Source organism: Rhodopseudomonas sp. G2_2311 (assembly GCF_047501505.1).
Classification (GTDB): Bacteria; Pseudomonadota; Alphaproteobacteria; order Rhizobiales; family Xanthobacteraceae; genus Rhodopseudomonas; species Rhodopseudomonas palustris_H.
Window position 1 is genome coordinate 1 of the sequence record NZ_JAZDRK010000017.1, and the last position, 54617, is coordinate 54617.

At 65.2% G+C, this 54617-nt stretch carries 60 protein-coding genes and 1 pseudogene (1 of these 61 running past the window's edge); 40 read left to right on the forward strand and 21 right to left on the reverse strand.

All coding sequences use genetic code 11. The annotated features are described in order from the left end of the window. Positions 1-409: DUF6456 domain-containing protein (locus VRZ08_RS19080; protein ID WP_414533525.1), on the forward strand; the 409-nt coding region annotated here is incomplete at its 5' end. A gap of 27 nt (positions 410-436) precedes the next feature. Here the strand turns inward: VRZ08_RS19080 and VRZ08_RS19085 are convergent. Next, positions 437-865: a SufE family protein gene (locus VRZ08_RS19085; protein WP_263991269.1), complete on the reverse strand. Its 429-nt coding sequence runs from the start codon at positions 863-865 to the stop codon at positions 437-439. Positions 866-980: 115 nt separating this feature from the next. Then, positions 981-1403, reverse strand: a complete 423-nt coding sequence (locus tag VRZ08_RS19090) for a DUF5330 domain-containing protein (RefSeq protein ID WP_107355007.1) — start codon at positions 1401-1403, stop codon at positions 981-983. 406 nt (positions 1404-1809) lie between these two features. On the opposite strand from VRZ08_RS19090, the gene VRZ08_RS19095 reads away from it, so the two are divergent. The 3 genes from VRZ08_RS19095 to VRZ08_RS19105 all read left to right on the forward strand — a co-directional run bounded on the left by VRZ08_RS19095 (position 1810) and on the right by VRZ08_RS19105 (position 4915). Continuing rightward, positions 1810-3639: a PAS domain-containing sensor histidine kinase gene (locus VRZ08_RS19095; RefSeq protein WP_414533526.1), complete on the forward strand. Its 1830-nt coding sequence runs from the start codon at positions 1810-1812 to the stop codon at positions 3637-3639. Between the two features lie 76 nt (positions 3640-3715). Continuing rightward, entirely contained in the window at positions 3716-4432 is a 717-nt protein-coding gene (locus VRZ08_RS19100; RefSeq protein WP_264076177.1) for a peptidoglycan-binding domain-containing protein, read from the forward strand. Positions 4433-4573: 141 nt separating this feature from the next. Further along, the gene (locus VRZ08_RS19105; protein WP_107343827.1) at positions 4574-4915 is read left to right on the forward strand and encodes a DUF1491 family protein; all 342 of its coding nucleotides are present in this window, start codon (positions 4574-4576) and stop codon (positions 4913-4915) included. A gap of 128 nt (positions 4916-5043) precedes the next feature. On the opposite strand, the gene VRZ08_RS19110 is transcribed toward VRZ08_RS19105, so the two are convergent. From VRZ08_RS19110 to VRZ08_RS19120, 3 genes are all read right to left on the reverse strand, one after another. Next, a complete protein-coding gene (locus tag VRZ08_RS19110; RefSeq protein WP_414533527.1) occupies positions 5044-6018 on the reverse strand; it encodes a DUF2336 domain-containing protein in 975 nt (324 codons plus the stop codon). 151 nt (positions 6019-6169) lie between these two features. Further along, positions 6170-7249, reverse strand: coding sequence for a polysaccharide deacetylase family protein (locus tag VRZ08_RS19115; protein ID WP_414533528.1), 1080 nt, complete (start codon positions 7247-7249; stop codon positions 6170-6172). A 79-nt stretch (positions 7250-7328) separates the two neighbouring features. Continuing rightward, positions 7329-7859: a hypothetical protein gene (locus VRZ08_RS19120; RefSeq protein ID WP_414533529.1), complete on the reverse strand. Its 531-nt coding sequence runs from the start codon at positions 7857-7859 to the stop codon at positions 7329-7331. 179 nt (positions 7860-8038) lie between these two features. On the opposite strand from VRZ08_RS19120, the gene VRZ08_RS19125 reads away from it, so the two are divergent. Both VRZ08_RS19125 and VRZ08_RS19130 read left to right on the forward strand, forming a co-directional pair. Further along, on the forward strand, positions 8039-8239 hold the full coding sequence (locus VRZ08_RS19125) for a hypothetical protein (RefSeq protein ID WP_414533530.1): 201 nt from the start codon (positions 8039-8041) through the stop codon (positions 8237-8239). Positions 8240-8256: 17 nt separating this feature from the next. Continuing rightward, a complete protein-coding gene (locus VRZ08_RS19130; RefSeq protein ID WP_107343831.1) occupies positions 8257-9039 on the forward strand; it encodes a hypothetical protein in 783 nt (260 codons plus the stop codon). 486 nt (positions 9040-9525) lie between these two features. Here VRZ08_RS19130 and VRZ08_RS19135 read toward each other — a convergent pair whose 3' ends face one another. From VRZ08_RS19135 to VRZ08_RS19145, 3 genes are read right to left on the reverse strand one after another with little or no spacing between them, the layout of a single operon-like run. After that, positions 9526-10095 carry a DUF1254 domain-containing protein gene (locus VRZ08_RS19135; RefSeq protein ID WP_263991276.1) on the reverse strand — a complete coding sequence of 190 codons (570 nt, stop codon included), beginning with the start codon at positions 10093-10095 and terminating at the stop codon, positions 9526-9528. Next, the gene (locus tag VRZ08_RS19140) at positions 10092-10670 is read right to left on the reverse strand and encodes a DUF1214 domain-containing protein (RefSeq protein WP_263991277.1); all 579 of its coding nucleotides are present in this window, start codon (positions 10668-10670) and stop codon (positions 10092-10094) included. Before VRZ08_RS19140 ends, VRZ08_RS19135 begins: the two co-directional genes overlap by 4 nt. Positions 10671-10713: 43 nt before the next feature. Then, positions 10714-12987, reverse strand: coding sequence for a transglycosylase domain-containing protein (locus VRZ08_RS19145; protein ID WP_414533531.1), 2274 nt, complete (start codon positions 12985-12987; stop codon positions 10714-10716). Positions 12988-13257: 270 nt separating this feature from the next. Between VRZ08_RS19145 and VRZ08_RS19150 the strand changes: the two genes are divergently transcribed. Both VRZ08_RS19150 and VRZ08_RS19155 read left to right on the forward strand, forming a co-directional pair. Beyond that, positions 13258-13770, forward strand: a complete 513-nt coding sequence (locus tag VRZ08_RS19150; protein ID WP_107355025.1) for a YcgN family cysteine cluster protein — start codon at positions 13258-13260, stop codon at positions 13768-13770. Between the two features lie 53 nt (positions 13771-13823). Next, the gene (locus tag VRZ08_RS19155) at positions 13824-14567 is read left to right on the forward strand and encodes a sulfite exporter TauE/SafE family protein (RefSeq protein WP_263991281.1); all 744 of its coding nucleotides are present in this window, start codon (positions 13824-13826) and stop codon (positions 14565-14567) included. Between the two features lie 294 nt (positions 14568-14861). Here the strand turns inward: VRZ08_RS19155 and VRZ08_RS19160 are convergent, their stop codons facing one another. After that, positions 14862-15377, reverse strand: a complete 516-nt coding sequence (locus tag VRZ08_RS19160) for a MarR family winged helix-turn-helix transcriptional regulator (protein WP_414533532.1) — start codon at positions 15375-15377, stop codon at positions 14862-14864. Between the two features lie 79 nt (positions 15378-15456). Between VRZ08_RS19160 and VRZ08_RS19165 the strand changes: the two genes are divergently transcribed. The 3 genes from VRZ08_RS19165 (at position 15457) to VRZ08_RS19175 (ending at position 18315) form a co-directional block, all read left to right on the forward strand. Further along, positions 15457-16695: a cytochrome P450 gene (locus VRZ08_RS19165; protein ID WP_414533533.1), complete on the forward strand. Its 1239-nt coding sequence runs from the start codon at positions 15457-15459 to the stop codon at positions 16693-16695. 9 nt (positions 16696-16704) lie between these two features. Continuing rightward, positions 16705-17025, forward strand: a complete 321-nt coding sequence (locus VRZ08_RS19170) for a 2Fe-2S iron-sulfur cluster-binding protein (protein WP_164571791.1) — start codon at positions 16705-16707, stop codon at positions 17023-17025. 75 nt (positions 17026-17100) lie between these two features. Then, complete coding sequence (locus VRZ08_RS19175; RefSeq protein ID WP_013503331.1) at positions 17101-18315, forward strand: ABC transporter substrate-binding protein; 1215 nt, start codon at positions 17101-17103, stop codon at positions 18313-18315. Between the two features lie 439 nt (positions 18316-18754). Here VRZ08_RS19175 and VRZ08_RS19180 read toward each other — a convergent pair whose 3' ends face one another. The 3 genes from VRZ08_RS19180 to VRZ08_RS19190 are packed head-to-tail and all read right to left on the reverse strand — an operon-like array spanning position 18755 to position 22433. After that, a complete protein-coding gene (locus VRZ08_RS19180; RefSeq protein WP_414533534.1) occupies positions 18755-18961 on the reverse strand; it encodes a hypothetical protein in 207 nt (68 codons plus the stop codon). Beyond that, positions 18958-20121, reverse strand: a complete 1164-nt coding sequence (locus VRZ08_RS19185) for a PepSY-associated TM helix domain-containing protein (RefSeq protein ID WP_414533535.1) — start codon at positions 20119-20121, stop codon at positions 18958-18960. The genes VRZ08_RS19180 and VRZ08_RS19185 overlap by 4 nt, the downstream gene beginning before the upstream one ends. Next, a complete protein-coding gene (locus tag VRZ08_RS19190) occupies positions 20118-22433 on the reverse strand; it encodes a TonB-dependent siderophore receptor (RefSeq protein ID WP_414533536.1) in 2316 nt (771 codons plus the stop codon). Before VRZ08_RS19190 ends, VRZ08_RS19185 begins: the two co-directional genes overlap by 4 nt. 149 nt (positions 22434-22582) lie before the next feature. Between VRZ08_RS19190 and VRZ08_RS19195 the strand changes: the two genes are divergently transcribed. The 4 genes from VRZ08_RS19195 to VRZ08_RS19210 all read left to right on the forward strand — a co-directional run bounded on the left by VRZ08_RS19195 (position 22583) and on the right by VRZ08_RS19210 (position 27701). Further along, entirely contained in the window at positions 22583-23023 is a 441-nt protein-coding gene (locus VRZ08_RS19195; protein WP_414533537.1) for a hypothetical protein, read from the forward strand. 111 nt (positions 23024-23134) lie between these two features. Continuing rightward, complete coding sequence (locus VRZ08_RS19200; protein ID WP_414533538.1) at positions 23135-24274, forward strand: patatin-like phospholipase family protein; 1140 nt, start codon at positions 23135-23137, stop codon at positions 24272-24274. Between the two features lie 69 nt (positions 24275-24343). Further along, positions 24344-26383, forward strand: a complete 2040-nt coding sequence (locus VRZ08_RS19205) for a S8 family peptidase (protein ID WP_414533539.1) — start codon at positions 24344-24346, stop codon at positions 26381-26383. Positions 26384-26408: 25 nt separating this feature from the next. Further along, entirely contained in the window at positions 26409-27701 is a 1293-nt protein-coding gene (locus tag VRZ08_RS19210; RefSeq protein ID WP_414533540.1) for an MBL fold metallo-hydrolase, read from the forward strand. Between the two features lie 524 nt (positions 27702-28225). Here the strand turns inward: VRZ08_RS19210 and VRZ08_RS19215 are convergent. Continuing rightward, positions 28226-29401, reverse strand: coding sequence for a serine hydrolase domain-containing protein (locus tag VRZ08_RS19215; protein ID WP_414533541.1), 1176 nt, complete (start codon positions 29399-29401; stop codon positions 28226-28228). Positions 29402-29517: 116 nt separating this feature from the next. After that, positions 29518-30585 (reverse strand): linear amide C-N hydrolase, encoded by a 1068-nt coding sequence (locus VRZ08_RS19220; RefSeq protein ID WP_414533542.1) that lies wholly within the window; start codon positions 30583-30585, stop codon positions 29518-29520. 208 nt (positions 30586-30793) lie between these two features. Here VRZ08_RS19220 and VRZ08_RS19225 point away from each other — a divergent pair, with 208 nt between their 5' ends. The 14 genes from VRZ08_RS19225 to VRZ08_RS19290 all read left to right on the forward strand — a co-directional run bounded on the left by VRZ08_RS19225 (position 30794) and on the right by VRZ08_RS19290 (position 44652). Further along, positions 30794-32383, forward strand: a complete 1590-nt coding sequence (locus VRZ08_RS19225; RefSeq protein ID WP_414533543.1) for an MDR family MFS transporter — start codon at positions 30794-30796, stop codon at positions 32381-32383. Between the two features lie 123 nt (positions 32384-32506). Continuing rightward, a complete protein-coding gene (locus VRZ08_RS19230) occupies positions 32507-33907 on the forward strand; it encodes a TAXI family TRAP transporter solute-binding subunit (RefSeq protein WP_414533544.1) in 1401 nt (466 codons plus the stop codon). A 112-nt stretch (positions 33908-34019) separates the two neighbouring features. Continuing rightward, positions 34020-34184, forward strand: a complete 165-nt coding sequence (locus tag VRZ08_RS19235; protein WP_263991294.1) for a Flp family type IVb pilin — start codon at positions 34020-34022, stop codon at positions 34182-34184. A 292-nt stretch (positions 34185-34476) separates the two neighbouring features. Next, a complete protein-coding gene (locus tag VRZ08_RS19240; protein ID WP_414533545.1) occupies positions 34477-36027 on the forward strand; it encodes a hypothetical protein in 1551 nt (516 codons plus the stop codon). A gap of 269 nt (positions 36028-36296) precedes the next feature. Further along, the gene (locus VRZ08_RS19245) at positions 36297-36449 is read left to right on the forward strand and encodes a hypothetical protein (protein WP_199851804.1); all 153 of its coding nucleotides are present in this window, start codon (positions 36297-36299) and stop codon (positions 36447-36449) included. Positions 36450-36722: 273 nt separating this feature from the next. After that, the gene (locus VRZ08_RS19250; RefSeq protein ID WP_414533546.1) at positions 36723-37898 is read left to right on the forward strand and encodes a phage portal protein; all 1176 of its coding nucleotides are present in this window, start codon (positions 36723-36725) and stop codon (positions 37896-37898) included. A gap of 116 nt (positions 37899-38014) precedes the next feature. Continuing rightward, entirely contained in the window at positions 38015-38608 is a 594-nt protein-coding gene (locus VRZ08_RS19255) for a hypothetical protein (protein WP_414533547.1), read from the forward strand. A 93-nt stretch (positions 38609-38701) separates the two neighbouring features. Beyond that, the gene (locus VRZ08_RS19260) at positions 38702-38902 is read left to right on the forward strand and encodes a hypothetical protein (RefSeq protein ID WP_414533548.1); all 201 of its coding nucleotides are present in this window, start codon (positions 38702-38704) and stop codon (positions 38900-38902) included. 4 nt (positions 38903-38906) lie between these two features. Then, the gene (locus VRZ08_RS19265; RefSeq protein WP_414533549.1) at positions 38907-39083 is read left to right on the forward strand and encodes a hypothetical protein; all 177 of its coding nucleotides are present in this window, start codon (positions 38907-38909) and stop codon (positions 39081-39083) included. A gap of 85 nt (positions 39084-39168) precedes the next feature. Beyond that, positions 39169-39846 carry an HK97 family phage prohead protease gene (locus VRZ08_RS19270; protein WP_414533550.1) on the forward strand — a complete coding sequence of 226 codons (678 nt, stop codon included), beginning with the start codon at positions 39169-39171 and terminating at the stop codon, positions 39844-39846. 189 nt (positions 39847-40035) lie between these two features. Continuing rightward, positions 40036-41292 carry a phage major capsid protein gene (locus VRZ08_RS19275; protein ID WP_414533551.1) on the forward strand — a complete coding sequence of 419 codons (1257 nt, stop codon included), beginning with the start codon at positions 40036-40038 and terminating at the stop codon, positions 41290-41292. A gap of 406 nt (positions 41293-41698) precedes the next feature. Next, entirely contained in the window at positions 41699-42043 is a 345-nt protein-coding gene (locus VRZ08_RS19280; protein ID WP_414533552.1) for a hypothetical protein, read from the forward strand. Positions 42044-42140: 97 nt separating this feature from the next. Next, positions 42141-42488, forward strand: a complete 348-nt coding sequence (locus VRZ08_RS19285; RefSeq protein WP_414533553.1) for a DUF2019 domain-containing protein — start codon at positions 42141-42143, stop codon at positions 42486-42488. A 265-nt stretch (positions 42489-42753) separates the two neighbouring features. Continuing rightward, positions 42754-44652 (forward strand): N-6 DNA methylase, encoded by a 1899-nt coding sequence (locus VRZ08_RS19290; RefSeq protein WP_414533554.1) that lies wholly within the window; start codon positions 42754-42756, stop codon positions 44650-44652. On the opposite strand, the gene VRZ08_RS19295 is transcribed toward VRZ08_RS19290, so the two are convergent. The 3 genes from VRZ08_RS19295 to VRZ08_RS19305 all read right to left on the reverse strand — a co-directional run bounded on the left by VRZ08_RS19295 (position 44622) and on the right by VRZ08_RS19305 (position 46216). After that, positions 44622-45362: a hypothetical protein gene (locus VRZ08_RS19295; protein ID WP_414533555.1), complete on the reverse strand. Its 741-nt coding sequence runs from the start codon at positions 45360-45362 to the stop codon at positions 44622-44624. The genes VRZ08_RS19290 and VRZ08_RS19295 overlap by 31 nt on opposite strands. Then, on the reverse strand, positions 45349-45735 hold the full coding sequence (locus VRZ08_RS19300) for a helix-turn-helix domain-containing protein (RefSeq protein ID WP_414533556.1): 387 nt from the start codon (positions 45733-45735) through the stop codon (positions 45349-45351). The genes VRZ08_RS19295 and VRZ08_RS19300 overlap by 14 nt, the downstream gene beginning before the upstream one ends. Positions 45736-45946: 211 nt before the next feature. Next, the gene (locus VRZ08_RS19305) at positions 45947-46216 is read right to left on the reverse strand and encodes a type II toxin-antitoxin system HicB family antitoxin (RefSeq protein ID WP_414533557.1); all 270 of its coding nucleotides are present in this window, start codon (positions 46214-46216) and stop codon (positions 45947-45949) included. A gap of 173 nt (positions 46217-46389) precedes the next feature. Here VRZ08_RS19305 and VRZ08_RS19310 point away from each other — a divergent pair, with 173 nt between their 5' ends. The 3 genes from VRZ08_RS19310 (at position 46390) to VRZ08_RS19320 (ending at position 49269) form a co-directional block, all read left to right on the forward strand. Next, positions 46390-47346 (forward strand): hypothetical protein, encoded by a 957-nt coding sequence (locus VRZ08_RS19310; protein WP_414533558.1) that lies wholly within the window; start codon positions 46390-46392, stop codon positions 47344-47346. Next, positions 47288-48583: a DNA-packaging protein gene (locus tag VRZ08_RS19315; RefSeq protein WP_414533559.1), complete on the forward strand. Its 1296-nt coding sequence runs from the start codon at positions 47288-47290 to the stop codon at positions 48581-48583. The genes VRZ08_RS19310 and VRZ08_RS19315 overlap by 59 nt, the downstream gene beginning before the upstream one ends. A gap of 392 nt (positions 48584-48975) precedes the next feature. After that, positions 48976-49269, forward strand: coding sequence for a hypothetical protein (locus VRZ08_RS19320; RefSeq protein WP_414533560.1), 294 nt, complete (start codon positions 48976-48978; stop codon positions 49267-49269). 85 nt (positions 49270-49354) lie between these two features. On the opposite strand, the gene VRZ08_RS19325 is transcribed toward VRZ08_RS19320, so the two are convergent. From VRZ08_RS19325 to VRZ08_RS19340, 4 genes and pseudogenes are all read right to left on the reverse strand, one after another. Continuing rightward, a complete protein-coding gene (locus VRZ08_RS19325; protein ID WP_414533561.1) occupies positions 49355-49666 on the reverse strand; it encodes a hypothetical protein in 312 nt (103 codons plus the stop codon). Between the two features lie 162 nt (positions 49667-49828). Then, positions 49829-49918 (reverse strand): annotated as a pseudogene (locus tag VRZ08_RS19330) (S1 family peptidase); the annotation flags it as partial. Continuing rightward, a complete protein-coding gene (locus VRZ08_RS19335; protein ID WP_414533562.1) occupies positions 49919-50152 on the reverse strand; it encodes a hypothetical protein in 234 nt (77 codons plus the stop codon). A 139-nt stretch (positions 50153-50291) separates the two neighbouring features. Then, complete coding sequence (locus VRZ08_RS19340; protein WP_414533563.1) at positions 50292-51059, reverse strand: S1 family peptidase; 768 nt, start codon at positions 51057-51059, stop codon at positions 50292-50294. A gap of 68 nt (positions 51060-51127) precedes the next feature. Between VRZ08_RS19340 and VRZ08_RS19345 the strand changes: the two genes are divergently transcribed. The 8 genes from VRZ08_RS19345 to VRZ08_RS19380 form a co-directional block, all read left to right on the forward strand. After that, the gene (locus tag VRZ08_RS19345; protein WP_414533564.1) at positions 51128-51697 is read left to right on the forward strand and encodes a head-tail connector protein; all 570 of its coding nucleotides are present in this window, start codon (positions 51128-51130) and stop codon (positions 51695-51697) included. Continuing rightward, positions 51694-52014 (forward strand): head-tail adaptor protein, encoded by a 321-nt coding sequence (locus tag VRZ08_RS19350; RefSeq protein WP_414533565.1) that lies wholly within the window; start codon positions 51694-51696, stop codon positions 52012-52014. The genes VRZ08_RS19345 and VRZ08_RS19350 overlap by 4 nt, the downstream gene beginning before the upstream one ends. After that, a complete protein-coding gene (locus VRZ08_RS19355; RefSeq protein ID WP_414533566.1) occupies positions 52011-52421 on the forward strand; it encodes a DUF3168 domain-containing protein in 411 nt (136 codons plus the stop codon). The genes VRZ08_RS19350 and VRZ08_RS19355 overlap by 4 nt, the downstream gene beginning before the upstream one ends. A gap of 12 nt (positions 52422-52433) precedes the next feature. After that, on the forward strand, positions 52434-52841 hold the full coding sequence (locus VRZ08_RS19360; protein ID WP_164571920.1) for a phage major tail protein, TP901-1 family: 408 nt from the start codon (positions 52434-52436) through the stop codon (positions 52839-52841). Between the two features lie 9 nt (positions 52842-52850). Further along, positions 52851-53168 (forward strand): gene transfer agent family protein, encoded by a 318-nt coding sequence (locus VRZ08_RS19365; RefSeq protein WP_264076219.1) that lies wholly within the window; start codon positions 52851-52853, stop codon positions 53166-53168. Beyond that, positions 53165-53368 carry a rcc01693 family protein gene (locus tag VRZ08_RS19370; protein WP_414533567.1) on the forward strand — a complete coding sequence of 68 codons (204 nt, stop codon included), beginning with the start codon at positions 53165-53167 and terminating at the stop codon, positions 53366-53368. The genes VRZ08_RS19365 and VRZ08_RS19370 overlap by 4 nt, the downstream gene beginning before the upstream one ends. Further along, positions 53365-53958, forward strand: coding sequence for a phage tail tape measure protein (locus VRZ08_RS19375; RefSeq protein WP_414533568.1), 594 nt, complete (start codon positions 53365-53367; stop codon positions 53956-53958). The genes VRZ08_RS19370 and VRZ08_RS19375 overlap by 4 nt, the downstream gene beginning before the upstream one ends. A 154-nt stretch (positions 53959-54112) precedes the next feature. Continuing rightward, on the forward strand, positions 54113-54617 hold the 5' portion of the coding sequence (locus VRZ08_RS19380; RefSeq protein ID WP_414533569.1) for a TIGR02217 family protein. The gene runs 134 nt beyond the window's last position; the window shows 505 of its 639 coding nt (coding positions 1-505); it begins with the start codon at positions 54113-54115; its stop codon lies off the right edge, out of view.

Genomic DNA, 54617 nt, shown 5'->3' on the forward strand with positions numbered 1-54617 from the left:
GATCAGCGCCGAGCAGTTCGTCGCCGGCGAGCGGCTGCGCGCCGACTTCACGCGCGGCAACCTGACACCTCGCGTCACATCGAACTGGGGGGCGCCCACGGGGCGCTCGGGCGGCGGCGGGGCCGGGGAGATGACCGATCTGGTGGTGGCGGCACGGCAGCGCGTGCAGCTGGCGCTGGAAGCCTGCGGGCCGGAGTTCTCCGGCATCCTGCTCGACGTTTGTTGCTTCCTGCGCGGGCTCGAGGACGTCGAGCGCGAACGCGGCTGGCCGTTGCGTTCCGCCAAGGTGGTGCTGCAGCTCGCGCTGGACCGGCTGGCAAGGCATTACGGCCTTGCACCGCGGACCGCAGAGGCCAAGCCGCGGCTGCGAAGCTGGCTGGCGGACGATGCGTCGTTTGTGGTGCCGTGAGGCGGCGGATCAGCCGCCAGTGGTCCGTCAGGTCGAGGCGGCGAGGGTCTCGCGGGCGTCGGCCTTGATCCGCTCGATCATCGAACGCAGACCGTTGGAACGCTGCGGCGTCAGGTGTTCGCGAAAGCCCAGTTCGTCGAACACCGCGATCGGTTCCGTCGCCAGGATCTCCTTCGGCGTATGGCCCGACACCAGCGTCAGCAGAATCGCGATCAAACCACGGACGATGTGCGCGTCACTGTCGCCGAGATAGCTCAGCACCGGCTCGCCGTTGGCGTTATGCGACAGCGTGCGCGACAGCCACACCTGGCTGGCACAGCCTTGCACCTTGTTGGCGGAGGAGTGTTCTTCCTCGGGCATCGGCTCAAGCATGCGGCCGAGTTCGATCACGTACCGATAGCGGTCGTCCCACTCGTCGAGCAGCGCGAAATTGTCCCTGATCTCGTCAATCGTCATCGTGACCTGTATCTGTCGGTAGCGGTTCGCTCGCGATGGAACCTGTACCGACAGATATATGGGTTCGCAGGCGGTCGAAAGCGAGAATCGCCTGCTCCGATGGTCGTGGATTGCCCTAATTGGTGGCAGTGGGCTTCGCGACCGCATCGGTCGATGCGGTTTCGGCGCCGGGCAGCTTCCACTCGATTTTCAGATCTTCCGCCGTCAGCGTGTCGCGCGGCGCGAGCGACGGATCGGGCGCTTCGGCAGCGCCGATCGCACCGGTCGGTTCGCCGCGCTTCTCGGTGATGATCTGATACAGCTTGCGCGCGCCTTCCTGCGCGCGATGGCCGATCACCGTTGCGGCCTGTTCGCCGACTTCGCAAGCCGCCGGCTGGCGCTTGCAGAATTGACTGAAGTCCGACACCGCGGCGCTCGCTGCAGATACCGCCTCCGAGGCGCCGATCTGCGGCAGCTTCTCCGAATCCGGTGTCGACTCGCGCGGCAGAAACACCAGGACCACTCCGATCCAAAATGCCAAGCGAAGCAGAAAGAACATCTCGCGACCCCGTCGTCCAAATCCCCGTTGCGATTGGTCTCGCAATCGAGCTCCGTCGTAGCGAAGGTCAATGAATTCGGAGTGGATCAGTTACTTACAATTCGAGTGAAATCGGCTGAAAACACCGCCGAGCCGATTCGGCGTAAATATTCGATTGACGTTGCACGCTTTCTCACCGCGCACGCTGTTTGCGTCCACCAATTCGAAACCATATCGCGGCGGTCGCTGAAACCATGCGTTCACCATTCGGGTTGAATGCAGTGCGCCGACGCGCGGAGAAGCGGCCGAACGCGATCGTCTGCGGTCGCCTTAGTGTTCGTTTAATGTCGCTCTGACAGGTTCGGCCAACCACACGTGAGGCGCCACAATGCCTCGCGTTACGAGGCGACCAGCGAGCGCGAGAAGCGTGGCAGTATCCAGGATCATCGGTGAATGTCTCGATGCATTGCTGCATCCGTCGGCGCGCTATGACGCGCTGACGACTGCACGGCATCGTGCGTTCCTTGCGCCGCGTCTGCTCGGAAGCCTCGCCGCCTTCGCGGCCTTTCCACTGTATCTGGTTTTGCGTGGCGCCCCGACGGCGCTCGAGGCAGCTGCGTTTGCGTGGCTGATTGCGCCTATTCTGGTGGCGTGGTTCCTGTCGCGCACTGGGCGCTACGAGCAGGCGCACTTTCTGTCGTCGCTGGCGCTGACTGCGCTGGTGATCGGCGTCGCCGCACTGACCGGTGGCATTCAATCTTTCGCGGCCGTATGGCTGGTGGTGATCCCAATCGAAGCGGCGCTGTCGGCCTCGCGTCGCGCCGTGATGTTCGCGGCGTCGCTGGCGCTTGGCGGCGCGGCGGTGCTGATCGGGCTCGGCTTATTTGGCGTTTTGCCGGTGCAAACCGCCGGTGCCGCGTCGAGCGCGACGCTCGCAGCGTTCGGTATCACCTCGGCGGCGCTGTACGCCTCCGGCCTTGCTTACGGTGCGGTGTGGCTGGCGCGGACCAACGGCGCGCTGCTGAATGTCGAGGAAGAGCGCTACCGGCTGCTCGCCCGCAACATGAGCGACGTCATCTCGCGGCACAATCGTAACGGCGCGGTTCGCTTCATTTCGCCGGCGGCCGAGAACCTGCTTGGTACGCCGGTAGCTCGGCTCGCCGAACACGGCCTGTTCGATCGCGTTCACGTCGCCGATCGTCCGGCCTACCTGAAGGCCATGTCCGATGCGGCGCGCGGCCGTGAGACCGGCAGCGTCGAATTCCGCATTCGCCGCGAGGTCGCCCGCGACGAGCGTGGCCGGCCGTCGGCCGCTGAATTCGTCTGGGTCGAGATGCGCTGCCGGCCGCTCGAATCCAGCCTAGCCACGACCGCCGCCAACGCAGGCGAGACGGAAGTCGTCGCTGTGATGCGCGACATTACCGAGCGCAAGATCCACGAGCAGGCGCTCGACGAAGCGCGCGCCGAAGCCGACCGAGCCGATGCCGCCAAGAGCCGCTTCCTCGCCACCATGAGCCACGAGCTGCGGACGCCGCTGAACGCGATCATCGGTTTTTCCGACATGATCCTGCAGGACGACGTGCTGATGCTCGGCCCGGAGCGCCGCAAGGAATACGCGCAGCTCATCAACGATTCCGGTCAGCATCTATTGTCGGTGGTCAACGGCATCCTCGACATGTCGAAGATGGAGTCCGGTTCGTTCGAGATCGTGCCGGAACCATTCGCGCCGCGCCCGGCGCTGCTCAACTGCTGCAATCTGCTGGCGCTGAAGGCGCGCGACAGCGGAATCGATCTCGTCACCCGCGCGCCGGAAAACCTGCCGGAAGTCGTCGGCGATCCGCGCGCGTTCAAGCAGATCCTGCTCAACCTGGTATCGAACGCGATCAAGTTCACCGAGCGGGGCGGCACCGTCACCGTCTCGGCCGCGGTCGAAGGCGCCCGGCTGGTGCTGCGCGTTACCGATACCGGCGTCGGCATCGCCGAAGAAGATCTGAAGCGCCTCGGCGATCCGTTCTTCCAGGCTGGAAAAACCTATCAGCGCCGCCACGAGGGCACCGGCCTCGGGCTATCGATCGTCAAGAGCCTAGTGCGAATGCACGGCGGCGAGATCGAGGTGCAGAGCCAGATCGATTGCGGCACCACCGTTACGGTGTCGCTGCCGTTGGCGTTGCCGGCAGCGAGCAACGTCACGACGTTGAACCCGGCGATGACGACGGACTCGCCGGCGACAGACTACCAGGTGAAGAAGAGTGCCTAAGACGCGAAAGGACGATGCACCGCGGCGTCGCGGTGCGGCGGCAGCCGTTGCGGACAGCGAGGAGCGTGGATTTGCGATGCGACTGATGCTGTCGAGCCCGAAGGATTTCGTCGCGGCGATGTTCGCCTCGGCCGCGGTGATCGCGATTGTGACTAATGCGATCTTCATGCAGGCGGGCCAGCATCCTTCACCGATGTTCGGCAAGGCTGTGCCGTCCGCGTCGGTCTCGATCGTCACGCTGCCGCGGCCACGCCCGGTCGACGCCGAGTCCCGTGCCGACACCAAGGTGCTCGATCAGAAGCTGCTCGAACCGACCGTGACCGAGCTGAAGCCTTCCGAAGCCAAGGTCGAGTCCAAGCCGGTCGAAGCCGCAAAGCCGGTGGAAGCACGGCCCGTCGAGGTGCGCCCCGTCGAGGCGAAGACCGCCGACACGCGTCGGCCGGAAGCGCGTCCGGTGCGCGGCCGTGCCGAAGCCGAAGATCCGCTCGGCAATCTGGTGCGCGCCACCGCGCCGCATAGCGCTGCCTCGTCGGTCAATGCGCCGCGGCCGCCGGCTGCGATCCCGAGTGGTGCTAGCGAGGCCGCCGCTCCGTCGTCCCGCCGCGTCGCTTCGGTGCAGCGTGCGCTGACGCAATATGGCTACGGCCAGCTCAAGCCGACCGGCACCGCCGGCTCCGACACCCAAGCCGCCATCGCTCGCTTCGAACGCTCGCGTAATCTGCCGGTCACGGGGCAGATCTCCGATCGCGTCGTCCGCGAGCTTGGACTGATGATCGGGCATCCGATCGACTAGTGCGAAGTCGACAGCGGCCGTCTGCCTGACAGACACCGCTGCCGCTTTTCTTGATTTTGGGTGGACGTAGGCCGCGACGTCTCTGACGGGCGATCACCGCTTCCGATTTGCTCCAATCCCAGAATCCTCTACAAGCCTCCCATGAGACTGAAGAGTGCGATTTGGGTGTCGGCTTACTTGCGGCGCTGCCAGACCGAGGGCGTGTTCGGCGCGGTGCGCCGGCGTGGTGCCGAGGACGCGGGAGCGGTGTTCGTCAAGGTCGCGACCTTGGACGGACAAGCGATGCTGTACGTGCCGGCGCCACAGACCGCATATGACGACGAGCGCCCATTCGAGCGTGTGTTCGTGCCGGCGTCGCAGGCGCCTCAACCCGAAGCCGACGTCGAGGCGCGTCTCGCCAAGGAAATCCGGTTCGATCCCGACGTCTGGATCGTCGAAACCGAAGACCGCGCCGGGCGGCACTTTCTCGATCTGGCGAAATAATCGGAGCGCTTCTGCCGCGTCATGCGGGGCTCGACCTTGGCATCCACGTGTTGGGAGAAGCCGCGGATGGCCGCGGTACCGCCGGCCATGACGAGAATTACGAACTGAACGACTTCCAATGAAGCGCGCTAACCGCGCGTCGTGCCGGTGCGTGGCGTCCAGATGGCGCCAGGCTGGACCGCAGGGCGGGCCTGCGGCGTTGCGCTGCGGGCGCGCTGCCGTTCATCGTCGTAAAGTGCCGCGCGATATTTGGCGCGCGTGGAAGCGACGGTGGCACCGCGCCAAGCCGCCAGCATGATCAGCGCCGCGCGTTCGCTCAAGCGATCGTACAGCCGCGACAGCCGGTAAACCCACTCGACCGACGAGCCTTTGACCGGGTCAAGGAACATCAGTACTTGCTCGAACACTTGGCTCTTGATCCCCAGCGCCTTCAGGGCGCAGGCGAGCGCTTCGCCGCCTTCATCGAACACGACGCGCTCGGCCGTTGGGGCCGTGAGCAGCAGTGCGTCACCGAGTTCGGCGGTGAAGTTCTCGACGTCGGACACATAGGCCGCCATGTGGAGTACTTCGATCGCGCGCATCGCCCGCGGCGGATGAATCCGCGCTGCAGGACGCAGCGGAGTCTCGGCAAGATTGTACAGGATCTGCGTGCGCTCCTGCGAACTTGCCGAGAAGAACATCTCCGACAGCTGCGCAGCATCTTCCGGCTGCATCGACAGACTCGACGCGCGCTGTTCGGCTTCGGTCGGAATACGCGGCGCCGGCCGCGCCGGAGCTGCGGTATCAGCCGGGGGGATCGGTGCGGCCAAAGGTACGCGCTGATCGGTTGAGGGCGATAGCGACAGCCGCAGCGCGATCGCGCGCGGGGTGTGCGGATAGATCGACAGCCGGGCGCGTACCACCGCGCGGGTCGCATCGTCGACCTCGTCGATCAGCCGCGATGTCAGCTCGACGAACTGCCGCTCTTCCTCGTCAGTGTGCGACGGGCTCTGCACATACAGATCGGTCAGCACCCTGAGCAGCGTCGGGCGAATGTCGACGCCTTCGCGGCGCGACAGCGACATCAGCCCGTCGTATCCGGGAAAGGGTGTGAACGTTGTCATGGCGGCGCAAAATGGTACGAGTTACCGGAAGCTTAGCCCCGTCGCTTTAACAGCCAGTTAAGCTCAACGGTTTGTTAAGCAGGTCGGAGACGCAAGAACGGGCGCTTGAAGCGCCCGTCTGTCGAAGTCACGATTTTAGTAGCAGCCGCTGCTAATCGACGGTGCGGATCACGTTGGCGATCGGCTTTGCGGTCGAAGCGGTGGGTTGCGCCGGCGCGACCTGGGCGTCGTACTCCGGTAGCGTGGTCACCCGGTCCTTGGCGGTGATGAACACGATCTTGTAGCCGCCGGACTTGAGCTGCGCGAGCAGCTCGGGCAGGGCCTGAGCGGTCGACTTCTGGAAGTCGTGCATCAGCAGGATGCCTTTCCCGGCCTTCTTGAGCTTGGCCATCACGCCGTTGATCAGTTGATCCGGCTTGTGAATTCGGAAGTCTTCGGAGTCGACGTCGATCGAGAACGTCGCGATGTTGCGCTCGCCGAGATACGCCTTCAGCTCCGGCGTCTGGCGCAGTTGCGGGAAGCGGAAGAACGGCGCGGTCGGCTGTCCTGCGGACTGCACCACGCCGCTGATGCCCTTCTCGATTTCGTTCTTGGCTTCGGCGAACGGCTTGCTGGCGAGATTGACGTGCGACCAGGTGTGCGAACCGACGGTGTGGCCGGCGGCGATCACCTGCTTGAGGATCGCCGGGTGCCAGCTCGCATGCTTGCCGATCGGGAAGAACACCGCCTTGACGCATTGCGCCTCCAGTGCCGCCAGCACCGCGGGGGTATTTACCGGCCACGGGCCGTCGTCAAAGGTCAGGGCGACCTCGCCGGGCTGCAGGAAGTCGTAGTCGCGATATTGCGACATGCCGAGGCCCGGGCCGCCTGAGGTGTCGATCTCGACGGTGCGCGAGATGCCCAGCGCGTTCGGATTGCTGCAGGCCTGCCGCACCGGGGCCGGCGCGGGAGCCGGCAGCGCGGCGGGCTTTGCGGTGATCGCGGGATCAGCGGCGGTGGCGCGGGCCGGCTGGATGTTCGGAGCAGGGCTCTGCGCTGCACGGGGAGGCGTGCCGCCGGGCGTGGGCCAACGCGCGGCAATCGTGCCGGTGGTGATTTCTTCCGAAGCGGACGGAACGCGGGCGGCGTCGATCTTGGAGGGGGTGAGGGTGAGCCACGCGCGGCCGGCACCGAGCCCGACCAGAACAGCCAGCGTGCTACAGCCGGCCGCCAGCGCCGCAAATTTACGCATCGTCAACTCCCACACATACTAGCCGCTTGCCCCAGCGAACTTGGTCGCAAATTGGTTAAGCAGCGGTATGCAATTTGAGCTATCTGCGCGGTTTGATGCGTTTGCGTTGCGATTTGGTGGTGCGCGGTTTGCCGGCTTTGCCGCGCGAGGCATGGGCGACGGGCCGCGATCGCGCGGTTGGCCGCTCGGCGGTGTCCGCCGGCTGGGCCTGGGCGAAGGACTGCCGCAGGCTGTCGAGATTGGTGCCGATCTCTCCGACCTGTTCGGACAGTTTCTTGGTCTCGCTGCGCTGGGCGGCGACCAGTCTTTCGATCTGCGCAAGCTGATCCTGCAGCGCCTGCAGTTGGTCGATCGATTGCTGCTGCGTCAGCTCCAGACCCTTGGTGCGCTCCACCAGCTGTTCGGAGGTCTGCGCCACACGGGCCTGCACCTGACGGCCGGCGGCGACACGCTCCTGTTCAGGGCTGGTGCCGGTCGCAATGCGCCACAGAAAGATGGTGCCGATCCCGGCGATGATCAGCAGCAGGGCTGCGGCCGCAATCGCGATCGGCTGGGGGCCGAGGGCGGGGAAGCGGCTGGTGCGCAGATCGGATGGCGGAATCTCGATCATGGAGGTCACAAGCCTCACGTCGACGTCAAGTTCCCGTCCCCACGGGCTTCAAAGCTATCACCCCACCCGCGGCGGTTGCAACCGCAGACGGCTCCGCCATTAACAGTGCATTAACCATAACGGCTCCTTAATGCGACGCACCGTGATCGGGTCGCAGGAAAGGACGCGGAGAGACCGGTATGGGCACCATCATTGAATTTCCGGCGGATGCGGCATCGCGGCGGCCGGGCTCGCCCATGGTCGCGCCGTCCGATCGCACCGCCACCGTGACCATCCTCCCGGTGATCCGGATCGAGCGGCACGCCGATGCCGGCAGCGACGGCGGGCCCAAACAGGGCGATGCGCCCGGCCGGCGTCGCCGCCGCCGCGCCCGCTCCTGAACCGAAGAAGCTTATCAATGTCCGCGGTCGGCCGTCCGGTCCTGATCCGGGGCAGGGCCGCCCGAACGGTTCTGCTCCTTCCCACCCTTGCGGCTGTCTTGCTCGGCGGCTGTGCTGGCGGTGATTTCGGACGCACGAGGCGCGACTTCGTCACCGACGACATGCATCGCTGGATCGGCGCCGAAGCCACCGGCAGCATCGGCCTGCAAGCGTCCGCGTTTCAGTTGACCGACCAAGAGCGCAACATGCGCGACATGGCGTATCCGCTGATCGAAGCGCCGCATGCACGCCCCGCATGGAAGAGCGTCTTCGGTGATTACCAGCCGATCGCAGCTCCGTGGCGGCAGCAGCCGCCGTTTGATCGCACCGCCTACGGCAAGCTGCTGATCGACGAGCCGCATCGCTCGCACTCCTCCCGCTACAACGAGCTGATCCAGGACGTCCGCAACGACCTGACGATGATCGAGCCGTTTCAGTTCACCGCGGCGCGGGTGCTCGAACTCGACCAGAAGCGCAACGCCAGTCTGAAATACATCGCCGATCTGTCGCCGAATGAGCGCGCGGACGCAGTGGCGCGGATGGAAGAGAATTCGCTGATCGTGCAGTGGGTGCAGCAGTGCCTGCGCCGGCGCGCGTCGTCGTATCGCTGGGCGCTGGAGCGGCTGGTGATCATGGCGCCCGACGGCATCGCCGCCGACGCCGACCGCCTGATTGCCGAACTGGAATTGCAGGCCGCCAATCTCGGCCAGTTGGCCAAGCCCGCTGCACCGCAAAGCGGGGCAGTCGTGCGGAAGGGATAAAGCGACCGCGCCTTGCTTGCTAGCCAGGTGCTAATGAGCGGTCGATTTGTATGACAAATTCCAGGGGGCTATAATTATCATCGATTTCCTGAAAAACAAACATTCTTGAGAAAAAGCGAAGTGATCGTAGGTTGGCTCCCTCGCAACGGATGTCGATAGGAGTCCCAACCATGATAAAGATTGCATACCGATGGTTCTATCTCCAAGGCTATCAGTATATGGAGAGCATTTATAGGAGCGCCGAAGGCGCGTTCATGTTGACGAGTCATTCGCTAGACCCGCGCGGCGTGTGTGCGCGCGACGTATCTCTGGCTGAAGTCATACTCTGGTCGCGACAAGAAAACGTTGTGTGGATCAGTAACAGTCGTTGATGGCTGCAATTCTTGCGCGCTAGTCTAAGGCGAATAGCGCCGTGGCCTCGCATCGTGTACAGGCTGGCTCGACGAGCTGCGCCGCGTCGAGCGCTACCAAGTGCGAATCCTACGGTCAGGACTGCGACTTGGCTTGCGGCTCCGACTGCACCTTGCAGGTCGCTGCTTTCAGTGCGGCGCGGGCCTGCGGCATCAGGCCCGGTTCGGAGGCGAGCGCCTTCATCACGATTAGGCCGGTGGGAGTTGGCGAGTCGATGATCAGGCGGTCGGCCGAGGTCACGTCTTCGTCTTCCGGCAGCTCGGCATGCTGCTCGGCGGTCATCAGATCGAGCTCGATCACCTTGCGGCCGGCGGAGCGATCGTTGATCGCGTAGTAGGCGACTTCGCTGCGGGTGTAGAACGACACTGCGGTGTAGGCTTGGCTCACCGGCACCGCCAGCTTGATCGGTCCTTTCGACAGATCGTAGCGGCACACCGCCATCGCGAACGCCGGATCGAGCAGCGGCAGCGGCGCGTTGTCGGGCGTGATGTCCGGCAACTGCGTCACCGCGTTGACCTGGGTCAGCGGTGCCAGCCGGGCGTAGGCGTCCTGGCCGGCGATCCGCGGCAGCACCAGGACGGTGACGAGATGCACGATGCCGCCGAGGACCAGTCCGGCAATGATGGCGATGGCGAAGCGGATCATGGGCAGCCGATGGTAGCGACCGCCGGCATCGGCGCGTCGCGTTGGGTCCGGGTGGCGATGCCGACCGGGGTATCGTACAGCCGCAGCATCAGCCAATAGCGGTCGACGCCGCCGGTCGGCAGCCAGTTGCCGCCGCGGGCGCGGGCCGCGATCCGGATGCTGAACTTGCCTTCGGCGTCGCGAATGATCTCCTGGCTGGTGAAACCGTAGCGCTCCAGCGTATTGGCGACCAGATTGCCCCGCGGATCGTAGAGCGTCAGCGTCCAGAACCGCGCGGCGGGAGTGACGCCGCTGATTTCGACGTCGCAGCGGCCGTCGAGCGGGCGCTTGTTATCGTCGGTGGTGGCGAGGAATGAGATGCCGTCGCCAGCGCCGACCGGCAGCGCGCCGCTGCGCACGATCGCGGCGCGGGCGTAAGGATCGACCTCGGAGGTGCCGACCCGCGGCCGCGCCGTCCAGGCGCCGATCGTCAAGGTCCCGAAATCGGTGCCGCGCGTTGCGGTGATCCAGGTGGCACCGATGCCGACGCCGGCGGCGATTAGCAGGGCCAGCAGAGTGAGGACGATCAGGCGCACGTCGCAGCCATCCCCGATGTCATCGTCAGTCGCATCGCCGCGCTCAATTCCTCTGGGCCGCCGCCGGGGCGGAGCCGGGCGACGCCGCGGCCATGCTATCGGTCAAGCCGACTGTCCCGGTCGAAACCTTGCGGCCGGTCGCCGGTGCAGGGGCGGAATCGAGTGCACGGCTGGTATCGTCGAGCATCTTCTCCACCCGCACCAGGATCTCGGCGCCGCGCCGCGTCAGCACCGGCGGCGGTGCCGCTTTGACTTCGGCGCTCTCGGCGCCGGCAGCACGCTCGCCCGGCGTCGCCGGCAGCTTCTCGCCCATGCCGACGCCGGCGAGTTCCTTGACCTCCACGCCCTGATGCGCCGCCACCATGATGTCGTGCCAAGTTTGTGCAGGCAGCGAGCCGCCGGTCATGCGGTTGGTCGGCGAGTAGTCGTCGTTGCCGTACCACACCGCGCAAGCGAAGTTGCCGGTGTAGCCCACGAACCAGGCGTCGCGATAGGCGTTGGTGGTGCCGGTCTTGCCGGCGGCCGGAATGCCGTCGAGCCGCGCGCGCCGTGCGGTGCCCTCGGTGACGACGTGGCTCATCATCCCGGCCATATCGGCGGCGATGTTGGCGGGGATCGCGCGCCGCGGCTGCGGGCCGTCGCGGTCCCAGCGCCACACCAGGTCGCCGGCGCCGGTGCGGATCTCCAGCACCGCATGCGGCTTCACCGCCATGCCCTTGTTGGGGAAGGTCACGTAGGCGACCGCGTGCTCGACCACGGTGACTTCGGTCGAACCGATCGGCAGCGAGGGGGTGTCGAGCAGCGGCGCCGTGAGGCCGAACCGGCGCGCCACCTCGACGATCTTGGCGCGGCCCTTCTTGGCCGAGTCCCACTGGTTCTTCGGATTGCCGCCGATCGCGATCGACAGCTTCACCGGCACCACGTTGATCGAGCGGGTGATCGCCTGGGTCAGCGTCACCGAGCCGGAATATGAGTGGCCGTAGTTCTGCGGGCACCAGTTGCCGAGGCAGACCGGGCCATCGACCACGATCGAGGTCGGCTTGAAGCCGTTCAGTAGCGCCGTGGTGTAGACGTAAGGCTTGAACGACGAGCCCGGCTGGCGATAGGCGTCGACCGCGCGGTTGAACTGGCTGGAGCCATAGTCGCGGCCGCCGACCATCGCGCGCACGCCGCCATCGAGATCGGACACCACGGTGGCGGCCTGGGTCGCGTGATAATCGCGGCCGAACTGCCGGAGCTGGTTCTCGATCGCGCTCTCGGCGGCGCGCTGCACGTTCATGTCGATCGCGGTGCGGACCACGAATACGCGCTCGGTGTACGACTTCGGGAAGGTGTCGACGATCTTGCGGACTTCGTCGAACGCCCAATCGAGATAGTAGTTCGGCGAGTTCTCGTCGCGGCGGTCGACCACCGAGGCCGGGTTACGACGGGCGCCGAACACCTGGCCCTCGGTCATGAAACCGGCGTCGACCAGGTTGTCGAGCACCTGGTTGGCGCGGGCGCGGGCGGCGGGGAGGTTGATGTGCGGGGCGTATTTGGTGGGCGCCTTGAACAGGCCGGCGAGCATCGCCGCCTCGGCGAGGTTCACGTCGCGCACCGACTTGTTGAAATAGAAGTGGGCCGCGCCGTCGGCGCCGAAGGTGCCGCCGCCCATATAGGCGCGGTCGAGATACAGCTTCAGGATCTCGTTCTTGGTCAGCCGGGTTTCCAGCCAGATCGCCAGGAACGCTTCGTTGATCTTGCGTTCGAGCGTGCGCTCATTGGACAGGAACAGGTTCTTGGCGAGCTGCTGGCTGATCGACGAACCGCCCTGGCGCACGCCGCCGGCCTGGGCGTTGGTGACCAGCGCGCGCAGCGTACCGGCAACGTCGATGCCGAAATGATCGTAGAAGCGGCGGTCCTCGGTCGCGAGGGTGGCCTTGATCAGGTTGTCCGGGAAGTCCTCGAGCGGGATCGCGTCGTTGTGCTTGATGCCGCGGCTGCCGATCGGATTACCGTAGCGGTCGAGGAAGGTAACGGCGAGGTCGGACTTCTTCAGCCAGTCCTCGTCCGAGGTCTCGCGGAATGCCGGCTGCGCCAGCGCCAGCAGTGCGACGAGGCCGAGCAGCCCGATCGAGGCGGCCTCCGACAGCGGCTCGATGAACACCCAACGCTTCCAGCCGCCGACATAGAAGCGGTCCATGTAGGTCGAGAACCGCTCCCACAGCTCTCTGATACCGACCGCCGATGAGAACAGCGTCGAGTCGAGCCGGGCGTCGAGGTCCAGAAACCAATTCCGGATCCGCTGCTTCCAATTGTCTGGCAGAATCTTCGGCACCGGGTTCGACCAATCACATCAGCACGCCGCACAGGCGCTGTTCGTCTTGCGCAATGATGCGGCGATCGCAAGGCGAGGGCGGGCGAGCTTTGGGAATCTGATTCTTTCTACCCGAGCATGCCCGATAAACCAATGGTCGTGCAGGATTTTTCGGTGTAGCCGAAACCACCGCGGGTGTTCCAGACCCAGCCATGCCGGCTAAGCGCTTGCGCCGCCGGGCAAACTCCCCCTAGAACGGCGGCCTCACCACCGCAAAGCAGCATCCAAGGCATGACCGCGCGCCCCAAGAAGCCGTCCGCGCAAGACGGTTTCTTCTGGAAGACCAAGACGTTGGAACAGCTCTCCCCGACCGAATGGGAGAGCCTGTGCGACGGCTGCGCGCGCTGCTGCCTGGAAAAGCTCGAGGACGAAGACACCGGGCGGATCTATTTCACCGAGGTCGGCTGCCGGCTGCTCGATGCGGGCGCCTGTGCCTGCCGGGACTATCCGAACCGGTCGGACCGGGTGCCGGACTGCGTGCGGCTCACTCCGAAAGAGGTTCGCGAGCTGACCTGGCTGCCGCCGAGCTGCGCCTACAAACTCGTTGCCGAGGGGCGTGACCTGTACTGGTGGCACCCGCTGATCTCCGGCGATCCGAATACCGTCCACGAGGCCGGCGTCTCGGTGCGGGGGCGGGTGGAGCGGACCGAGACCGAGGTCCCGGTCGAGGAGCTCGAAGATCACATCGTGTCGTGGCCGGCCCTGCTGCCCAAGCGCGCCAAGCTCAAGCAACGGCCGAGGTAGCCCCCTTATCTTGCTGCCGGCGGCGCCCGCCGCCGCTCTATTGAAGGACTTGCATGACCGCGCTGATCATCATCGCCGTCGCCGGCCTGTGGGCCGGCGTTCAGAACACGCTCGCGGGCGGCGGGTCGTTCGTGACCTTGCCGGCGTTGCTGTTCGCCGGGATGACGCCGCTGTCGGCGAATATCACCTCCACGGTCGCGCTGTTTCCCGGCCAGCTGGCTTCCGGCTACGCCGGCCGCGGCATGGTGCGCGGCGTGGGCGAGGTCAGTTTCCGGGCCCTGGTGTTCACTAGCCTTGCGGGCGGTGCGGCCGGTGCGCTGCTGCTCTTGATCACGCCGCCGACCGTGTTCGCCAAGATGATCCCGTGGCTGGTGCTGTTCGCCACCGCGATGTTCGCCTGGGGCAGCTTCGGCCGCAAACCGAGTGCGCAGGCGCGGCACGTCGGCGCGCCGGTGCTGATCGGCATTCAGTTTCTGATCTCGATCTATGGCGGTTACTTCGGCGGCGGCATCGGCTTTCTGATGATGGCTGCGCTGTCGATCGCCGGCATGACCGCGCGCAACGCCGGCGCCACCAAGAATGCGTTGGCGGCGGCGATGAACGCCTCGGCGGTGGCGATGTTCGCGTTCTCGCCCGAGGTGAAGTGGCTGGAGGCGCTGGTCCTCGCGGTGTCGTCGACGGTCGGTTACTTGCTCGGCGTCTGGGTGCTGCGCCGGGTCAACGAAACCATGCTCAGAATTGGCGTCGTCGTGCTCGGCCTCGCGCTGACGATCGGGCTGTTCTGGCGGCAGATGTAGCGGATCAATGCCGATTTGGCTGATCCCGAACCGGTAACCGAACTTCATTTCTGACTCATCGGTGATGCACGGAGCTTGTTCGCGCTTGCGAACGAGCCCGTCGCGCGTGCCGAAACACGCGCCAACTTATTCGTTGCCAAGGCAACTGATCTGTGAGAATTGTTCTGAACAAGAGCGACCCAGTCGCCGGTTCGGGGAGGAGACATGCTCGGCAGCACAGCGGCCGGCTGTCGCGGAGATGTGTCCGCGATCAGGCGCAAGCAGGACGCACGGCTGATAGTGCCGCGCAGCGGTTCAGATGGTTTCGCCGGTGACCGCGCCGAGGTTGTTGTGCAGCCGGCGCAGCAAATCGATCAGCACTTCCTGCTCGTCCGTACTCAGGCACGACATCAGCTTCCGCTCGCGCTCCAGCGCGGCGACGATCACTTTGTCATGGGTGGCGCGGCCTTTGCCGGTGAGCGAGATCGAATGCGTGCGGGCGTCGTTCGGATCGACGCGGATGGTGATCAGCCCGCGCGACTGCATGTCGGACAGCGTGCGGCTGACCGGTCCCTTGTTGAAGCCGATCACCTGACAGATCCGCGCCGCCGAAATGCCGGGCTCGATCGCCAGCAGCGACATGATCCGCCATTCCGTGACGTTGACGCCGAAATTGCCCTGATAGAACGCCGTGGCGCTGTTCGACAGCTTGTTGGCGATGAAGGTGATGAAGGCCGGAACGTAACGCTCCAGATCGAGCGTGAGGCCTTCGGGGCTCGGCGCGGCCGCGGCAGATCGCCGGGATTTTGGCGGGCGGGATGCACCAGTCATGGGGATGTCGGCTGCGAATGCATGCGCCGACATAAGGACATGCCACGGCATTTCACAAGTGGCGATTGAGGAGGACAACATGACCACGGCTCCCTCATCGGTGCCGGTTACCACGCCGTCCCAGCACGGCGCCGGTGTTCCGCATCTGGGTATCGATCCGTTCGCGCTGGACTACTTCGCCGATCCCTATCCGGAGCAGGAGACGCTGCGCGAGGCGGGCCCGGTGGTGTATCTCGACAAGTGGAACGTCTATGGCGTCGCCCGCTACGCCGAAGTCTATGCGGTGCTCAACGATCCGCTCACCTTCTGCTCCAGCCGCGGCGTCGGCCTGAGCGATTTCAAGAAGGAGAAGCCGTGGCGACCGCCGAGCCTGATCCTCGAGGCCGACCCGCCGGCGCATACCCGCACCCGCGCGGTACTCAGCAAGGTGCTGTCGCCGGCGACGATGAAGCGGCTGCGTGACGGCTTCGCGGCGGCGGCCGACGCCAAGATCGATGAACTGCTGGCCTGCGGCGGCAGTATCGATGCGATCGCCGACCTCGCCGAAGCCTATCCGCTATCGGTGTTTCCCGATGCGATGGGCTTGAAGCAGGAGGGGCGCGAGAATCTGCTGCCCTATGCGGGTCTCGTGTTCAACGCGTTCGGGCCGCCGAACGAACTGCGGCAGAGCGCGATCGAACGCTCGGCGCCGCATCAGGCCTATGTGGCCGAGCAGTGCCAGCGGCCGAACCTCGCGCCTGGCGGTTTCGGCGCCTGTATCCACGCCTTCAGCGACACCGGCGAGATCACGCCCGAGGAGGCCCCGCTGCTGGTGCGGTCGCTGCTCTCCGCAGGCCTCGACACCACCGTCAACGGCATCGCGGCGGCGGTGTATTGCCTGGCGCGTTTTCCGGACGAGTTCGCGCAGCTGCGCGCCGATCCGTCGCTGGCCCGCAACGCCTTCGAAGAAGCGGTGCGGTTCGAGAGCCCGGTGCAGACCTTCTTCCGCACCACGACGCGTGACGTCGAACTTGCAGGCGCCACGATCGGGGAGGGGGAGAAGGTGCTGATGTTCCTCGGCTCCGCCAACCGCGATCCGCGGCGCTGGGACGATCCGGACCGCTACGACATCACACGAAAAACCTCGGGCCATGTCGGCTTCGGTTCGGGCGTGCACATGTGCGTCGGTCAGCTGGTTGCCCGGCTCGAGGGTGAGGTGGTGCTCGCCGCGCTGGCTCGGAAGGTGGCGGCGATCGAGATCGCCGGGCCGCTGAAGCGCCGTTTCAACAACACGCTGCGCGGGCTGGAAAGCCTGCCGATCCAACTGACGCCTGCCTGAGAGAGCTCCATGCCGAGTATCACGTTCATTCTTCCCGATGGCGAACGCCGCACCACCGAGGCCGCGGTCGGCGACACCGCGATGTATGCCGCACTGAGCCTGGGGCTCGACGGCATCGTTGCCGAATGCGGCGGCAATGCCGTGTGCGCGACCTGCCACGTCTATGTCGACGAGGGGCTGAGCAAGCTGCCGCCGGTCGACGGCAACGAGGACGATCTGCTCGACGGCACGGCCGCCGAGCGGCTGCCGAACAGCCGGCTGTCGTGCCAGATCAAGCTGTCGTCCGATCTCGACGGCCTGATCTTGCGGATTCCGGATCGTCAGGTCTGAGCAGCGCTACCGTAGGGGGCAACGACCCGCTGCGGCCCACTCAACAAACAATCAAAACACCGAGGGAGAAACGAAATGAGATCAACCAAGGGCCTGCTCGGCCTCGCGGCCGCGTGCCTGTTGTGTGGCACTGCCAACGCCGAGATCTCCGGAAACGTCGTGCGCGTCGGCGTGCTCAACGACATTTCCGGCATTTTCCAGGATACCAACGGCATGGGCTCGGTCGAGGCGGCTCGGATGGCGGCCGAAGACTTCGCTGGCGGCGGCAAGAACATCAAGGTCGAGATCGTCTATGCCGATCACCAGAATAAGGCCGACGTCGGCAACGCCATCGCCCGCCGCTGGCTCGACAACGAGGGCGTCGACGCGATCGTCGACGTGCCGAATTCGGCGGTCGGGCTGTCGATCAACACGCTGCTGCGCGGCACCAAGATGACGTTCCTGGCGTCGTCGACGGCGAGCTCCGATCTCACCGGCAAGGCCTGCTCGCCCAACACCATCCAGTGGGTCAACGACACCTGGGCGACCGGCAACACCACCGCCGCGGCGATGATGCAGCGTGGCGGCAAGGACTGGTACTTCATTACGGTGGATTACGCGCTCGGCAAGGGCATCGAAGCCGAAGCCGCCAAGTACATCGAGGCGCATGGCGGCAAGGTGCTCGGCTCCGCCAAGCATCCGCTCGGCACGTCGGACTTCGCCTCGTTCCTGCTGCAGGCGCAATCTTCGAAGGCCGGCGTGATCGGCCTCGCCAATGCCGGCGGCGACACCATCAACAGCGTCAAGCAGGCGGCGGAATTCGGCATTCAGCAGAGCGGGCAGAAGCTGGTTGCTTTCCTGCTGTTCATCAACGACATCCACGGCATGGGCCTGAAGGTGGCGCAGGGCCTGCAGCTGATGGAAGCGTTCTATTGGGACATGAACGACGACACCCGCGCCTTCGCCAAGCGGTTCGCGCAGCGGCCCGGCATGAACGGCAAGATGCCGAGCGGCAACCAGGCCGGCGTCTATGCCTCGACCTTGGCCTATCTCAACGCCGTCGCGGCCACCGGAAGCGACGATGCCAAGGACGTCGTCCCGCAGATGAAAAAGTTTAGCGGCAAGGACAGACTGTTCGGCGACGTCACCATCCGCCAGGACGGCCGCGTCGTGCATCCGATGTATCTGTTCGAGGTGAAGAAGCCGGAGGAGTCGAAATATCCTTACGACTACTATCGCCTGGTTTCGACCATCGCCGCGGACAAGGCGTTCCGTCCGATCGCGGAAGGCGGGTGTGAGCTGGTGAAGTAGTTAGAAGCCGTTGTCTCTCAACGCCGTCATGGCCGGGCTCGTCCCGGCCATCCACGTCTCGCCACGACGCTATGCCGAAGTTCGTGGATGCCCGGCACAAGGCCGGGCATGACGCGGGAAATTTGAGTCGAGCCTAACCCAACCCTAAGCCGTCATCCCCGCGAAAGCGGGGATCCAGTATTCCAGAGCGATTGTCTTGCTCGCCGAGCTAGAGCGGTTCATCGTTTGATTGAACGATCCGACCTTTCCGAAGGCACTGAGTTCTCATCCTGAGGAGCCAGGCGAAGCCGGGCGTCTCGAAGGATGGGGCAACGCATTCCCTGCGTCACATGGTTCGAGACGGCGCTACGCGCCTCCTCACCATGAGGTTGTGCATGTGGCAGGCGGCGTGGATCAGCACCGGGCGATGACGTCTGTTTGTGTTGAACGACTGTGCCTTTTATCGAGGTTCGGCCCGCTTCGGGCCGATCTGCCAATAAACGACTGCCACCGCAACCGGCAGTGCGAGCGCGCCCCAGGAGATCCAGTCCCACAGCCCGTCGCCGAGCAATGCTGTCGTCAGCCCGAGGGCGGTGATGACGCCGATCGCGAGCGGCGCGGCGAAGATTTGGGCGGTGGTGTGCGAGGCTCTGCGGGGCGGGCTCATGCCGGCCTCGCATCGGTCGATTGGACTTCCGCCGGCTGCGTTGTGGTGCGGCTGCGGGCATGGCCGCCGAAGCGCTGCTTTGCGACCCAGAGATAAAGTCCGGTGATCAGCACGACGATGCAGACGAGGTCGAGCAGACCCCAGACGATCTTGAGTGGCAGGCCACCATAGTCGCCGAAATGCAGTGGCCGCGACATCTGCAGCAGCGTCAAATACCAAGGCATCTGCGGCACCAGAACGGGCACGGTTTGATCGACATCGACCAGCGTCGGGGTGGCGATCAGCGCCGTGAGCGCGGAGTTGCCCTTCATCCAGACCACGAGATGGCGGGGGCTCCCAAAATTCTCCGCGGTCGGCATCGTGATCGAGGAAAGACGCCCCTCCGGCAGAGCGGCGCGAACCCGCGCGATCGCCTGATCCAGTGAGGACGGCTGGGCCACCGGCGCACCGCGATACGGAGCCAACAGAGGCGGCAGCACCTGGCCGCGCCAGTAGTCGTACATCGGCATCGCCAGCGTGTTGATCGCGCCTGTGATCCCGACCACGAACAGCCAGACTGTGGTGACGATGCCGAACAGATTGTGCAGGTCGAGCCATTTCAGCCGCCGCGAGCGCTGACGGACGGTGCCGAAGTCGAGCCGGCGCATGAACGGCGCGTAGACGACGACGCCGGAGACGATCGACACAACCAGCAAGAGGCCCATCGCGCCGAGGAACAATTCGCCCGGCAGCTCGAGCAGCATGTTCTTGTGGAGCAGCAGGATGATGTCCATCACGCCCTGCTGCGGCCGCTCTTCGCCGAGCACCGCCTTGGTGCGGCCGTCCATCACCAGGCGATAGAACTTGCCGCGCATCGGCTTTGGCGTCGGCGACATCGAGACCACGACCGTATCCGGTTGCTCGTCCCGCCAGGTGACGAACAGAACGTGGTCGCCGGGGCGGGCCTGCTGCGCAGCGCGCACAACGTCGTCGACCGGAGCGGCCGGGACGTTGCCCGGCAGGTTCGGCGCGGCGAATTGTTGCTGCGTCAGTTCCTCGATCTCCTCATGGAAGATCAACGGCAGGCCGGTGAGGCACAGCATCAGCATGAACAGCATGCTGATCAGCGAGGTCCAGGTGTGGACCTTGCTCCAGATCCTGAGTGCGCGTGTCCCGGTCACCAGCGATAGCTCGCGGTCGCGGTGACCACCCGCGGGGTGATGTATTGGCAACCGCCGGTCACCGTGCACTGCGCGTGGTCGTTATTGGCGATGTTCTTGACGTTGAGGGCCAGATTGATGCCCTTCGGCTGGCGATAATGCAGCCCGGCGTCGAACACCGTATAGGCGTCGTTGGTCAGCGTGTTGAGGATGTCCATGTAGGATTCACCAACGTAGCGGACGCCGGCTCCGAAGCCCCAACCGGCAAGCGGTCCGCTCTGCAGCGTGTAATCGACGAAGCCCGACGCCATGTTGCGCGGGATCTGCACCGGCACCTTGCCGATATCGCCGTTGTTGCTCTGGGTGTTCTTGACGTTCTGCAGCGTGTAAGTCGCCAGCAGATTCAGCCCGGGCATCGGTTTGGCGAGCAATTCGAGCTCGAGGCCGCGCGAGTTCACCTGGCCGGTTTGGATGCTGTAGTTCAGATGCAGCGGGTCGGCCGTCAGCACGTTGTCCTGGGTCAGGTCGAAGACAGCCGCCGTGAACAAGAGATCTCGGTTCGGCTGGAACTTGATGCCGCCTTCGTACTGCTTGCCCTTGGTTGGCTTGAAGGCATTCGAGCTGAAATCGATGCCGGCCGTGGGCAGGAACGATTCGGAATAGCTGACATAGGGGGCAACGCCGCTGTCGAAGACGTAGGTGAGGCCGGCGCGCTTGGTGAAGGCGGTGTCGTCGTTCGGCTGCGGCACGCCGTTCAGGCGGTTGAGGGTGGTCTGCTGGGCGGCATCGTAGCGGCCGCCGAGCGTCAGAATCCAGTTCTGCAGCTTGATCTGGTCTTGCAGATAGATGCCGGCCTGGTTCAGGTTCTGCTTGTAGCTCTGCAGAAGCGTCGTCGGGATCACGATCTGCTGGCCGTAAACCGGGTTGACCCGGCTGAGCGATGGCGCGGTGCCGCCGAACTGATCGCCGCTGAGTTGGAACGTCTGATAATCGGTGCCGATCAGCACGGTGTGCTGCAGCGGACCGGTCCAGGTCTTGGCGATGACGTGGTTGTCGATGTTGAAGGTGTCGCTGGTCTCCAGCACCTTGCGCGAGACCCGCGGGAACACGGTCTGGGTGTCGAGCGGGGTGCCGGCGAAGGTGATGTAGCGATATTCCAGGTCGACATGGCCGTAACGGGCGCGCGAGCGCACGATCAGATCGTCGCTGAAGCGGTGCTCGAACTGATAGCCGATCCGATATTGGCTCTGGTCGAAAGTGTTGTACGACGGATCGCCAAGAAACAGCGGCAGCGCCTTGACGTCGACAATCTTGCCGCCTCGCACGACACCGACCGAGACGGGAAACGCGTTGCCGAACACATCGTGCTGATAATCGCTGAGGATCGTCAGCGAGGTGTCGTTGGTCGGACGCCAGGTCACCGCCGGCGCGATATAGGCCCGGTCGTCCTTCACCTTGTCGGAGAATTTGGCGATCTGCGCGTCGGAATCCCGCAGCACGCCGGTGAGGCGATAGAGCAGGGTCTTGTCCTTGTCGATCGGGCCGCCGACGTCGAACGCGCCCTGCACCCGGTCGGCGGTGCCGACGAGGCCGACCACTTCGCCGAACGCCTGATCGGTCGGGCGCTTGCTGATCAGATCGATCAGGCCGCCGGGCGGGCTCTGGCCGTACATCACCGAGCTCGGTCCCTTGACGACGTCGACGCGCTGGACGCCGTAGGGCTCATTGCGGAACACCGAGAAATAGGCCGAGCCGTTGGCGGTGTCGCGCAATCCATCGCGGAAATTGGAGAAGCCGTTGGTTTCGAAGCCGCGGATGCGGGCCTGATCGTAGCGCGGATCGGCGCCGCCGGTCTGCACCGCGACACCGGCGGTGTATTGCAGCGCCTGCGCGACGGTGTCGACGCCGCGCGCATCGAGATTGTCTCGACTGATCACCGAGATCGACTGCGGGGTTTCGATCAGCTTGGTGTCGGTCTTGGTGCCGCTGGCACTGACGCTGGGGACGAAGCCCGGCACCGGATCTGTGCCGCGTTCGAACACCGCGCGCTGCGTGGGCTGCACTGGCTGCGGAGCTTGCGCGGCGCGCTGGGCTGAGCGGCGCGACGGGCCCGCGGCGGCGCGATTCCGGTCGCGCGCAGGCTGCGCCTGGCGCCGGCTCGCCTCCGGGGCTGCAACTTCGACGGCGGGCAGCTGGGTCGCCTGCGGTTTGGCATCCTGCGCCACGGCTTGCGCCGAGGGCCACACCACCGGTGAGATCAGCGCGCTCGTCAGCAGCAGCGCGTTGACCACAGAACTGCGACCGGCATTTACGCCGGCATGACCCAATTTCATCGCTTACCCCCAAATCGAGGCAGCGAAGTAATCGGATACAGCAACGTGTATCAACGCTGCTGCGAAGCTTTTGCGCGAAGCCAGTTTGGAATCTATCAAACGATATCAGGCGCTCGCCTGCGAACGATCCTGATGGGGCGAGTATCGCATTGATTCAGTTGAACTGTGCGCGGCGGGATAGAGATGCGCGTTACCGCACCATCCTTTTTGAATCGTTCAAATCACATGAGGTGATTGGGGATGACTCGGCGACCGGTCCGAGCGTAACAGGTCGCCTCGACGACTTGCCGGCGATTTGCCGGCGCAAACCCAGTTTTGCCGGGTCGCGAAATCCGGATAGTCTGTGGCCCGACCCGAGCGTAGGCGGATCTGGCATGGGGCGGATTGCGAGCGGAATTGCGCTGATGCTGGTGGCGGCGATTTGGCAATCGCCGGCGCTGGCCGACAAGCGGGTTGCCTTGGTGATCGGCAATTCCGGCTACCAGAACCTCTCGCGACTTGACAATCCGAAGAACGATGCGGCGCTTCGCGTCGCGATGGAGCGTGATTACTTTACAGCAAGAGTGAGCGGTGCTAGCCTTCAACTGTAAGTCGTATTTTCCTGCTTGATGAATAGTTATGTCACGCGCGTGAACGTGAAAGCGCCGCGTGATGACGTGAGCTGATTGAGGTCGTCCAGCCGATTTGAGAGGGCAGTGGGCATGACCGATTCACCTGTAGGACGTGTGCCGACCGAAACCGTGCCACCGAAGCTCGAGGATGGCATCGCCCTGTGCCTGTCCGGCGGCGGCTACCGCGCGATGGTATTTCACGTCGGGGTGTTGTGGCGGCTGCACGAGACCGGCATTCTCAAATCCATCAGCCGGATTTCGAGCGTGTCAGGCGGCTCGATTACGGCCGGTGTGCTGGCGCTGAAATGGTCGCAACTGAGCTTTGCACCAGGCAGCACCACGACCGAATTCGTGCGCGAGGTGGTTGCGCCGCTGCGCGCCTTTGCCAGCGAGACCATCGACGCCGGATCGATCCTGTGGGGCATCGCGCTGCCCGGCGTCTCGATCGGCGACGAGATCGCCAAGGCTTATGACAGCGGGCTGTTTCATGGCGCCACGCTGCAGGACCTGCCGGATGCACCGCGCTTCGTCATCAACGCCACCAATGTCCAGTCGGGCGTGCTGTGGCGGTTCGCCAAGCCGTTCATGCGTGATTACCGCGTCGGAGAGGTGAAGAATCCGACGGTCACGCTGGCTCAGGCCGTCACCGCATCGTCGGCATTTCCGCCGGTGCTGTCGCCGTTCCAGCTGCGGCTCGATCCGACCAAATTCACGCCGAATTCCGGCGACGATCTGCAGCGCGAGCCATTCACCAGCCGGGTGTTTCTCACCGACGGCGGGGTGTACGACAATCTTGGGCTGGAGACGGCGTGGAAGCGCTACACCACGATCCTGGTGAGCGATGCGGGCGGTCACATCGCTGCCGAAGAGGAGCCGGCGACGGATTGGGCGCAACACTCGTATCGGGTGCTGAATCTCGTCGACAACCAAGTCCGCGCGCTGCGCAAGCGGCAGCTAATCGACTCCTTCAAGGCGCATGTGCGCGGCGGCGCCTATTGGGGCATCCGCACCGACATCGGCGACTACCAGCTACCGGACGCGCTGCCGTGCCCGCATATCCGCACCATGCAGCTCGCCGAGATCGCCACCCGCCTGAAACGGCTCGACGACGTCACCCAGGATCGCCTGATCAACTGGGGCTACGCGGTGTGCGACGCGGCGCTGCGCAAGCATGTCGACGACAAGCTGCCGGCGCCGAAGCAGTTTCCGTATGCCCAATCGGGCGTGTGAATCCCGGAGGGCCACGCCGGCCCGGTTGGACACAGACGCACCGGAAGGTCGCCAGCGGGAGGACGAGCAATGGCGGGGGACATTGGGGAGTCATGGCCGACGGGCGACGACGACCGTCCGATGCAGTTCTCGCTGCCGGGCGAGATCGTCGAGACGATCCTGCTTGGCCCCGCCGACGATCGCCGCGTGCTGCAGGACTCTCCGCTGCTCGGCGATGTCTGGACCGCTTATGCGCTCGATCCCGGCGCGCGCCAGGACGTGCTGATCACGCCGCACTACAAGGCGACCGCCGCCGACGTCGCCAGCATGATCCGGATCGGGCGTTCGATCTGGAATGGCAAGAACGGCGAGAAGATCAGCCCCTCGACGTTACGGCCGCTTGAATCCGCCAAGATTGCCTATTTGCAGGGGCTGGTCGCCGCGCAGCTCTACTTTGGCGAGGTGCTGTGCATTTTGGTGCCGCTGACACAATGGTGGCGGCAGCCACAGGTTGCCGGCCGGATCGAGAATGTCGCCGACCGCAGAGCTGCGCTGGTCAAGCTGCTGCAGACGCCGCCCGGCGCCACCCGCAAGGCGCGGATTAGCATCGATCTGGAGAATTACTCGTCGTTGGAGCGCTACATCGCGCTCGCGGGATTGATCTTCTGGATCGGCAGGCGTGCCCGCCGCGCCGAGGATCTTCCGCTGCCGGTCAAGGATGGCGAGCCACGCCAGCCGTTGCCGCCGCTGCCTGAGCTGACGGCGGATCAAGCTTTCGCACTCTACGCGCCGTATGCCGAGGAGATCGTCGAACAGGTGTTCGAGGTGTATCCGAAGGTGCAGGAGCATCTGGAGGAGTTGCTCCGCAGCAGCGCCGAGGCGGGCGATCTCGATGACGAGGCGCTTGCCGAGGGCTTCATCTTCCAGGTCTCGCTCAATCGGCGAGCCGACACGGCGCTCGACCGCTCGGTGCCGGCAGTGAAGGCGGATGCGGCGCAGTCGCTGTTCCGCGTGATGTGCGACCGGATTGTCTGGGGCGTGATCGACTCCGGCATCGACGGCAGTCACCCGGCGCTGCAGATGATCGACAAGCAGGCGACGACCGATCCCGAGCATCCCGTGCTCGTCAGCCGGGTCAAGAAGACCTTCGATTTTACGCGCATCCGCGAGATCGTCACCAGCGAGGTCGACGATGTCGAGCCCGCCGTGCTGGCCGAACTGGCAGCCGGAGCTGGGTTGGAGATCGGCTCAGCGAAGGCATGCCTCGAACGGATTTCCGCGGACGCTGAAAACCGGCGCCCGATCAATTGGGCCGACGTTGAAAAGCTGATCACGCTGAAGAACCCAAAGACGCCGACCAATCCGCACGGCATCCACGTTGCCGGCATCATCGGTGCCGATGGCGATTTCGCCGGCTCGGTTTACAGCGGCATGTGTCCGGACATCCGGCTGTACGATTTCCGAGTGATCGGCAAGACCACCGCCGACACCGAATTTGCCGTGATCGCAGCGCTGCAATACATCCGCTACATCAACGAGCGGCACAACTACATCACCGTCCACGGCGTCAACCTCAGCCTGTCGATCCCGCACAATGTGCGCAACTACGCCTGCGGGCGAACGCCGGTGTGTAACGAATGCGAACGGCTGGTGGAGAGCGGCGTCGTCGTGGTCGCCGCCGCCGGCAACCGCGGTTACCAGAAGTTCCAGACGGTCGATGGCCCGTTCGAGAACTACGCAGCCTTCAGCATCACCGATCCGGGTAACGGCGAGGGCGTCATCACCGTCGGCTCGACTCACGGCAACTGGCCGCAGACTTACGGCATCAGCTTCTTCTCCAGCCGTGGGCCGACCGGCGATGGCCGGCTGAAGCCGGATTTGGTCGCCCCCGGGGAGCGGGTGCATTCCACCGTGCTGGATCACGGATGGGCGCCGGAATCCGGCACCAGCATGGCGGCGCCGCATGTCAGCGGGGCGGCCGCGATGCTGCTGGCGCGCTACGAAGAACTGATCGGCCAGCCGCGGCGGGTCAAGCAGATCCTCTGCGCCAGCGCCACCGATCTCGGCCGCGAGCGCAGTTTTCAGGGCCACGGCATGCTGGATGTGCTGCGCGCCTTCCAGTCGATCTGACGCTGCACAAAGGTGGAGCAGGACGATGTATTTCAGTCTCGACGTGCTGAGGGCAAGGCAGGGCGATTGCCTGATGCTGCATTACGGCACAGCGGAGAAGCCCCGCTTGATGCTGATCGACGGCGGCCCCGCCACGGTCTATGCGAAATACCTGAAGCCGCGGCTGCAGAAACTGCGCGCGGCGCGCGAGAAGGCCGAACTGCTCGATACGGCCGACCCGCTGCCGGTCGATGTGGTGCTGGTCAGTCATATCGACGACGACCACATCCACGGTATCCTCGATCTGACCGGCGAGCAGCGCAGTCAGGCCGCCGGTATTCGGTTGGCCGTCACCAGCCTGTGGCACAACAGTTTTGACGACCTGCTATCGACCAAACCGGATGAGCTGGCGAGCGGTTTCGGCACAGCCTCGATCCTTGCCGGTGCGGACACCAACATGTTCGCCGGCGTCGAGATCGGCGAGAGCGAGGAAGAGGCTGCCGCGCAAGCCGTGCTCGCCAGCGTGCCGCAGGGGCGAACGCTGCGCGATGACGCTGCCGATCTCGGCTGGAAGCCGAACCACAAGTTCAAGGGTAAGCTGATCCTGACCGCTCCCGACGCTGCGCCGGTCGACCTCAACGGTGTGACGATCACCGTCGCGGGCCCGCTGCAGGACGAACTGCAGGCGCTGCAGGACATGCACGATCAGTGGCTCCGGCAACGCAAGGCCGACGGCACCCGTCCCACCGCGTCGGCGATGCTTGCGGCTTTCGTCGACAAATCAGTGCCGAACCTGTCGAGCATCGTGCTGCTCGCCGAATGCGGCGGCAAGACCATGCTGCTGACCGGCGATGCGAGGGGCGACAAGATCATCGAGGGGCTGGAGACGTCCGGCAAGCTGGCCGAGAACGAGACGCTGCACGTCGATATTTTGAAGGTGCCACATCACGGCAGCGACAACAACATGGAGACCTCGTTCTTCGAACGCGTCACTGCCGATCACTACGTGTTCTCCGGCAACGGTGACTACGGCAATCCGGAGCGCGCCACCCTGCAGATGCTGCTGGATGCGAGGGGCGTGGCCGACGACTATACGATCCATCTGACCTATTCGATCGACGAGATCGATGCCGGCCGCGAGGCCGATTGGGTCAAGCAGCAGGCCAAGGAAGCGGGCCGGGCGAAGCCGCCGAAAGGCGGCGTGCGGCCGGATTGGTCGGCCGAGGAGCAAGGGCTGGCGGCGTTCTTCGCCGATAATCCGGAGTTGGCTGCCAAGGTGAAGATCGTGGCCGACGGCAAACCGCATCTGATCGATCTGCTTGATAAGGTCGCGGTCTGACAGGGCGGCCGGCGCGGCCGACACCCTATCGTCGCTGGGCCGGAATGCTAAGCCGCCTCCGTAAAACTACGGCTGGGACATTCCCGGACTCGGGATTTGCCCAAATAGAACGCACGCTAGAAGTGTGTCACATAATGAACATCCGCGATGCGGTTCGTCGCGGTCCCCTTCCTTGGGGCGTTTCCTCCCTAGACTTGGGCCCGGGCGCCGAATGGCGACCGGGCCTCTTTATTTGTATTTGTCCTTCAATCACATCGGCGCGCCTGTTTAGAGCGCTTCATCGATTGATTGAAGCGAACTTGGCCTTTCCAAGCGCACTAACGTCCTCATCCTGAGGAGCCCGGCAAAGCCGGGCGTCTCGAAGGATGAGGATCCGCAGGGCTTGCGGCACATGGTTCGATACGGCGCTTCGCGCCTCCTCACCATGAGGTTCTGCAAGCTGCGACCGCTAGGAAGTGCGGTCCTGATTCCGTCGAAATCAGAAATGCTCTAGGTGGCACGAATTCCGCGTGCCCCGAGTACTCTTACGAGGCGAGGCAGCGACGAAATTCCGGCAGCGCACGATGTGTCACCGCCCAGGCCGCATTGTCGACCGCCGCGCCCTGCGACGATAGCTTGGCGATCACCAGCCGATTCTCCGGATCGATGAAGAGATTCTGGCCGTGGATTCCCATCGCGAACATCGTCTTCGGCTGATCATGAATCACGTACCAGCCGCCGCGATAGCTGAAATTCCGGTACGGGAACAATTTCTGCCACTCGCCCTGCCGCCACGCATCCCGGTCGCCGGCCGTCCATAGATCGTCGATCCATGACGGCGGAACGATCGTGCGGCCGTCGCGGCAGCCGTCGTCGAGCATCATCTGGCCGATACGTGCGAAATCGCCTGCGACCATGCTGAAACCGCCGGTGGCGCGCGCCTGGCCGTGCCGGTCTGTGGTGATCGAGGCCGGCCTTTCGGCTCCGAGCGGCCGCCACAACAGGTCGGAGACCAGCGTGGCAAAGCTGGTACCGGTGGCGCGCTCAATCGCCCAGCCGAGCAGATCGGTGTTGGCGGAAACGTAGCGGAACGGCCCGCCATGCGGCTGAGGCTTAATCGAGAGACTTCGATAGAACGCCTTCAGATCGGTAGGCGGCAGGTCCTCAGGCACTGGATCCCACCCGGCGGCGGCCGAATAGGCGCGCTGGGCGTCGAGGTCGATCTGGATGCCGGTCCGCATGTCGAGCATCTGTCGTAGCGTCGCGCCTTGATAGGCGGTGTCTGTCACTTCCGGGATCAGCGTCGTCACTTCGGCATGGAGATTTAGGTGGCCGCGCTCGCTGAGGATGCCGGCGATCAGCCCGGTGATCGATTTCGACGCCGACATGATGATATGCGGCGTCGTCGCGGTGGTGCCGTTGGCGTAGGTCTCAACCGCGATCCTGCCGTCCTTGAGCACGACCAGCGCGTCGGTCTCGGTGGCGGTCAGGAAGCCGTCGAGGTCGAGCGTTCCGCCGCCTTGGGGCCGGACGCGAAAGTCAGCCAAATCGAGCGGTGCCGCGGGCAGGGACCAGATATCGTCCGGCGCGTTGGCGATCGTCTCGGTCGGGATCAGGGCATCGATGTTGCGGAACGACCAGCGACTGAACGGCAGCTCGCGCCAATTGGCGAGCGTGGCGCCGGATCCGTCCTTCGGCGCAGCGAGATCGGAAGGGGACATGCAAACTCCAGGTGGGCACCCGGAGGATGTAGGCGCTAGGCCGCCGACGGTCCATGCTGGCGGCCTAGTTCCCGGCGAGTGCGCCTTGATTCTATCCTATGCTGTCTGCGTTGACCTCACAGCCCTTGAAACTTGAACGGCTCCGACGGTTTGAAGCGATCGTGCACTTCGCCTGAGAAGATGTTGCTTTGGCCGGGGCCGAGGTCGAGCTTCTTCACCGTGCCCTTGTCGGCGGCGAACTCGATCTTGGTGAGATCGACCCAGAACACGTTCGGCGTCAGCGCGGACTCAAAGAAGTACAGTTTGCGCTTGTGGTCGGCGACACTGCGCCAGCGGGTCGAGGAGATGTTCGGTTGGTCGGGCGTCGAGATGCCGAACGGCACCGACGCATTGCGGATCACGCTGAACGCGGCGGCGATCGACTCCACCGGGTCGGGCGTCTTCGGAATCGCTCCGACATAGAACGACGCCCGCGCGAAGCGGTCGGCGGCGCGATTGGTGCCGGGCAGCATCACCGTGCCGCCGATCTGCTGCCAGTATGAGTTCAGCGCGAGCTGCTGATCGAAGGTCGGTGAATTTGTCATCACCTGATATTGCCGGCCGTGATGGATCACCTGCTTGCCGTCGATGTATTCGATGATGGCGCTGTCACCGGAGGCGTCCGACAGCGCCAGGTGCACCGTGGCAAGGCGCTGCTCACCTGGCATCTTGTCGGTGACGACCGTGAACGGTTCCTTCGCCAGCGCCTCGACCGCTTCGGTGACGGTGGCGAAATTGTCGAGCGCATATTGAGGCCACAGCGACAGCGCCAGCCCCGGCTTGGAGCCGTCAAACGGCGGATATTGCGATTCCGCCAGCCACAGCACGTTGGCGACCAGCCCGGCCTCGTTGATGCCGTCCGAAGTCGCGACATCGTAAGCCGACGCGATCACGCTGCCGTAGCGCGCGGTCCATTGGGCCGAATTCGGGCCGGCCTCGCCGGAGCGTTTGATGCCGCGCGGGAAGATCCAGAGATTGGTGCCGATGTCGCGGGCCCAATCCATCGATCGCGCCGTGATCACTTGATTGTCGGCGCCGAGATAGACCAGGCGCGTACAGGCGTCGGCGGCCGGCGGCAATAACAATCCCGCGATGGCAGCTGCGCCGGCGCAGGTGGCGAGGAGACGTCGCTTCAACCCGATCATGCCTGACTCCAATCCCCACTAAGCGGGGGCGTATTTTGCCATGCGGAACATTCCGCCAGTCGCTGATCATATCCCGAGTCCATGGACCGGCAGCGGTACGCGGTGCACCCATGCGCTGACGTTGCTGTCGTTCCAGCAGGGGATGCATTAGTAGGATACATTAGCGATTTCCCCCGCATTGTGTCAGCTGACGAGATTCCGCGCCCGCATGAGCATGTCCGAACGCCAGAGCCGTAAACCTGCGGGCCCGCCCCACCATCTGCTGTCCGACGAAGCCGCCGCCGAACTCTCCAGCATTCCGACCGAAGTGATCAATCTCGGCGACGCGCCGCCGTTGGCGCCGGCCGGTGCGCTGACGCAGGGGGAAGTTCGCGCGATCTTGTTGAGCTTGCTGCTGGCGATGTTCCTCGCGGCGCTCGACCAGACGATCGTCGCCACTGCGCTGCCGACGATCGGGCGTCAGTTCGGCAATGTCGAAAACCTGTCCTGGGTGATCACAGCCTATCTGCTGTCATCGACAGCGGTGGCGCCGGTGTTCGGCAGCCTCGCCGACATCTATGGCCGCCGGGTGATGATCATCGTCTCGCTCAGCCTGTTCGTCGCCGGCTCAGTGATGTGCGCGCTGGCGCCGAGTCTGCTCGTCCTGATCCTCGGCCGTGCGCTGCAGGGGCTGGGTGGCGGCGGCATCATGCCGATCGTGCAGACGGTGATCTCCGACGTCGTCAGCCCGCGCGAACGCGGCCAGTATCAGGCGTATTTCTCGGGCGTGTGGGTGTCGGCCGGGATCGGCGGCCCGATCCTCGGCGGCTTTTTCGCCGAGCATCTGCACTGGTCGATGATCTTCTGGATCAACCTGCCGCTCGCAATCGGCGCGCTGGCGCTGCTGCTGCCGAAGATGGCGAAGATCCCGGTGTATCACCGCCGCCGGAAGGTGGATTGGCTCGGCGGCGTGCTGCTGATGGCCGCTGCGATGGCGGTGATGCTGGTGCTGACCTGGGGCGGCAACCGCTTCGCCTGGCTGTCGCCGACGATCCTGGCGCTATCGGGCGCGGCTGTGTTGCTGGCGGCGAGCTTTATCTGGCACGCGCTGCGTGCGCGTGAGCCATTCCTGTCGCTGCCATTGATGAGCGGGACGGTGGTGCCGTGGGCGATGGCGGGCGGCGCCTTCACCATGGGGGCGATGATCGCGCTGACCGTGCACATGCCGCTGTATTACGAGGCGGTGTACCACCTGACTGCGAGCCAATCCGGCTTGGCGCTGATTCCGATCGCGGCGATTTCGGTGTTCGGCGCGGCGTTCACCGGCCGGGCGATGGTGCACGTCGAGCGCTACAAGCGGATCGCAATCCTCGGTACCGGTTTTGCTGCGTTGATGGCCGCGGCGATCGCTGTTCTGACGCCGCTGCCGCTGTGGCTGTTTCTCACGCTGCTGTCGCTGTGTTCGCTCGGCCTTGGCACGGTGTTTCCGGTCAGCGTGGTGTCGATCCAGAACGCGGTGCCGCGACCGCAGATCGGCACCGCGACCGGCGCGATGAACTTCTTCCGGGCGCTGATGGCCTCGTTCACGGTGGCCGGATTCACGGCGATCCTGCTGATCGCGCTCGGCGGCGACGTGCAGCTTGGCGGCGCCGAGCATCGCCACGTCGTCGGCAGCGTCGGGGCCGCCGAGATGGTCGCGGCGTTCCGCTGGGTGTTCGGCGCGGCGGCGCTGATGCTGACGGCCTCGGCGCTGTGCATCGTCGTGATGGAAGAGCGCAAGCTCGCCGGACCCGAACCGACGCTCGCGCTTTCGGAGTAGGCGCCGACGGTCGGATTTGCCGATACCCCGCAATCGAAAATTGAGTACTCTGCCGCACAACGGCCGTAAGCTCGGCGCAGGGCGTGAGCCGGCGCCGCGCCGGCGCGAGAAGCGGGTGACGGGATGGCATCCCCGGACGGCAGTGGCAGCGAGAGTTTCCGCAAGCGGCGGCGCCGCAATCGCGAGCGTTTTGTGCTGGCGGCGGTGCTGACATTCATTCTGGTTGCGGTCGGCGTGCTCGCCTTGGTGTTCTACGAGTTGCGGCCCGTCAGCCTGAAGATTGCGGTAGGGCCGGGCGGCGGCGACGATCTGAAGCTGGTGCAGGCGCTGGCGCAGAGTTTTGCGCGGGATCGGGCGGCGGTGCGGCTGGTGCCATTGGTGACGGGTGGGGCGACGCCGAGCATCGAGGCGTTTCGCGACCATAAGGCGGACCTTGCGGTGACGCGCGCCGACCTCGACCTGCCTGCCGACGCGCAGGCGGTCGCGGTGCTGCGCAAGAACGTCGTCGTGCTGTGGGCGCCGTCGTCGGCCGGCAAGGGCAAGAAGTCGGTCAAGACGATTGCCGATCTCGCCGGCCGCCGGGTCGGCGTGATCGGGCGGACCCCGGCCAATGTCAAACTGTTCGACATCATTCTGGCCGAGTCCGGCGTCGCGCCCGACAAGGTCCAGAAGGAGCAGTTCGCCACCGGCCAGCTCGCCGAGATGGCGCGCGATCCCGCGCTCGATGCGTTCCTGGCGGTCGGGCCGCTCGACAGCAAGATCACCGGCGAAGCGATCGCCGCGACCGCGAAGGCGCGGGGCGAGCCGCGGTTCCTGCCGGTCGATGTCGGCGACGCTATCGCCAAGAAGTATCCGATCTACGATTCCGAAGAGATCCCGGGCAGCATCTTCTCGACCCAGCCGGCGCGGCCCGAGGACAAGGTCGACACCGTCAGCGTCAACCACCTGATTATCGCGCGGCAATCGCTGTCCGCCGTGACGGTGACCAAGCTGACCCGGCAGATCTTCGCCGCCCGGCAGCAGATCGCCCGTGAGATGCCGCTCGCCGGCAAGATCGAAGCGCCGGACACCGAGAAGGACGCGGCGCTGCCGGCCCACCCCGGCGCCGCCGCGTTCATCGACGGCACCGACCGCACCTTCATGGAGCGCAACAGCGACTACATCTGGGGCTTGGTGCTGCTGCTGTCCGGCCTCGGTTCGGCCGGCGCCTGGTTCCGCAGCTATCTGACCCGCGACGAGCGCGAAGCCGGCGCCAAGATGCGCGACCGTGCGCTGGCGATGGTCGCCAAGGCCCGGAAGGCGGAGTCACTCGAGGCGCTGGACGCCTTGCAGCACGAGATCGACAAGATCCTGCGCGACACGCTGGATTGCTACGACGACGGCGCGATCGAAGACCTCGAGCCGTTCAGCCTGGTGCTGGAGCAGTTCCACCACGCGGTGCTCGACCGCCGCGCCGCGCTGAGTGCTGCCGGTCCCGGGCTGGTTCCGGCTGATGCGGCGGCGCTGCCGGCCGCCCGGGCCTGATCGCTCGCAGTAGCGGGATGCCGTCAAGATTCCTGTAACTTGTCACCTCTACGGTTCCAGCCGGCTCCGGAAGAACCCGAGGGCGATGTGGTCGCGAACCCAGGAGAGTGCCGTGCGACGTCTGATTTCCCGCTTCTGGGCTGACACGCGCGGCGCCACTGCGATCGAATATGCCATGATCGCCGCGGGCCTCAGCATCGTGATCGTCGGCGTGGTGACGACGCTCGGCAACAGTCTGGCGGGTAAGTACACCTCCGTCAGCGAGGCGATGAAGTAACTCTCGCTCTCCGCCCCGTTTGGTCGGCGGGATGTTGGGGGCCGCCGGCCTTCCAATTTTCGAGTGTCGGTCTGCGTCAGCCTGATCAGGCTTCGCTGAAGTCGGATCGCGCGTGAGCTGTCAGCAAGCTCTCATCACGCTGCCGATCACCGTCTCATCCTTACCGAATGCTTAACCTTACGAGCCGGAGGCGCCGGTGCCTCGTCGGACGCCGCGATGGTTAACCGCTTCTTCGGCGTTCACGGCTAACCGTTTGGGTTCGTCGTCCGACAGCCAACCAAAGGTCTGAAGCATGCGGCTCGCCGGCACATCGGCCTTAGGCGATGCACGATCCGGAACGGGATCTTGGTCTGCCGCCGATCCGTCGGGCGAACCGCTGGCCCGGATTCTCCTGACCTTTGCCGTCGCGCTCGGGGCGACCGCATTCTCGCCGCTGCTGCATATCGCCAGTCCGGTTCTCGCTATTGCGGTCGAGACGCTGATCGCGGTTGCGATCGCTCTGCTGATGCCGGCGCAGGGGCCGGTGATCGCGATCTTCGTGCTGATGTTCCAGAACGTCTTCGTCTCGCTGTATTCGTCGCTGCTGACGGACCCGTCCGAGCTCGAGATTCTAAAAGGCTATAACTTTCTGATCTGCGCGGTGATGTGGCTGGTGGCGTTCGTGCAATCGATCCTGTCACGGCGATCGCCCGGTTTGAACCGCATGCTGCTGGCGAGCACCGCCGTGCTGGCGGTGATGGGGATCTACTTCGTGATCGGCCTCGGCCGTGAGCCGAAGGCATCGGCGATCTATCTCCGCAACATCGGACTGCCGCTGCTGCTGTTCCAGCTCGCGCTGCTGGCGGCCGCGAACCATCGGATTCGGGTGACGCCCTATCTCGTCATCATCGCGGTGATGATCCTGATCTGCGGCGCCGTCGAATTCCTGTTCCGCGATACCTGGCTCGCTCTCACCAATGGGCACGCCTACTGGCGGCTCGAAGAGATCAAGGCGGCGAAATCTGGCGTCTGGGAGCGCGAGATGCGCACCACCGGAAAGGTGATCGTCGGTATCAAGGATCTGTTCGTCGTCGACTTCTTCAACACCTCGCTGCTCAGCGGTCTCGGCCTCGGCCAGATGCTGCGGCTGTACGGACCCAATATCAGCCCGGTCAGCTTCGCTTACGGAATCGGGTTCTTCTCGCTGTTCCTGTTCGCCATTGGGCGTGCCGGTCTCGGTGCGTTAGCGTTCGTGTTGATGCTGCTCTGCGGCGTCAAAGGCGCGGCGATCATGGTGCTGTTCGTCGGGGCCGCGTGGATCGGGACGATCGTGATCGGCCCGGTGCTGGTTCTGCTCGGCGCCATCGGGGTGCTGGCGGTCTATGCCGTGTTGGTGATCCACAGCGGCCTCAAGATCGGCGATTATCACGTGATCGGTCTGATGGGCGGATGGAACGGATTTCTGGCGGCGCCGCTGGGGCGCGGGCTGGGATCCGGCGGCAACCTCACCGAAGGATTCTCAGGCATCAACTGGCAGGCCGCGCAACAGGCCGGCGCGGTCGAAGGCGCCGCCGAAAGCTCGGTCGGCGTGCTGCTGTATCAGATGGGTGTGGCGGCTCTGGTTCCGCTCGGCTTCTACGCGGTCGCGGCGTGGTGGTGTTGGCGGCTCTACGCCCGCTCCGGCATCCTGCTGCTCGGCATGGCTGCATTTGGCATCCTGGTGGTGCTGACCAACGGCCTGTTCCAGGAAGAGGCGCTGTTCGCTCCGCCGGCGATGGGCTTCATGATGCTGCTGGCCGGGCTGTTGCTCGGCAGCCAGATCCGCCAGGAGCAAATGCCGGGATCAGTGACTTTAAGAAAATAATCCTTGACAGCGTCACACTGCCCCGGTAGCTTCCGGTCATGCTCCACAATTGGGTTCTGACGGCCCCGCTGAAAACGTTTCGGCGGACAGGCGACCGCGATGGTCGTGGCCTCGAACGCGGTCATTGCGGCGGCACTCACCGTAGCTGAGCCGCGCGATCGAAGTTCCCGCGTCGCCATTTGCCAGCCGAACATCTCGGAACAGGATTTTCGATCGTGCGTTGGCGCATCGATAGCAATGTCGATAGCGCTCAACAGCGAGGAGGGGTCATGGCGACTCGTGATGAAGGTCGAATCATCGAAAATCCGGTCGAGGCCCGTCAAGGCGAACGTGGTCCCTCGGTGCTGGCTCTGCTGACAATCAGCACGGGCTTGGCCGTGCTGGTGCTGGGCGTGATCTGGTTCGTGTGGTTCAGGGTGTAGCGGGCGTTCTGCTCAGCACCCTGGTCACATTTTAACACGAAGCGTCGAATAAGCGCCGAGCAAGTCTCGGCGCTTTGCTTTTGCGGGCGACCCGACAGGGCCGGATCTTTGCCGTTTGGAATCGCCACAACGTCCTATCAACTCGGCACATCTCGCGCCGCGCCCCGCAGGACGCTCGCGCCTCAATCGAAGTCCCTCAAATAGAATATGAGCGCTGAAGTGCGAGGCCACTGCTTCGCGCTGAATGCTGCTGCTGAAGCGAGGACGTAAGCGATGTTCGATCGGCTGAAGGCCTTTCTCGCTCCTCCGGAGGTCAAGACCTCGCGCACCGCGACGCTGCTGGCGTTTGAGCGCAGCGGTGTGGCGCGGTTCACGCCGCGCGACTACGCGGGGCTGGCGCGCGAAGGTTATGTGTGCAATGCGATCGTGCATCGCTGCGTCAAGCTGGTGGCGGAGAATGCAGCCGCCTGCGTGTTCGGTGTATTCGACGGCGCGCAGGAGAAGGAGGCGCATCCGCTCGCCGCCTTGTTAGCGCGCCCCAATCCTCGCCAGGACGGCGCTGCGCTGCTGGAGACGCTGTACGCGCATCTTCTGCTCGCCGGCAATGCCTATATCGAGGCAGTGACGCTCGGCGAGGCGGTGCACGAGCTCTACGCACTGCGGCCCGATCGCATCAAACTGATCCCGGGCGCCGATGGCTGGGCGGAGGCGTATGATTACAGCGTCGCCGGCCGCACCGTGCGGTTCGATCAGCATGCCGCGCCGGTTCCGCCGATCCTGCATCTGACGTTTTTCCACCCGCTCGACGATCACTACGGTCTTGCGCCGCTCGAAGCCGCCGCGGTCGCGGTCGACACCCACAACGCGGCGGCGCGCTGGAACAAGGCGCTGCTCGACAATTCCGCGCGGCCGTCGGGCGCGCTGGTGTACGCCGGCCCGGAAGGCGCCGTGCTCAGCGAGAACCAGTTCGAGCGGCTGAAACGCGAATTGGAGCTCACCTACGAAGGCGCCGCCAATGCCGGCCGGCCGCTGCTGCTCGAAGGCGGACTGGAATGGAAGGCGATGGCGCTGTCGCCGAAGGACATGGACTTTCTCGAGGCCAAGCACGCCGCCGCGCGCGAGATCGCGCTGGCGTTCGGCGTGCCGCCGATGCTGCTCGGCATTCCCGGCGACAACACCTTCTCGAACTACCAGGAAGCCAACCGCAGCTTCGTGCGCCAGACCGTGCTGCCGCTGGCGACGCGCGTCGGCAATGCGCTGGCGCAGTGGCTGTCGCCGCAATTCGGAGACGGCGTGCGCCTGGTGATCGATACCGACCGGATCGACGCGCTGTCGCCCGACCGCACCGCGCTGTGGGACCGCGTCACCCGCGCACCGTTCCTCACCCTGAACGAAAAGCGCGAAGCGGTCGGCTATGCGCCGATCGACGGCGGCGACCGGGTGGGGTGAGGATTGGCGGCTCGCAGGCTGCACCTGTTGCCGAAAGTCGCACTGGGATTAGGCAATCCGTATGTCACGATCCGCGAGGCAAGATCAGGTCGCGCGAGCGTGATGTGGCAGGGCGAATGGCAAGTCTGGAGAAGGAAGTGAGGAAGCGGATCTACTTTCAAGATCTGGACGCGGACGGTTGGCCGGAGCCCGGCGAGCTAGCGCCTTACTTCCTGGCGCCGGCCAAAAATCCGTGGGCTCCCGATCCGCACGGAAACGACGAGTTTGGGCTCGAGATTTCGGGATTGGACGGCACCGACGGCCAGCCCGGGATCGATCGGGTCACCGCGCGCCTCACGATGGTGGGCACGCCGGACTTCGGCATTTTCCTGTACTACCGAAAATGGGATGGCCGGATCAGGCAGCCGTTTGATTGTTACTCCAAGGGTGACATGAGCCGGATCAAGGAGTGGTTGCGGACGCTGCAGGGCGATTTGCGGCCGGTCGGTCTGTTTATTCCCTACGCGCAAGCGTGGCCCGCTGTGAAGGAGTTCATGGAGCGGGACGGCGAACTACCGACCAGCATCGAATGGGTCGACGGCAAGGATCTGCCGCCCAGCACCTTTCGCTTTCCGGGCTTCTTCAAACCCGGGCCGGAGCCGCGCGTATTGCGGGATGAAGATATCAACGAGCAGCCACCCGGCGACGGCTTCGGGTATTTGCGCCGCTGAGATGCGAACGCAGAACGTTTCTCTGCTGATGCCGAATAACTGCCGGCGGGTGGACGACTCCCCACGACGCGGGTGTCTGCGGGCGAGATGCCGATGTCCGATCTGATCAGAACGTTTTCCGAGCGCGGGGATCTCGCTCACGTGGCGCTGTTGCTGTGGGCGATCGGGGCCAGTCTCGGGCTGTGGTTTGTACTTCGCGAGTGGGCGGCGGCGGTGCGGCGGTTTGATGATTTCGTCCACGCGCTCGATCTGTTCAACCGCCGCGCGCGGCGCCGGGCGCAGGATGAGGAGTAGGGCGATGCAGCGGCTGTCCAGCGTGCTCAGCCGGGTCCGCGCCGAGACCAAGTCGGTGCGCGATCCGCAGGCGATCTTCCGCGAGTTCCTGGCGCATCTGTCCGGCGCGCCGCGCAAGCCGGCGCCGCGGCGTGCTGCGCCCAAGCCGCCGCGCAAGCGGTCGGCCAAGCGCGCGAAGTAACCGCCGCGCAGCCGCGGCGACTCCGCCGCGCAGACCACCGCTCACCACCGTCATCCGCACTCACGCGTATCTTGCGAGGCCGCTTATGCTTGCCCCGTCGCCTGCGCTCGCCCCGCTGCTTTCGCCTGCGCCGCTGCCGGCGCGGCTGTCGCTCGCCGAGGACGGCAGCATCGACGGCTATGCCAGCCTGTTCGGCGAGATCGACCAGGCCCGCGACATGGTGATGCCGGGCGCCTTCACGCAAACGCTGAAGCAGCGCGGCCTGCGCAAAATCCCGATGCTGTTCCAGCACGATCCCGCCGAGCCGGTCGGCGTCTGGCTGGAGCTGGCCGAAGATCTGCGCGGCTTACGCGCCCGCGGTCGGCTGATCCCGGACGTGGCGCGCGGCCGCGAACTGCTGGCGCTGCTTCGCGCTGGTGCGATCGACGGGCTGTCGATCGGCTATCGCACCGTGCGCGGCCAGATCGATCCGAGGACGCGGGTGCGGCGGCTGTACCAGGTCGATCTCTGGGAGATCTCGATCGTCACCTTTCCGCTGCTGAACGGCGCGCGCATCGCCACCGTCAAGCACACGCCGCGGCCTTCGCCGCAGCGCGCCGCGGCGGAGGCGGCGTGGCGCCGCGTCCACGACGCGGCAGCGATCAGTTCCGGCGATGCCGCGGAGGCACCGGCATCGCCGATCCGGCGCGGGAGGATCGCGGCGACGCTGTCCACCCGCGCCGGCCGCAAACAGGCGCTGGCGAGTATCAGCCGGCGCAGCTGAGCCGTGCGCGGCCGGATCAGCACGGAGCGCTGATGCGGGCGAGGAAGCGTCGTCGTGAGACCCAGCGCTGCGATGCGCGGCTGCCCTCACCCCAGCCCTCTCCCGCGCGCGGGAGAGGGGGCGCGCCGCGGATCGCGGCGACGATCTTTCTAAAGACCGACGTCCTTCATCATCACCACAAGGGATCTCATGATGACCACGTTCGACCACGCTCCCGAGACCAAGGCCGGCTTTGCCGGCGACGATGCGCAGCAGGTGTTCGATGCCTTGATGCGCGCGTTCGAGGACTACAAGGCCGAGAACGACGCGCGGCTGAAGGCGATCGAGACCGGCAAGGGCGACGTGCTGGCCGAGGAGAAGCTGGCGCGGATCGACGCCGCGCTGGATCATCAGCAGCGCCGGCTCGACGAACTCGCCCTGAAGGCGGCGCGGCCGCAGCTTGCGGCGGAGCGGCCGCATCCGGCCGCCGATCAGCGCGAGCACAAGAGCGCGTTCGAGGCCTATGTGCGCACCGGCGAGGCCGCCAGCCTGCGCCGGCTGGAGACCAAGGCGCTGTCGGCGGGCTCGGCGCCCGACGGCGGCTATCTGGTGCCGACCGAGCTCGAGCAGTCGATCAGTTCGCGGCTCGCCGCGATCTCGCCGATCCGCTCGCTGTCGACCGTGCGCGAGATCTCCGGCGGCGTGTACAAGAAGCCGTTCGTCACCGCGGGGCCTGCGACCGGCTGGGTCGGCGAGGGCGACGCCCGGCCGCAGACCAATGCGCCGTCGCTGGATGCGCTGTCGTTTCCGGCGATGGAGCTGTACGCGATGCCGGCCGCGACCGCGACGCTGCTCGACGACTCTGCAGTGAACATCGACGACTGGCTGGCCGGCGAGATCGACCAGGCGTTCGCCGAGCAGGAGGGCATCGCCTTCGTGTCCGGCGACGGCGTCAGTAAGCCGAAGGGCTTCCTCGCCGTGCCGACCGCGGCCAACAGCGCCTGGAGCTGGGGCAAGCTCGGCACCATCTCGACCGGCGCCGCCGGCGCGTTCGCCGCCACCGCGCCCGGCGACGTGCTGATCGACGTGATCTACGCGCTGCGGCCGGGCTATCGCCAGAACGCCAGCTTCGTGATGAACCGGCGGACGCAGGCGGCGATCCGCAAGTTCAAGGATTCTTCCGGCGCCTATCTGTGGCAGCCGCCGGTCACCGCCGGCGGCCGCGCCAGCCTCGCCGGCTTCCCGCTCGCCGATGCCGAGGACATGCCGGACATCGCGGCGAATTCGCTGTCGATCGCGTTCGGCGACTTCCGCCGCGGCTATCTGATCGTCGACCGCCAGGGCGTGCGCGTGCTGCGCGACCCGTATTCGTCCAAGCCCTACGTGCTGTTCTACACCACCAAGCGCGTCGGCGGCGGCGTCCAGGATTTCGACGCCATCAAGCTGGTGAAGTTCGCCGCGAGCTGAGGCGCCGCGCCAGTTCTCCCTCTCCCGCCTGCGGGAGAGGGCCGGGGTGAGGGCGACCCACGCACTGCGCTGACATCGGACGATGGGGTTAGGGCTGTAGGGTGGGTTAGGCGCGCAGCGCCGTAACCCACCGACCGCCTGGCCGGAGCTGTAGCCCGGATCAGCGAAGCGCCATCCGGGTGCGGCCTCTGTGCATGCCTCGAGGCACGTAGGTACGATGCAAGCTCAGCGCGCTTAGTCGGCGGACCTACCTGGCCGTTAGACGAAAATGCATCGCGGCAGCGAAAAATGGTCGTTCTCACCAGCTTGGCGAGCTGAATCTATGTTAAGATTGCTACGTCAAAGTAGAGCCAGGACGCGTGTAGCTGGCCTTGTGCGAATGCCGAAATCCTGTCGGGAGCTATGGATGAAGAGCCCGCTGCAATGTGTGGTTCACGGGGCCGGGACCGACTGGCAGGCAATCTGCCTCGATCTCGATATCGCCGCTCAGGCGACCTCCCTGGATGACGTCACCCGCATTCTTCGGGAGGCCGTGCGTTCGTACATCTATGATGCAATGGCACAGGACCCAGCCGCCCGAGACGTTCTGTGCTCGCGAAGCGTACCGCTACACGTTCGGGCGGCCTGGGTTTCGAGATCGTTCGTGGCGAAATGGTTCGGACGTTGTCTCAGTTCAGGTGGCCAGGAAACCGCGCTCAGCTTCGCCATCGAGTTGCCGGCCTCGACTGCTTCTTCTACCAGGTCATCGTGAGGTCTGGACACGTGCGACAGCCACACCGCGCAATCAGGTTGGGCGCGCCGCGGTGTTCCGAGGTCTTGCCTCCAAGAGCAAACCGGAACTGCAGGGGATGGCGACCCCCGACCTTGTAGCGCTGTTCGCCAAAGTCACGGTCGACCAGGATGAGGCGTTGCTCGGCAATCGAATTGCCAGATTCAACCGACTGTACGGCGTGATGGCAGAGATTGCGGACGAGTTGAAGGCGCGCCACGGCGATCAGCGCAGCGCGCTTCTCAGCCTCTTTGAATACCCCAACATGCAAGTGCGGCTTCAGGCCGCAAAGCTGACCCTCGCCGTCGCGCCAGTGCAGGCGCGTGAGCAGCTCGAAGCGATCGCATCCTCGAAATGGTTTCCGCAGGCCGGCGACGCCGGCATGTGCCTGTCGTTTCTGGATGATGGGACGTTCAAGCCGAAATGATGGGGCGAGTTGTCGTCGGAATGGGAGGATGTGCTTCCGTCGCCTGGGCCGCCAAGGTTCGGTACGCTGATGTCGAGAGTGTGCACCGAACCCTGGCGAATGGCTCGCGATCGCGGTAGGAAGCTTTCGCCGCTACATCCAGAACTTCGAGACCGTCAAGCTTGAAGGAGGAGGAAAGCTCGAAGGCTCCGCTCTCTGTGAAGAGGTGCATTATTTGTTGACACGACGTGTAAAGTTACTCATCATCGACATGATGGAGTGACTTATGCAGCAACTTTCCCTTCTAAATGACAACATCGAACATCGATTTCGGGACCTCTATTACCATTTATATTCGAACAGCAGCTCTTCGCGCAGCGAACGAATTCTATCCGACCTATCCAAATTGATCCTCCTTTCAATTGCGAATGTAAAAGGGAGGTTGTGCCGCGAAACGTTGGAATTTCGATCCGGATCGAGCACCGCAAACGAGATTCTGCTGCCCGGCCTTCAAAAATGTTTCCCCAGTTCCGTTTCTCTTGAGGATCGCTTCGCTCTTGACGATCAAGCACTGCGTCACGCCCTAGCAATCCTCGAAGAGATTGACCTCGTGGGGACGCCTTCTCACACGTTTGGTGATGCGTTTCAGGCTCTCATGGGGCCGCGGTTGCGCGGAGACAAGGGGCAGTTCTTTACACCTCGCTCAGTTGTTCGCGCCCTTGTCGATATCCTTGCGCCTCCTGCCGGTGCTTCTGTCATCGATCCTGCTTGCGGTACGGGAGGGTTCATTGCGGCTGTTTTGGATAAATGGAAAGAGCAGAAGACTAAGGGGCGAATCGTTGGCATCGACAAAGACAAAGACCTTAGCTTGTTAGCTTCTGCGCTGTCCTCGATCCACGACAGTGCCGGTCAGATCCATGTGGCAAATGCTAACTCGCTAATCTTGTCAGAGTTAGAGAAGCAGGGAGTACATCTTGGATCGTTCGATTTTGTCCTTACCAACCCACCATTTGGGTCCAAGATCGGAATCTCGGACCGGACGACACTAAAGCAATACGAGCTTGGTCGTGCTTGGGACAAGACGAGCTCTGGTTGGCGTGAAACAGGTCTTGTACGCGCGTCCCAAGACCCCCAAGTCTTATTCATCGAGTTATGCATCAGATTGCTGAAGCCCGGTGGGCGCATGGCTATTGTACTTCCCGAAGGAGTATTTGGTAATAAGGGAGCTGGGTATATCTGGGACTTTATCCGGCGTAACGGGCGTATTTTGGGGCTTATTGATTGTCCGCGCACCACGTTTCAGCCTGGTACAGATACAAAGACTAACATTTTGATATTTCAGCGTTGCGAAACTCGGAAGAGTGATCACCGATGCTGGGTTGCTGTTGCCTATGCTTGTGGTCATGACAAACGAGGAAAGAGCACGAGGGCAGATGGGCGCCCGGTTCCAGACGATTTTGCGCGAATTGCGAACGATTGGGCCGCAGGCGAAGCTAAGCGTGAGATTTGGAGCGAGGTAGTTGTCTCTGATCCGTACTATCTTGTGCCTAGGTACTACGATGCTAAGTCGTCTGATGATGTGCTGGGCGATGCCAAAAAGCTAGGTGCCCCGGTGGTCTCGCTCGGGGATTTGATTAAGTCGGGAGTCTTGTCAATTAGGAAGGGAAATGAAGTTGGTTCGGAGGCGTATGGCACAGGTGATGTGCCGTTCGTCCGTACGTCAGACATACATAATTTTGAAATTTCTCATGATCCGACAAATTGTGTATCTGAGGAGGTCTTCCGTCAGTATGAATCTCAGCAGCAATTAAAAGCCGGAGACATACTGATGGTGGTTGATGGACGTTACAAGATTGGTCGTTGTGCCATCATTCACGAATGGTCAATTCGTTGTGTTGTCCAGAGTCATTTGAAAATCTTCTCGCTTTCGCCCAAGGCAAAATTTGAACCGCTTGCGCTGCTTTTTGCTCTTTCCTTACCGTCAGTGCAGAAAGAGATTCGGCGCCTCGTATTTATCCAATCTACTTTGGGAGGGCTCGGTGTTAGGATTAACGAAATTCGGATTCCCGATCCTAGATTTAGCAAAAAATGGGGCGCTAATCTCTCCAAGTTTCGTGAAGCCGTGCTTGAGCGGGCTCGATACTCCAAATATCTTCAAGAATTCGGGCGAGAGGTTGAGCTCTGACTGCCAGGTGCGTCGACGTTTGCGTCGACGCCCGCGTCTACCCGCGCAACGATGCTTCTGATCCAACCATAGAACTGCTCCAGAGATTTGCCGCCTTGGGCGATGTTGCATTCGCGGTGCGCGAATCCCACATTTTCGACGTTATGGAGTCTAGGGTTGGAGTGTGCCGTTTCAATTAGAGCTCGCCCGCGCTGTGCTTCTTCAAAGCACCTAAAGTCTAACTTGTCTCGACAGACGATGCAGCGGTTGCTGCCCAATTCCATTTCTCCAAAGCGGCCGGTCAAGTACTCTGCCAGCTCGGGGGGGGCAATTGGGGCGTTGGTCATTTGATACGCCGCCCAAGTTAGTTTCCCTGCGACTTCCATGCAGTCGTCGTAAGTCGCGGCCTTCTCCCGAAGTTTGGCCTGGACGCCCTGCTTCATCGCGGGAAGGTCGATATCGAACTCTTCCTTCAGAATTGCATCTGGAAGCAGCATGCCCCAGCGATCAATCCGATTGGGACCTGCGTCTACGCTTTTCCAAGATGCCCCAGTAGTCTTTGTCGAATCTCGCTGGATCTTCGCTCTCACTCGAGGAGCGACGGTGTCCAAATGCTTCAAGTAAGGGTATTCGTCGCATTTTCCCTTGTGTCCGGCTAAGCAATAGCAGCGACGATTAATAAACTTTTCGAATCGGGAGCGGCCGACAATCGGCTTATTACAAAGTTTCATTCCAATCCTGTGGCATGAGCGTGGATGGCTCACAACGCAGCGCGCGGGCGATCGTGAAGACGATGTCTAAGGTGGGATTTCGGTCACCCTGTTCGATGCCACTAATATACGTGCGATGTAGGCCCGAGAGTTCGGCGAATTGCTCTTGGGTGACCCCCAATTCAACTCTTCGCCGTCTCACTTCCAATCCAAATTGGCGGATGAGTTTAAGATTTTTCACCCAGGCAAGATGTCGTTGTGCAGCCGATGAGTCGACAGACGATGAGTAACATTTCGGCGTTTTGCTGGTCTTTAGGTAGGGAAGGTATCGAATAGGCGTGACCGTAGTGCCTAAATCTTGGCAGAAAAACCAATGGGCCGCGACGTTCACCATTTCCTCATTGCAGAGTCAAAGCCGTGCCCACCATCCTCAACCCCGCTGGCGTCTCAGTGGTTTAGGAGGCTCCGCAAAGGGTGAGCTCTGCGCATGAATGATGGCAGCGCTAGCGATTTCGGGCAGGAAGCATGCATCTCCAAACGTCGGTGGCCTTCGAGACGTCTTTGTGCAGCGCCAGATCTGTTCGGACAACGACTTAACCTGAAAACTACTTTTCGGGCTCGTCGCCCCGCTCTTTGCAAAACGTCATGTAGTCCTCAACCGAGTCGGCGAGCGCCTGCTTCGCTTCGGCGACAGACTTGCCCTGAAAGGTGATGACGTCCCGCGTGTCGGCGACCTCGCCGTGAAAGATTCCGGCCTCGGGGTCGTATTCGACCGTGGCGGTATAGCCCTTGTAGGTCATAGCGGTCATGGCTGGCGCCGAGTTCGTGCGCGCCGCTGCGGTCGCCTCGGTGGCGGTGCGGCTGGCAGCAAGCATGGCGGCGCTTTCAGGCTGCCGCAACTGGTACGCTCACTACTCCGCTGGCCGGCGCCGCAAGGCGTGGATGCCCGGCACCAGGCCGGGCATGACGGCAGAGCCGTTGATTGCCGAAATGCATGGCGGCCTGCTCGGCGGTGCGGGCCGAGGTCCGCCTGGAAGGGAGCTCTCTCATGACCGACAATCCTCCGCCGCCCCGCTATTTGCCGCGCGGGCTGACGCCCGAGGCGGTCGCGGAGCTGAAGCGGCTGTACGAAAAGACCGACCAGCCGCTGACGGAGGTGGCGGCGCAGTTCGAGATCTGCCGGCACACGCTGCGCAAGGTGGCGGAGGCCGAGGGCTGGACGCCGCGGCTGGAGCGCCCCCGGGTCGGGCCGCGGCCGCCGCTGCCGGTCCGCCAGGCGCGCGGGTTTTCGCAGCAGGCGCTCGACGATCTGCGCCGGCGCTATGTCGAGACCGAAGAGCCGGTGCAGCGCATCGCCGAGGACTACCACATTCATCGCAACACGCTGGAGCGGCTGGCGATGCAGGAGGGGTGGCCGCGCCGCAAGGATCGGCCGCCGCGCGACATGCCGGTGCTGCTGCAGATCAATCGCGAAGCGACAGCGGCGCTGCAGCAGGCCCGCGCGATTGCCGCCGGCGCGCCGCTGCCGGGGTTGCCGCCGCCCGCGGTGGACACGAAGGCCGCGGTCGACACGGAGGCCGCGGCGCCTGCGCCCGAGAGCGAGGCCGAGATGGCGCCTGTGCCCGAGGCAGCGGCCGCAACGCCGGCGGACCAGGCGTCGCCCGAAGCGGCGCTGTCGCTGGCGCGGCGGCTGGAGCGCGCGGTCGAGACCCAGCTCCGCAAGGTCGAAAACCTGCGCGAGGACACCACGCTCGGCGGCCACCGCGCGGTCGAGGCCGAGCGGATCGCCCGCACGCTGGCGGCGCTGACGCAGACGCTGTTCAAGGTCCGCCAGCTTCGCGATCCCGAACGCGCGCTCAGCGCCGCCGATGACGAGATGCCCGCCGATGCCGATGGATTCCGTCTGGAGCTTGCGCGCCGCATTGAGACGTTTGTCCGCGGCGGGGATGACCGAGCGCTTCCTGCGCTCGACGAGTCTGCGCAACCTGGCCCGGCTGCAGGATGATTTCGCCGTCTTCGCGCATCCGCATCAGGAGTTTGCGGACGCCGGCAACGACGGCGCGCCGTGGACCACCTGGCTGATGCTCGGCGGCCGCGGCGCCGGCAAGACCCGCGCCGGCGCCGAATGGGTGCGGGCGATGGTGGCCGGCACGCCGCCTTATGCGACGCGGCCGCATGGCCGGATCGCGCTGGTCGGCGAAAGCTGGCACGACGCCCGCGAGGTGATGGTGGAAGGCGAATCCGGCCTGCTGCGGATCTCGCCGCGCCGCGAGCGCCCGGAATGGATCGCCACCCGCAAGCGGCTGGAATGGCCGAACGGCGCGGTCGGCGAGGTGTTCTCCGCCGACGATCCGGATAGTTTGCGCGGTCCGCAATTCGAGGCGGCGTGGTGCGACGAGCTGGCGAAGTGGCGCTACGCTGAAGCCAGCTTCGACATGCTGCAATTCGGGCTGCGGCTCGGCTCTCGGCCGCGGCAACTGATCACCACGACGCCGCGGCCGCTGCCGCTGATCAAGCGGCTGCTCGGCGATCCGCATACCCGCGTGACGCGGGCACCGACCCGCGCCAACGCCGCGCATCTGTCGCCGGCGTTTCTCGAAACCGTGGTGGCGCGCTACGCCGGCACAAGGCAGGGCCGGCAGGAGCTCGACGGCGAACTGATCGAGGACCGCCCCGATGCGCTGTGGTCGCGCGACCGGATCGAGCGCGCCCGCGTCGGCGCGGCGCCGCCAATGGTGCGGATCGTGGTGGCGATCGATCCGCCGGGCTCGTCGCGGCCGGGGGCGGACGCCTGCGGCATTGTCGCGGCGGGGCGCAGCGCGGCCGGCGATTACTACGTGCTGGAGGACGTCTCCAGCGACCGGCTGTCGCCGGCCGCCTGGGCGGCGCGCGCGATCGGGCTGTATCACCGGCTCGAGGCCGATGCGATCATCGCCGAGGTCAACATGGGCGGCGAGATGGTGCGCGCGGTGCTGCACGAGACCGACGCCGCGATTCCGGTGCGCGAGGTGCGCGCCAGCCGCGGCAAGTTCGTCCGCGCCGAGCCGGTGGCGGCGCTGTACGAACAGGGCCGGGTGCGGCACGTCGGCTGCTTTCCGCTGCTCGAAGACGAGATGTGCGATTTCGCTCCCACCGGGCTATCCTCCGGCCACTCGCCGGACCGGCTCGACGCGCTGGTGTGGGCGATCACCGCGCTGATCGGCGGCGCCCATGCCGGGGGACCAAGGATGCGGGTGTTGTGAGGGCGAGTCTGTAGGATGGGTTGAGCGCAGCGAAACCCATCGCGGCTGGGCTTGGTGGATGATGGGTTTCGCTGACGCTCAACCCATCCTACGGCGTGGGGCTACGGCGTGGCGCAGGTGTATGGTGCGACGGCATGGCGGCGGAACCATCGCGGGGCACGCTGGGTTGCCGCACTATCAACGCGGGAAGGTGAGGAATGAGTGTGTAGGATGGGTTGAGCGCAGCGAAACCCATCACTGCTGTGCTTCGTGGATGATGGGTTTCGCTGACGCTCAACCCATCCTACGGCGTGGGGCTACGGCGTGGCGCAGGTGTAAGGTGCGACGGCATGGCGGCGGAACCATCGCGGGGCACGCCGGGTTGCTGGACGATCAACGCGGGAAGGTGACGCATGAGCCGTTCGATCACGAGGACGCCGCGCACGGCGGCGATCACGATGACGCTGGGGCTGGCGGCGCTCGGCGCCGGCCTGGTCGCCGGCAGCGGCGCCGCGCTGGCTCGCGGCGGCGCCGCCAACATCATGGACTCGCCGGGCTATCAGCGCGCGCTGCAGGAATCCCGCAAGCGGCTGCAGCAGCAGCCGGGGCCGACCATGGCGCAGCCGTTCGCCGCGCCGCCGGTGGCGTATCCGCATCCCGAGCGTCGGCCGGGGCCGAAGCGGCGGCATCGCGCGCCGCGGCACTGAGCTGCCGAGCGTCGCGCGCTTTAGTTCTGCTGCGTGGATGATGGGTTTCGCTGCGCTCGCCCCATCCCACGAGAGCGGCGCGCGCTCAGCAGTAGCCGTACCAGCCGCAGGCGTAGGGCAGGCGGCCGAAGATCAGATCCGGATTGGTGCCGTAATAGCTGCGGTACAGATACGACCGCGGCTTGCCGTAGTACCCGTGCACGATCGGCGGCACGTCGACCTCCGGCGCATACACCGGCGAACCGCTCTCCATCTCCAGCGATGGCCGCACGCCGCGCGGCTTCGGTTGCGGCTCGGCGAAGATCTTGCCGATCTTGCTGTGCATCGGCAGATCGGCCGCCCGCGCCGGCCCGGCCAGCGGCAACGCGATCAGCAATAACAGCACGACACGCAACATGGCGGCACTCCGGAGTGAGATGCCGCGAGGGTGGGGGATTATGGTTAATAAAGATTAACCAACGGCGTTTTCCCCGTCATTGCGAGCGCAGCGAAGCAATCCAGGCGCCGTGCACCAGGCCTCTGGATCGCGTCGTCGGCTTCGCCGCCTCGCGATGACGAGCTATCGGCTGAGCGCCGAGCCCCAGCTCTGCGCAGTGCGGGCGATCCAGTCGCGGTACAGCGTCAGCGGGGTGACGCCGGTGAGGCCGCCTCAGTAGTCGACCTGGAGCGGCGCCGCGCTGTGCGAGCGGATCCGGCCGGCGATCGAATTGAAGGTGAACGTGATCTGCTGACCGAACGAAATGGTTTTGGCGTCCGGACTGCCGAACTCCGGCTCCCAGGTGACGTCGGCCGGCGGCGCTGCCGCGAGCATCTGGATGATGCAGCCGGAGCAATTGGCCGGGACGTCGAAATAACCGTTGGGAGCAATGTTGACGATGGGCATTGCGGCTCTCCTGGATGAAACGAAGGAAAACGAGTATTCAGGAGTTTAACAACTCTAGGTTGTATTTCAAGCGCGCTTCACCTCGTGTCTGCACGAGGTGGCGTTCGTTGAAGTCGGTCGGCCGGGTCGCGTTCAGCCGCTATCGCGCCAGCGCCGAGCCCCAGCTTTGCGCGGTGCGGGCGATCCAGTCGCGGTACAGCGTCAGCGGGGTGACGCCGGTGAGGCCGCCGCAGCCTGCGCTGTTGCCGGGGCCGGTCGACCACGACACCACGCCGACCACCACCAGCCGGTCGTTCTGCGCCTGCAGCGCCGGACCGCCGGAATCGCCGGTGCAGGCGCCTAAGCCCGCGCTGCCGCCAGTGGCGGCGGGATCGATGAGGCGGATCTGCAGGCGGCCGGGGCGGCCGCTCGCGGTCAGCGTCGCGCTGCGCGCGGTGCCGCCGCTTTTGCCGTCGCCGCGCCGGGTGACGCCGATGCCGGCGACGGTGAAGTCCTGGCCGGCGGCGAGCGGATCCTCCGGCGCCGCGATCGGCAGCGGCGCCTTGCCGGGCAGCGGCGCGGCGAGCTTGAGCAGCGCGACGTCGGCGCTGGCGCGGTGGCCGAGGATCGCGCCCATGTCGAATTCCGGATGCGCCGCGACGCGGGCGACATCGCGCAGGCTCGGCTGCCGCTGCGCGTCGTAATGCACCACCTTGTAGTCCGCGCCGGGGCCGACGCAGTGCGCGGCGCTCAGCACCAGATCGGGCGCGATCAGCGTCCCCGAACAGAAATTGCCGCGCGAGCCGACGATGGTGACCAGGGCGCGGCCGAGCGCGCCGGTCGCCTCCGGGGCGCCGCCGACCATTGCGGCGGCCGGTGAGGCCAGCGCGGCGCCGAGCAGACAGCCGAATGTGAGCGAGCGGATCATGGCGGCGCGTTTCGCCCGCCGCCGCGGCGCTGTCAATCGCCGATCATCACCACCTATGAGGAATCGCCATGCCGATGCTGCTGCTGGCCGGGCCGGCCGCCGAGCCGTGGACCGTCGCTGATCTGAAGAGCTTCCTGCGCGTCGAGCACGACGCCGACGACGCGGTGATCGCCTCGCTGCTGACCGCGGCGCGGGCCCAGATCGAGGTCTGGACCGGCAAGATGCTGCTGGCGCAGCGCTGGCGGCTGGTGCTGGATGCCTGGCCGCGCGACGGCCGCATCGTGCTGCGCGGCGGCCCGCTACGGGCACTGATCGCGGTGCGGAGCTATGACGAGCGCGGCTATGCTCATGGCCTCGATCTCGACAGCTTCGTGCCCGACCTCGCCGGCGGCGTGATCGCGTCGCCGCCCTGGGCGCTGCCGGAGCCGGGGCGCGCCATCGCCGGCATCGAGCTCGACCTCGAACTCGGCTACGGCACCGCGCCGGACGACGTGCCGGCGCCGCTGCGCCATGCGGTCCGCACCCTGGTGGCGCAGTGGTACGACAATCGCGGCGAAGCTTCGTCCGGAGCCGGCTCCGCGGTGCTGCCCGGCGGCGTTGCCGCGATGATCGCGGGCTATCGCGCGGTGGCGCTGTGATCGATGCCGGCCGCCTCAACCGCCGGCTGACGCTGCTGGCGCCGGTCGAGACCGACGACGGGCAGGGCGGCGTGGCGCGGAGTTACGCGGCGCAGGCGGTGGTGTGGGCCAGCGTGGTGCCGCTCGCCGCGCGCGAGGGTGTCGCGGCGGATACGGATCTCGCCGCGCTGCGCGCAAAAATCACGCTGCGTGCCGGGGTGACGCTGTCGCGCGCGCACCGGCTCGCCGACGGCGACACCGTGTACCGCATCATCGCCTGGCGAAGCCGCGCGCGCGGCGCGCTGCTCGAGATCGACGCCGAGACGGAGCAGACATGACCCCTGCCAGCGTTGCGCTGCGCGCGGCGATCCATCACGCGCTCACCAGCGACACCGCGCTGCTCGCCGCGCTCGGCGGGCCGCGGATCTACGACGAGCCGCCGCGCGAGCCGGCGTTTCCGTTCGTCACCCTCGGCGAGGCGCGGATCAGCGATGTCTCCGCCGACGACGCGCCGACGCAGGAGCATCAACTGACGCTGCACGCCTGGTCGCGCCAGGGCGGCCACAAGGAGGCGCATGTCATCACCGGCGCGCTGCTGCAGGCGCTGGACGATGCGCCGCTCGCCCCGTCCGGCCATCGCCTGGTCAATCTGCGGTTCGCGCTCGCCGACATCCGCCGCGAGCCCGACGGCCGCACCTATCACGCCTTGGTGCGATTTCGCGCCGTCACCGAACCAATCAGTTAGCAGGAGCCGCGCATGGGCGCTCAAAAGGGCAAGGATCTGCTGCTCAAGATCCACGACGGCAGCAACTACGTCACCGTCGCCGGCTTGCGCAGCCGCAAGATCGCGTTCAACGCCGAACTGGTCGACATCACCCACGCCGAATCCGCCGACCGCTGGCGCGAGCTGCTGGCCGGCGCCGGCGTCCGCCGTGCCTCGATCTCCGGCCGCGGCCTGTTCAAGGATTCAAGCTCCGACGCGTTGGTGCGCAGTGCGTTCTTCAGCGGGCTGATCAGCGACTGCCAGGTGGTGGTGCCGGATTTCGGCAGTATCACCGGGCCGTTCCAGATCGCCAGCCTCGAATTCGCCGGCGAGCACAACGGCGAAGTCACCTTCGACCTGACGCTGGAGAGCGCCGGCGCGCTCGGCTTCGTCGCATTGTGAGAGGACAGCATGGCCAACAAACATCGCGGTGAAATCGAAGCCGAACTCGGCGGCCAGACCCGCACGCTGGTGCTGACGCTCGGCGCGCTCGCCGAACTCGAAGCCGCGTTCGCCGCCACTGATCTCGTCGCCCTGGCGCAGCGCTTCGGCAGCGGACATCTGTCGGCGCGCGATCTGGTCCGGATCATCGCCGCGGGCCTGCGCGGCGCCGGCGAGGCGGTGCGCGACGATGAAGTCGCGGCGATGACGGTGAGCGGCGGTGCCGCCGGCTACGCCGGCATCGCGGCCGAGCTATTGGCCGCAACGTTCGGCGAGGCGGCGGCGTGACACCGTTTCCGTGGGCGGAGGCGATGCAGTTCGGCCTCGGCGTGCTGCGGCTGCCGCCCGATCAGTTCTGGCGGATGACGCCGCGCGAACTCGCCGCCGCGATCACCGGCCTGCGCGGCGGCGCGACACCGCCGCTCGGCCGCGCCGCGCTCGACGAGCTGATGCGGCGCTATCCGGATCGATCAGGAGCGACGCGATGACCGGCAGCGGCACTGGCGAGACTTGCGATTGTGCTTGCGTCGACGACACCACGCAGAAAGTCGACCAGCTCACCACCAAGACCCAGGCGCTGAGCAGCGAAGCCAAGGGCTTTGCGCGGGCGATGACCTCGGCGTTCTCGCAGGCGGTCACCGGCGGCAAGCAGTTCGAGGACGTGCTGAAGTCGCTGGCGCTGAAGGTCTCGGACCTGGCGGTCAAGGCGGCGCTGAAACCGCTGACCACCAGCCTCGCGACCGGCTTCGACAGCCTGTTCTCGGGGCTGTTCGGCAGCTCGCTCCTCAAGAACGCCAACGGCGCGATCAAGCCGTTCGCATCGGGCGGCGTGATCGGCACGCCGACCTACTTCCCGATGCTCGGCGGCGGCGTTGGCCTCGCCGGTGAGGCCGGTCCCGAGGCGATCCTGCCGCTGTCGCGCGGCGCCGACGGCCAGCTCGGCGTCGCGTCGAGCGGCGGCCCCACCACGGTCAACATCCAGATCGCCACGCCCGACGCCGACAGCTTCCGGCGCTCCGAGACCTATCTGACCGGCCAGATCGCCCGCGCCGTCGCGCGCGGCCAGCGGGGCTTGTAGTTCGCAGCCTCGCATCGACGTCATTGCGAGCGTAGCGAAGCAATCCAGGTACTTGATGTCCTAAGCCTGGATTGCTTCGTCGCGGAGCCTGTGCCCGGACGGCGCGTCGCGCCGATCCGGGTGCTCCTCGCAATGACGATGAAGGACTCATCGCATGACCTCCTTCCACGAAATCCTGTTTCCGCTCGATGTCGCGCTGAAGAGCGCCGGCGGGCCGGAGCGGCGCACCGAGATCGTCGGCTTCGGCTCGGGCCGCGAACAGCGCAACGCGCGCTGGGCGGACTCGCGGCGGCGCTACGACGCCGGTTACGGCGTCAAGACCTTCGAGGCGCTGCAGCAGGTGGTGGCGTTCTTCGAAGAGCGCCGCGGGCCGCTCACCGGCTTCCGCTGGCGCGACCGGCTGGATTGCAGCTCCGCCGCGCCCGGCGCTGGTGTGTCGCCGCTCGACCAGGGCATCGGCATCGGCGACGGCACGCGCGCCAACTATCAACTCGTGAAGACCTACGGCGCCGGCTTCGCGCCCTATGTGCGCACGATCAATAAGCCGGTTGCCGGCAGCGTCCGCGTTGCAGTCGGTGGCGTCGAAGCCGCGGCCGCCAGCTTCGCCTGCGATCCGGCCACCGGCATCGTCAGCTTTGCACCGGGCCATTTGCCGCCGT

Bases quoted from the DNA above. Each gene is read 5' to 3' on its own strand.
- VRZ08_RS19085 (WP_263991269.1), bottom strand. From the start codon at position 865: ATGACGATTGACGAGATCAGGGACAATTTCGCGCTGCTCGACGAGTGG.
- VRZ08_RS19090 (WP_107355007.1), bottom strand. From the start codon at position 1,403: ATGTTCTTTCTGCTTCGCTTGGCATTTTGGATCGGAGTGGTCCTGGTG.
- VRZ08_RS19100 (WP_264076177.1), top strand. From the start codon at position 3,716: ATGCGACTGATGCTGTCGAGCCCGAAGGATTTCGTCGCGGCGATGTTC.
- VRZ08_RS19105 (WP_107343827.1), top strand. From the start codon at position 4,574: ATGAGACTGAAGAGTGCGATTTGGGTGTCGGCTTACTTGCGGCGCTGC.
- VRZ08_RS19110 (WP_414533527.1), bottom strand. From the start codon at position 6,018: ATGACAACGTTCACACCCTTTCCCGGATACGACGGGCTGATGTCGCTG.
- VRZ08_RS19115 (WP_414533528.1), bottom strand. From the start codon at position 7,249: ATGCGTAAATTTGCGGCGCTGGCGGCCGGCTGTAGCACGCTGGCTGTT.
- VRZ08_RS19120 (WP_414533529.1), bottom strand. From the start codon at position 7,859: ATGATCGAGATTCCGCCATCCGATCTGCGCACCAGCCGCTTCCCCGCC.
- VRZ08_RS19125 (WP_414533530.1), top strand. From the start codon at position 8,039: ATGGGCACCATCATTGAATTTCCGGCGGATGCGGCATCGCGGCGGCCG.
- VRZ08_RS19130 (WP_107343831.1), top strand. From the start codon at position 8,257: ATGTCCGCGGTCGGCCGTCCGGTCCTGATCCGGGGCAGGGCCGCCCGA.
- VRZ08_RS19135 (WP_263991276.1), bottom strand. From the start codon at position 10,095: ATGATCCGCTTCGCCATCGCCATCATTGCCGGACTGGTCCTCGGCGGC.
- VRZ08_RS19150 (WP_107355025.1), top strand. From the start codon at position 13,258: ATGACCGCGCGCCCCAAGAAGCCGTCCGCGCAAGACGGTTTCTTCTGG.
- VRZ08_RS19155 (WP_263991281.1), top strand. From the start codon at position 13,824: ATGACCGCGCTGATCATCATCGCCGTCGCCGGCCTGTGGGCCGGCGTT.
- VRZ08_RS19160 (WP_414533532.1), bottom strand. From the start codon at position 15,377: ATGACTGGTGCATCCCGCCCGCCAAAATCCCGGCGATCTGCCGCGGCC.
- VRZ08_RS19165 (WP_414533533.1), top strand. From the start codon at position 15,457: ATGACCACGGCTCCCTCATCGGTGCCGGTTACCACGCCGTCCCAGCAC.
- VRZ08_RS19170 (WP_164571791.1), top strand. From the start codon at position 16,705: ATGCCGAGTATCACGTTCATTCTTCCCGATGGCGAACGCCGCACCACC.
- VRZ08_RS19175 (WP_013503331.1), top strand. From the start codon at position 17,101: ATGAGATCAACCAAGGGCCTGCTCGGCCTCGCGGCCGCGTGCCTGTTG.
- VRZ08_RS19180 (WP_414533534.1), bottom strand. From the start codon at position 18,961: ATGAGCCCGCCCCGCAGAGCCTCGCACACCACCGCCCAAATCTTCGCC.
- VRZ08_RS19190 (WP_414533536.1), bottom strand. From the start codon at position 22,433: ATGAAATTGGGTCATGCCGGCGTAAATGCCGGTCGCAGTTCTGTGGTC.
- VRZ08_RS19200 (WP_414533538.1), top strand. From the start codon at position 23,135: ATGACCGATTCACCTGTAGGACGTGTGCCGACCGAAACCGTGCCACCG.
- VRZ08_RS19205 (WP_414533539.1), top strand. From the start codon at position 24,344: ATGGCGGGGGACATTGGGGAGTCATGGCCGACGGGCGACGACGACCGT.
- VRZ08_RS19210 (WP_414533540.1), top strand. From the start codon at position 26,409: ATGTATTTCAGTCTCGACGTGCTGAGGGCAAGGCAGGGCGATTGCCTG.
- VRZ08_RS19215 (WP_414533541.1), bottom strand. From the start codon at position 29,401: ATGTCCCCTTCCGATCTCGCTGCGCCGAAGGACGGATCCGGCGCCACG.
- VRZ08_RS19220 (WP_414533542.1), bottom strand. From the start codon at position 30,585: ATGATCGGGTTGAAGCGACGTCTCCTCGCCACCTGCGCCGGCGCAGCT.
- VRZ08_RS19225 (WP_414533543.1), top strand. From the start codon at position 30,794: ATGAGCATGTCCGAACGCCAGAGCCGTAAACCTGCGGGCCCGCCCCAC.
- VRZ08_RS19230 (WP_414533544.1), top strand. From the start codon at position 32,507: ATGGCATCCCCGGACGGCAGTGGCAGCGAGAGTTTCCGCAAGCGGCGG.
- VRZ08_RS19240 (WP_414533545.1), top strand. From the start codon at position 34,477: ATGCGGCTCGCCGGCACATCGGCCTTAGGCGATGCACGATCCGGAACG.
- VRZ08_RS19245 (WP_199851804.1), top strand. From the start codon at position 36,297: ATGGCGACTCGTGATGAAGGTCGAATCATCGAAAATCCGGTCGAGGCC.
- VRZ08_RS19250 (WP_414533546.1), top strand. From the start codon at position 36,723: ATGTTCGATCGGCTGAAGGCCTTTCTCGCTCCTCCGGAGGTCAAGACC.
- VRZ08_RS19255 (WP_414533547.1), top strand. From the start codon at position 38,015: ATGGCAAGTCTGGAGAAGGAAGTGAGGAAGCGGATCTACTTTCAAGAT.
- VRZ08_RS19260 (WP_414533548.1), top strand. From the start codon at position 38,702: ATGTCCGATCTGATCAGAACGTTTTCCGAGCGCGGGGATCTCGCTCAC.
- VRZ08_RS19265 (WP_414533549.1), top strand. From the start codon at position 38,907: ATGCAGCGGCTGTCCAGCGTGCTCAGCCGGGTCCGCGCCGAGACCAAG.
- VRZ08_RS19270 (WP_414533550.1), top strand. From the start codon at position 39,169: ATGCTTGCCCCGTCGCCTGCGCTCGCCCCGCTGCTTTCGCCTGCGCCG.
- VRZ08_RS19275 (WP_414533551.1), top strand. From the start codon at position 40,036: ATGATGACCACGTTCGACCACGCTCCCGAGACCAAGGCCGGCTTTGCC.
- VRZ08_RS19280 (WP_414533552.1), top strand. From the start codon at position 41,699: ATGAAGAGCCCGCTGCAATGTGTGGTTCACGGGGCCGGGACCGACTGG.
- VRZ08_RS19285 (WP_414533553.1), top strand. From the start codon at position 42,141: ATGGCGACCCCCGACCTTGTAGCGCTGTTCGCCAAAGTCACGGTCGAC.
- VRZ08_RS19290 (WP_414533554.1), top strand. From the start codon at position 42,754: ATGCAGCAACTTTCCCTTCTAAATGACAACATCGAACATCGATTTCGG.
- VRZ08_RS19295 (WP_414533555.1), bottom strand. From the start codon at position 45,362: ATGAAACTTTGTAATAAGCCGATTGTCGGCCGCTCCCGATTCGAAAAG.
- VRZ08_RS19300 (WP_414533556.1), bottom strand. From the start codon at position 45,735: ATGGTGAACGTCGCGGCCCATTGGTTTTTCTGCCAAGATTTAGGCACT.
- VRZ08_RS19305 (WP_414533557.1), bottom strand. From the start codon at position 46,216: ATGCTTGCTGCCAGCCGCACCGCCACCGAGGCGACCGCAGCGGCGCGC.
- VRZ08_RS19310 (WP_414533558.1), top strand. From the start codon at position 46,390: ATGACCGACAATCCTCCGCCGCCCCGCTATTTGCCGCGCGGGCTGACG.
- VRZ08_RS19315 (WP_414533559.1), top strand. From the start codon at position 47,288: ATGACCGAGCGCTTCCTGCGCTCGACGAGTCTGCGCAACCTGGCCCGG.
- VRZ08_RS19320 (WP_414533560.1), top strand. From the start codon at position 48,976: ATGAGCCGTTCGATCACGAGGACGCCGCGCACGGCGGCGATCACGATG.
- VRZ08_RS19325 (WP_414533561.1), bottom strand. From the start codon at position 49,666: ATGTTGCGTGTCGTGCTGTTATTGCTGATCGCGTTGCCGCTGGCCGGG.
- VRZ08_RS19335 (WP_414533562.1), bottom strand. From the start codon at position 50,152: ATGCCCATCGTCAACATTGCTCCCAACGGTTATTTCGACGTCCCGGCC.
- VRZ08_RS19340 (WP_414533563.1), bottom strand. From the start codon at position 51,059: ATGATCCGCTCGCTCACATTCGGCTGTCTGCTCGGCGCCGCGCTGGCC.
- VRZ08_RS19345 (WP_414533564.1), top strand. From the start codon at position 51,128: ATGCCGATGCTGCTGCTGGCCGGGCCGGCCGCCGAGCCGTGGACCGTC.
- VRZ08_RS19355 (WP_414533566.1), top strand. From the start codon at position 52,011: ATGACCCCTGCCAGCGTTGCGCTGCGCGCGGCGATCCATCACGCGCTC.
- VRZ08_RS19360 (WP_164571920.1), top strand. From the start codon at position 52,434: ATGGGCGCTCAAAAGGGCAAGGATCTGCTGCTCAAGATCCACGACGGC.
- VRZ08_RS19365 (WP_264076219.1), top strand. From the start codon at position 52,851: ATGGCCAACAAACATCGCGGTGAAATCGAAGCCGAACTCGGCGGCCAG.
- VRZ08_RS19375 (WP_414533568.1), top strand. From the start codon at position 53,365: ATGACCGGCAGCGGCACTGGCGAGACTTGCGATTGTGCTTGCGTCGAC.